Source organism: Streptomyces sp. NBC_01003, assembly GCF_045162695.1.
Classification (GTDB): Bacteria; Actinomycetota; Actinomycetes; order Streptomycetales; family Streptomycetaceae; genus Streptomyces.
Map to the genome: position 1 here is coordinate 9,554,580 of NZ_CP108707.1, position 56,615 is coordinate 9,611,194.

Annotated in this window: 52 protein-coding genes and 1 pseudogene (1 of these 53 only partly in view); 27 read left to right on the top strand and 26 right to left on the bottom strand. The window is 69.3% G+C overall.

The window, feature by feature from the left end; genetic code table 11:
* Positions 1-70 precede the first annotated feature (70 nt).
* Together OG698_RS43940 and OG698_RS43945 are read right to left on the bottom strand one after the other, a co-directional pair.
* The gene (locus OG698_RS43940) at positions 71-2,839 is read right to left on the bottom strand and encodes an aminotransferase class I/II-fold pyridoxal phosphate-dependent enzyme (RefSeq protein WP_406109738.1); all 2,769 of its coding nucleotides are present in this window, start codon (positions 2,837-2,839) and stop codon (positions 71-73) included.
* A 149-nt stretch (positions 2,840-2,988) separates the two neighbouring features.
* A pseudogene (locus tag OG698_RS43945) lies at positions 2,989-3,342 on the bottom strand (hypothetical protein); the annotation flags it as partial.
* Positions 3,343-3,589: 247 nt separating this feature from the next.
* Here OG698_RS43945 and OG698_RS43950 point away from each other — a divergent pair.
* Entirely contained in the window at positions 3,590-4,390 is an 801-nt protein-coding gene (locus OG698_RS43950; RefSeq protein ID WP_406109739.1) for an IclR family transcriptional regulator, read from the top strand.
* Between the two features lie 92 nt (positions 4,391-4,482).
* On the opposite strand, the gene hutH is transcribed toward OG698_RS43950, so the two are convergent.
* Together hutH and OG698_RS43960 are read right to left on the bottom strand one after the other, a co-directional pair.
* Positions 4,483-6,021, bottom strand: a complete 1,539-nt coding sequence (hutH, locus tag OG698_RS43955) for a histidine ammonia-lyase (RefSeq protein WP_266680539.1) — start codon at positions 6,019-6,021, stop codon at positions 4,483-4,485.
* Positions 6,022-6,210: 189 nt separating this feature from the next.
* The gene (locus OG698_RS43960) at positions 6,211-7,674 is read right to left on the bottom strand and encodes an amino acid permease (RefSeq protein ID WP_406109740.1); all 1,464 of its coding nucleotides are present in this window, start codon (positions 7,672-7,674) and stop codon (positions 6,211-6,213) included.
* Positions 7,675-7,817: 143 nt separating this feature from the next.
* Here OG698_RS43960 and OG698_RS43965 point away from each other — a divergent pair, with 143 nt between their 5' ends.
* Positions 7,818-8,639, top strand: coding sequence for an IclR family transcriptional regulator (locus OG698_RS43965; protein WP_406109741.1), 822 nt, complete (start codon positions 7,818-7,820; stop codon positions 8,637-8,639).
* 25 nt (positions 8,640-8,664) lie between these two features.
* Here OG698_RS43965 and hutC read toward each other — a convergent pair whose 3' ends face one another.
* The gene (hutC, locus tag OG698_RS43970; RefSeq protein WP_406111621.1) at positions 8,665-9,414 is read right to left on the bottom strand and encodes a histidine utilization repressor; all 750 of its coding nucleotides are present in this window, start codon (positions 9,412-9,414) and stop codon (positions 8,665-8,667) included.
* 234 nt (positions 9,415-9,648) lie between these two features.
* On the opposite strand from hutC, the gene hutU reads away from it, so the two are divergent.
* The 3 genes from hutU to OG698_RS43985 all read left to right on the top strand — a co-directional run bounded on the left by hutU (position 9,649) and on the right by OG698_RS43985 (position 13,376).
* Positions 9,649-11,328 carry a urocanate hydratase gene (gene hutU / locus OG698_RS43975; protein ID WP_406109742.1) on the top strand — a complete coding sequence of 560 codons (1,680 nt, stop codon included), beginning with the start codon at positions 9,649-9,651 and terminating at the stop codon, positions 11,326-11,328.
* Entirely contained in the window at positions 11,325-12,311 is a 987-nt protein-coding gene (gene hutG / locus OG698_RS43980; protein WP_406109743.1) for a formimidoylglutamase, read from the top strand. Before hutU ends, hutG begins: the two co-directional genes overlap by 4 nt.
* Before the next feature lie 180 nt (positions 12,312-12,491).
* Positions 12,492-13,376, top strand: coding sequence for an alpha/beta fold hydrolase (locus tag OG698_RS43985; RefSeq protein WP_406109744.1), 885 nt, complete (start codon positions 12,492-12,494; stop codon positions 13,374-13,376).
* Positions 13,377-13,435: 59 nt separating this feature from the next.
* Here OG698_RS43985 and OG698_RS43990 read toward each other — a convergent pair whose 3' ends face one another.
* Complete coding sequence (locus OG698_RS43990) at positions 13,436-14,236, bottom strand: alpha/beta fold hydrolase (protein ID WP_406109745.1); 801 nt, start codon at positions 14,234-14,236, stop codon at positions 13,436-13,438.
* Between the two features lie 61 nt (positions 14,237-14,297).
* On the opposite strand from OG698_RS43990, the gene OG698_RS43995 reads away from it, so the two are divergent.
* Positions 14,298-14,717 (top strand): MarR family winged helix-turn-helix transcriptional regulator, encoded by a 420-nt coding sequence (locus OG698_RS43995; protein ID WP_406109746.1) that lies wholly within the window; start codon positions 14,298-14,300, stop codon positions 14,715-14,717.
* A gap of 277 nt (positions 14,718-14,994) precedes the next feature.
* Here OG698_RS43995 and OG698_RS44000 read toward each other — a convergent pair whose 3' ends face one another.
* Complete coding sequence (locus tag OG698_RS44000; RefSeq protein WP_406109747.1) at positions 14,995-17,184, bottom strand: SpoIIE family protein phosphatase; 2,190 nt, start codon at positions 17,182-17,184, stop codon at positions 14,995-14,997.
* A gap of 424 nt (positions 17,185-17,608) precedes the next feature.
* Between OG698_RS44000 and OG698_RS44005 the strand changes: the two genes are divergently transcribed.
* From OG698_RS44005 to OG698_RS44020, 4 genes are all read left to right on the top strand, one after another.
* Positions 17,609-17,803 carry a hypothetical protein gene (locus tag OG698_RS44005; RefSeq protein WP_406109748.1) on the top strand — a complete coding sequence of 65 codons (195 nt, stop codon included), beginning with the start codon at positions 17,609-17,611 and terminating at the stop codon, positions 17,801-17,803.
* Positions 17,804-17,876: 73 nt separating this feature from the next.
* Complete coding sequence (locus OG698_RS44010; RefSeq protein ID WP_406109749.1) at positions 17,877-18,773, top strand: hypothetical protein; 897 nt, start codon at positions 17,877-17,879, stop codon at positions 18,771-18,773.
* Positions 18,774-18,882: 109 nt separating this feature from the next.
* Positions 18,883-19,248: a DUF1801 domain-containing protein gene (locus tag OG698_RS44015; RefSeq protein WP_406109750.1), complete on the top strand. Its 366-nt coding sequence runs from the start codon at positions 18,883-18,885 to the stop codon at positions 19,246-19,248.
* An 86-nt stretch (positions 19,249-19,334) separates the two neighbouring features.
* Positions 19,335-19,586: an ester cyclase gene (locus tag OG698_RS44020; protein ID WP_406109751.1), complete on the top strand. Its 252-nt coding sequence runs from the start codon at positions 19,335-19,337 to the stop codon at positions 19,584-19,586.
* Positions 19,587-19,757: 171 nt separating this feature from the next.
* Here OG698_RS44020 and OG698_RS44025 read toward each other — a convergent pair whose 3' ends face one another.
* Positions 19,758-20,507, bottom strand: coding sequence for a TioE family transcriptional regulator (locus OG698_RS44025; protein ID WP_406109752.1), 750 nt, complete (start codon positions 20,505-20,507; stop codon positions 19,758-19,760).
* Positions 20,508-20,575: 68 nt separating this feature from the next.
* On the opposite strand from OG698_RS44025, the gene OG698_RS44030 reads away from it, so the two are divergent.
* Positions 20,576-21,778 carry an erythromycin esterase family protein gene (locus OG698_RS44030; RefSeq protein WP_406109753.1) on the top strand — a complete coding sequence of 401 codons (1,203 nt, stop codon included), beginning with the start codon at positions 20,576-20,578 and terminating at the stop codon, positions 21,776-21,778.
* 178 nt (positions 21,779-21,956) lie between these two features.
* On the opposite strand, the gene OG698_RS44035 is transcribed toward OG698_RS44030, so the two are convergent.
* On the bottom strand, positions 21,957-22,535 hold the full coding sequence (locus OG698_RS44035) for a TetR/AcrR family transcriptional regulator (RefSeq protein ID WP_406109754.1): 579 nt from the start codon (positions 22,533-22,535) through the stop codon (positions 21,957-21,959).
* Positions 22,536-22,591: 56 nt separating this feature from the next.
* Here OG698_RS44035 and OG698_RS44040 point away from each other — a divergent pair, with 56 nt between their 5' ends.
* Positions 22,592-23,083: a GNAT family N-acetyltransferase gene (locus OG698_RS44040; RefSeq protein WP_406109755.1), complete on the top strand. Its 492-nt coding sequence runs from the start codon at positions 22,592-22,594 to the stop codon at positions 23,081-23,083.
* Positions 23,084-23,090: 7 nt separating this feature from the next.
* Here the strand turns inward: OG698_RS44040 and OG698_RS44045 are convergent, their stop codons facing one another.
* The 5 genes from OG698_RS44045 to OG698_RS44065 all read right to left on the bottom strand — a co-directional run bounded on the left by OG698_RS44045 (position 23,091) and on the right by OG698_RS44065 (position 28,887).
* A complete protein-coding gene (locus OG698_RS44045) occupies positions 23,091-23,477 on the bottom strand; it encodes a MerR family DNA-binding protein (protein ID WP_406109756.1) in 387 nt (128 codons plus the stop codon).
* Positions 23,478-23,736: 259 nt separating this feature from the next.
* Positions 23,737-24,561, bottom strand: a complete 825-nt coding sequence (locus OG698_RS44050) for a class I SAM-dependent methyltransferase (RefSeq protein ID WP_406109757.1) — start codon at positions 24,559-24,561, stop codon at positions 23,737-23,739.
* A 285-nt stretch (positions 24,562-24,846) separates the two neighbouring features.
* Positions 24,847-25,932, bottom strand: coding sequence for an acyltransferase (locus OG698_RS44055; protein ID WP_406111623.1), 1,086 nt, complete (start codon positions 25,930-25,932; stop codon positions 24,847-24,849).
* 125 nt (positions 25,933-26,057) lie between these two features.
* On the bottom strand, positions 26,058-28,457 hold the full coding sequence (locus tag OG698_RS44060) for a bifunctional polysaccharide deacetylase/glycosyltransferase family 2 protein (protein ID WP_406109758.1): 2,400 nt from the start codon (positions 28,455-28,457) through the stop codon (positions 26,058-26,060).
* A 19-nt stretch (positions 28,458-28,476) separates the two neighbouring features.
* Positions 28,477-28,887, bottom strand: a complete 411-nt coding sequence (locus OG698_RS44065; RefSeq protein ID WP_406109759.1) for a hypothetical protein — start codon at positions 28,885-28,887, stop codon at positions 28,477-28,479.
* Between the two features lie 161 nt (positions 28,888-29,048).
* Between OG698_RS44065 and OG698_RS44070 the strand changes: the two genes are divergently transcribed.
* The 3 genes from OG698_RS44070 to OG698_RS44080 all read left to right on the top strand — a co-directional run bounded on the left by OG698_RS44070 (position 29,049) and on the right by OG698_RS44080 (position 32,867).
* On the top strand, positions 29,049-30,074 hold the full coding sequence (locus OG698_RS44070; protein WP_406109760.1) for a chitinase: 1,026 nt from the start codon (positions 29,049-29,051) through the stop codon (positions 30,072-30,074).
* Between the two features lie 186 nt (positions 30,075-30,260).
* Positions 30,261-31,484, top strand: coding sequence for a low temperature requirement protein A (locus OG698_RS44075; RefSeq protein WP_406109761.1), 1,224 nt, complete (start codon positions 30,261-30,263; stop codon positions 31,482-31,484).
* A 132-nt stretch (positions 31,485-31,616) separates the two neighbouring features.
* Positions 31,617-32,867: an MFS transporter gene (locus OG698_RS44080; RefSeq protein WP_406109762.1), complete on the top strand. Its 1,251-nt coding sequence runs from the start codon at positions 31,617-31,619 to the stop codon at positions 32,865-32,867.
* Positions 32,868-33,270: 403 nt separating this feature from the next.
* Here OG698_RS44080 and OG698_RS44085 read toward each other — a convergent pair whose 3' ends face one another.
* Positions 33,271-34,383 carry an ABC transporter substrate-binding protein gene (locus OG698_RS44085; RefSeq protein ID WP_406109763.1) on the bottom strand — a complete coding sequence of 371 codons (1,113 nt, stop codon included), beginning with the start codon at positions 34,381-34,383 and terminating at the stop codon, positions 33,271-33,273.
* Between the two features lie 185 nt (positions 34,384-34,568).
* A complete protein-coding gene (locus OG698_RS44090) occupies positions 34,569-36,467 on the bottom strand; it encodes a multicopper oxidase family protein (protein WP_406109764.1) in 1,899 nt (632 codons plus the stop codon).
* 490 nt (positions 36,468-36,957) lie between these two features.
* Between OG698_RS44090 and OG698_RS44095 the strand changes: the two genes are divergently transcribed.
* The 5 genes from OG698_RS44095 to OG698_RS44115 all read left to right on the top strand — a co-directional run bounded on the left by OG698_RS44095 (position 36,958) and on the right by OG698_RS44115 (position 41,051).
* The gene (locus OG698_RS44095) at positions 36,958-37,911 is read left to right on the top strand and encodes a dioxygenase (RefSeq protein ID WP_406109765.1); all 954 of its coding nucleotides are present in this window, start codon (positions 36,958-36,960) and stop codon (positions 37,909-37,911) included.
* Positions 37,912-37,967: 56 nt separating this feature from the next.
* Positions 37,968-39,062 (top strand): maleylacetate reductase, encoded by a 1,095-nt coding sequence (locus tag OG698_RS44100; protein ID WP_406109766.1) that lies wholly within the window; start codon positions 37,968-37,970, stop codon positions 39,060-39,062.
* A 128-nt stretch (positions 39,063-39,190) separates the two neighbouring features.
* Complete coding sequence (locus OG698_RS44105; protein WP_406109767.1) at positions 39,191-39,625, top strand: response regulator transcription factor; 435 nt, start codon at positions 39,191-39,193, stop codon at positions 39,623-39,625.
* Positions 39,592-39,843, top strand: coding sequence for a response regulator transcription factor (locus OG698_RS44110; protein WP_406109768.1), 252 nt, complete (start codon positions 39,592-39,594; stop codon positions 39,841-39,843). The genes OG698_RS44105 and OG698_RS44110 overlap by 34 nt, the downstream gene beginning before the upstream one ends.
* Before the next feature lie 41 nt (positions 39,844-39,884).
* Positions 39,885-41,051: a sensor histidine kinase gene (locus OG698_RS44115; protein ID WP_406109769.1), complete on the top strand. Its 1,167-nt coding sequence runs from the start codon at positions 39,885-39,887 to the stop codon at positions 41,049-41,051.
* 61 nt (positions 41,052-41,112) lie between these two features.
* Here OG698_RS44115 and OG698_RS44120 read toward each other — a convergent pair whose 3' ends face one another.
* Positions 41,113-41,511 carry an ATP-binding protein gene (locus OG698_RS44120; protein ID WP_406109770.1) on the bottom strand — a complete coding sequence of 133 codons (399 nt, stop codon included), beginning with the start codon at positions 41,509-41,511 and terminating at the stop codon, positions 41,113-41,115.
* Positions 41,512-42,022: 511 nt separating this feature from the next.
* On the opposite strand from OG698_RS44120, the gene OG698_RS44125 reads away from it, so the two are divergent.
* The 3 genes from OG698_RS44125 to OG698_RS44135 all read left to right on the top strand — a co-directional run bounded on the left by OG698_RS44125 (position 42,023) and on the right by OG698_RS44135 (position 43,297).
* Entirely contained in the window at positions 42,023-42,556 is a 534-nt protein-coding gene (locus tag OG698_RS44125; protein WP_406109771.1) for a hypothetical protein, read from the top strand.
* A 97-nt stretch (positions 42,557-42,653) separates the two neighbouring features.
* Positions 42,654-43,007 (top strand): VOC family protein, encoded by a 354-nt coding sequence (locus OG698_RS44130; RefSeq protein WP_406109772.1) that lies wholly within the window; start codon positions 42,654-42,656, stop codon positions 43,005-43,007.
* A 65-nt stretch (positions 43,008-43,072) separates the two neighbouring features.
* Positions 43,073-43,297 carry a hypothetical protein gene (locus tag OG698_RS44135; RefSeq protein ID WP_406109773.1) on the top strand — a complete coding sequence of 75 codons (225 nt, stop codon included), beginning with the start codon at positions 43,073-43,075 and terminating at the stop codon, positions 43,295-43,297.
* Positions 43,298-43,337: 40 nt separating this feature from the next.
* Here OG698_RS44135 and OG698_RS44140 read toward each other — a convergent pair whose 3' ends face one another.
* The 9 genes from OG698_RS44140 to OG698_RS44180 all read right to left on the bottom strand — a co-directional run bounded on the left by OG698_RS44140 (position 43,338) and on the right by OG698_RS44180 (position 53,994).
* Positions 43,338-44,729, bottom strand: a complete 1,392-nt coding sequence (locus OG698_RS44140; protein ID WP_406109774.1) for a phosphomannomutase/phosphoglucomutase — start codon at positions 44,727-44,729, stop codon at positions 43,338-43,340.
* Positions 44,713-46,335: a glycoside hydrolase family 13 protein gene (locus OG698_RS44145; protein WP_406109775.1), complete on the bottom strand. Its 1,623-nt coding sequence runs from the start codon at positions 46,333-46,335 to the stop codon at positions 44,713-44,715. The genes OG698_RS44140 and OG698_RS44145 overlap by 17 nt, the downstream gene beginning before the upstream one ends.
* The gene (locus OG698_RS44150; RefSeq protein WP_406109776.1) at positions 46,332-47,561 is read right to left on the bottom strand and encodes a Gfo/Idh/MocA family protein; all 1,230 of its coding nucleotides are present in this window, start codon (positions 47,559-47,561) and stop codon (positions 46,332-46,334) included. The genes OG698_RS44145 and OG698_RS44150 overlap by 4 nt, the downstream gene beginning before the upstream one ends.
* The gene (locus tag OG698_RS44155) at positions 47,558-48,637 is read right to left on the bottom strand and encodes a glycosidase (protein WP_406109777.1); all 1,080 of its coding nucleotides are present in this window, start codon (positions 48,635-48,637) and stop codon (positions 47,558-47,560) included. The genes OG698_RS44150 and OG698_RS44155 overlap by 4 nt, the downstream gene beginning before the upstream one ends.
* Positions 48,638-48,642: 5 nt before the next feature.
* Positions 48,643-49,491 carry a carbohydrate ABC transporter permease gene (locus OG698_RS44160; RefSeq protein ID WP_355692653.1) on the bottom strand — a complete coding sequence of 283 codons (849 nt, stop codon included), beginning with the start codon at positions 49,489-49,491 and terminating at the stop codon, positions 48,643-48,645.
* A gap of 1 nt (position 49,492) precedes the next feature.
* Entirely contained in the window at positions 49,493-50,437 is a 945-nt protein-coding gene (locus tag OG698_RS44165; RefSeq protein ID WP_399978866.1) for a carbohydrate ABC transporter permease, read from the bottom strand.
* Positions 50,434-51,726, bottom strand: coding sequence for an extracellular solute-binding protein (locus tag OG698_RS44170; protein ID WP_406109778.1), 1,293 nt, complete (start codon positions 51,724-51,726; stop codon positions 50,434-50,436). The genes OG698_RS44165 and OG698_RS44170 overlap by 4 nt, the downstream gene beginning before the upstream one ends.
* Positions 51,727-51,834: 108 nt before the next feature.
* Positions 51,835-52,854, bottom strand: a complete 1,020-nt coding sequence (locus OG698_RS44175) for a LacI family DNA-binding transcriptional regulator (RefSeq protein ID WP_406109779.1) — start codon at positions 52,852-52,854, stop codon at positions 51,835-51,837.
* 255 nt (positions 52,855-53,109) lie between these two features.
* Positions 53,110-53,994 (bottom strand): helix-turn-helix domain-containing protein, encoded by an 885-nt coding sequence (locus OG698_RS44180; protein WP_406109780.1) that lies wholly within the window; start codon positions 53,992-53,994, stop codon positions 53,110-53,112.
* Positions 53,995-54,078: 84 nt separating this feature from the next.
* Between OG698_RS44180 and vdcB the strand changes: the two genes are divergently transcribed.
* The 4 genes from vdcB to OG698_RS44200 all read left to right on the top strand — a co-directional run.
* Positions 54,079-54,681, top strand: a complete 603-nt coding sequence (gene vdcB, locus OG698_RS44185; protein WP_406109781.1) for a non-oxidative vanillic acid decarboxylases subunit B — start codon at positions 54,079-54,081, stop codon at positions 54,679-54,681.
* A gap of 28 nt (positions 54,682-54,709) precedes the next feature.
* Positions 54,710-56,137, top strand: coding sequence for a non-oxidative vanillic acid decarboxylases subunit C (gene vdcC, locus OG698_RS44190; RefSeq protein WP_406109782.1), 1,428 nt, complete (start codon positions 54,710-54,712; stop codon positions 56,135-56,137).
* Between the two features lie 32 nt (positions 56,138-56,169).
* Entirely contained in the window at positions 56,170-56,409 is a 240-nt protein-coding gene (locus OG698_RS44195; RefSeq protein ID WP_406109783.1) for a non-oxidative hydroxyarylic acid decarboxylases subunit D, read from the top strand.
* Between the two features lie 70 nt (positions 56,410-56,479).
* A protein-coding gene (locus tag OG698_RS44200; protein WP_406109784.1) for a hypothetical protein crosses the window boundary here: on the top strand, positions 56,480-56,615 show its 5' portion. It continues 128 nt past the right edge of the window; the window shows 136 of its 264 coding nt (coding positions 1-136); its start codon is at positions 56,480-56,482; the stop codon falls past the right edge of the window.

Genomic DNA, 56,615 nt, shown 5'->3' on the forward strand with positions numbered 1-56,615 from the left:
TCGGTCCCGCGCGCCCATCGCCCTCGCCGAAGCGCGGCAAGGAGGACGCTTCGACACCGGACCGGACCGATCAGGTGGCCGCCCAGGCCCCGTTGCCGGACTCGAGGAGCGTCTGCTGCTCCTTCAACGCCTGCTCGGTGAACACCCGGTAACCGGTCTCCGGCCGGTATCCGTGGATCTCCCGGGTGTCGAGGGCCCGCATGTAGTCGAGTACGGCTTCGTTGACGACCTGCCCGGGGACCAGCACGGGGAACCCGGGCGGGTACGGCGTCACAAACGTGGCCGACACGACGTCCCGGCCGCCGGTCATGCCCTCGCGCACCTCGTCCGCCGACAGGTACTCGCACTGTGTCTCGTCGTACGCCAGGTAGAAGGCCCGGCGGATGTCCCCTTCGGGAGTACGGCCTCCCGGTCGGAAGGCGGCATGGAAGGCGCTGAAGTCGGGCAGGGCGACGACCGTGTCCCGGACGGCATCGGCGTCCGGCTGCCGCAGGGCGGGTGGGCCCAACTCGTCCTTGCGGTCCTCGAGTTCCTCGACGATCTTCAGGAGTACCTCGATGAGGTAGGCGACGGCGCTGCGGGTGGTGCCGATGTTCGTCATGAACAGCAGCGTGTTGCGGGTGCTCTTGTTGACCTGCACTCCGTAGCGGTCCATCAGGTGCTCGTGTTTGAACGTGTCCCCGTCGATGCCCGTGAGACCGATGTGCAGGGTCGCCCGGGTCGGGTCGAGGACGAACTCATCGTCCTCCCACGCCGCCGACATCCGTGCCAGACCGGTCCGCAGCGGCTGTTCCACGCCGGAGGCCCGGAACTCGCCCGGGATCAGGTCGGGTGTCGTCAGGAAGCGCAAGTAGCGGCTGAGCACCGGGTGTTGATCGATCGCATCGCGCAGCACTCCTGCCTGCTCGAGCTGCTTCTGCACCAGCTCGAAGCCCTCCAGTGCGGCCTGTCTTCGGCCCAGGTCGAGGGAGGCGAGGATCTGGTAGTTGGGGGAGGTGGAGGTGTGCGTCATGTACGCCTCGCGGAACGTCTCCGCCGTGCGGTGGCTGAAGTCCTGGTCGAAGACGTGAATCATGGAACCCTGGCGCAGCGAGGTGAGGGTCTTGTGGGTCGACTGTGTGGCGTACACCCGGACCCGGGCCTTGGCGGGGTCGGGGACGAGCCGTTGGTCGAGGAGTGTCTCGTCGTCGGGGGCGTCCCCCAACTCCTGCTGCTGCAGGGCGTACTGATTGGCGAGGTCCTGGCCGCGCAGACTCTCCGTGAGGGTGCGGGCAGCGGCCATGGCGGTGCGCCGGCGGTAGACCGGGTGGAAGCGGGCGAAGGCGAACCATGCCTCGTCCCAGAGGAACGCCAGATCGGGCTTGAGCGCCAGGCACTCCTCCATCACCCGCGTCGGGTTGTAGACGATGCCGTCGAAGGTGCAGTTGGTCAGCATCAGCATCTTGACACGGTCGAGGAGCCCGGCCCGCCGCAGCTCCAGCAGCTTGCGCTTGATCTCCTTCACGGGCACGGCGCCGTACATCCCGTAGCGGTCCAGGGGATAGGCGTCGAGGTAGACCACCTGGGCGCCGGCGAGCATCAGTCCGTAGTGGTGGGACTTGTGGCAGTTGCGGTCGACCAGGACGATGTCGCCCGGCCGCACCAGGGCCTGTACGACCACCTTGTTGGCGGTGGACGTGCCGTTGGTGACGAAGTACGACTGCCGCGCGCCGAACGTCCTGGCGGCGAGGTCCTGGGCTTCCCGCAGCGGGCCCGTCGGCTCCAGCAGGGAGTCGAGGCCGCCCGAGGTGGCGGAGGTCTCGGCGAGGAAGATGTTCAGCCCGTAGAACTCGACCATCTCAGGGATCCAGTGCGAGGTGAGCAGCGAGGTTCCGCGGGAGATGGGCAGGGCGTGGAAGACACCGGTCGGGCGTCTGCTGTGTGCTCTGAGCGCGGTGAAGAACGGTGCGCGGAAGCGTTCGCGGACGCCGTGCAGGATCGACAGGTGGAGTTCGAGCAGCCCTTCGCGCGCGTGGAAGACCCGGGCGAATCCGCTGCTCAGCACACCGGCGATCCGTTCCACCGAGCCGTCGGTCATGAGATAGAGGTCCATCTCGGGCCGCAGTTCGAGGAGCCGCGCGCCGAGCGCCTGAGCCCGCTGCTCGTAGGGCCCGTCCTGCGCGTACGGGTCGACCGGCGGCTGTTCGACGAGGCCGGCGACGACGCTCAGGTCGTACGGGGACCGGTCGGCGAACCTCCGGTGGATGACCACGGCTTGCAGACCGGGGTTGACCAGGACCGCCATCGCCGCGTCCTCGAAGCTGGGCGCGACGACGATCTCGTACACGAACTCGTCCTCGGCGCGGCGCCGGCCGCGCAGCGAGAGGCGCAGCGCCTCCTCCTCCGCCGCGGTCAGTTCGCCGACGACGAGGACCTCGAAGTACGGCTTGGGCGTTGTCCCGGCCGGCAGCGGCTCGTCCCCGGCCGGAGCGGTCGGTTCGGCCTGGCGGGGCGTCGCGCTGCGGTACGACTCCGTGCCGAGGGCGCGATGCAGTTCGTCCGTGCGCCGGGCCAGCCCGTACCGGTCCTCCGCCGTGCGCAGGCGACGCAGTTCGGCGAAGGCGGCCCTGCCGGGGAAGGCCCAGCAGTTCTCGATCGGCAGCAACTGCCGGAAGAGTGCGTCCAGGCGCTCCTGTGTCGACTGCCGGTGGGCTGCGCCGGCGGTGTCGGACGCCCACTGGCGTGCGAGTTCGGTCAGTGAGCTCCAGGCGTCGGCACGCAGCTGACGGACGCTGCTGTACACGCCGGCGGCCGGTGAACCGGACGCCCCGGCAGGCGGATTGGCGGGTGTGTCACCCATCGTGTGGCTTCCTTGTTTGTGGCGTCGTGTCTCGGGACGGCGGAGATCGAACGGGGGCGCGGGATTCCTCACGTGGGCGGGACGACGCACTGGCCGGCGCAGACGAGGGGAACACCGGCGCGGTGGGCGAGGTGCACGTGCGAGGGCGGCACATGGTGCCCGGCGGTGGCGTGGAGCGCGCCGTCAGGTGTGGTCCGGGTGGCCTCGACGGTCGTACGGATGCCGCCGGCGCTGTAGGGGTGGCCCGACATCCGCGCGTTGACCTCCGCGGTCCGGTCGCCGGCGAAGACGAGGCGGGAGTGCGAGTCGACGAATCCGGGGATGGCTGCCAGGCCCTGGGCGTCGAAGCTGCGGTCGGCCGCGGGTGCCTCGGTCCGGAGGCCCACCCAGGCGACGTCGGTGCCGTCGATGACCAGCGCGCCGATGTTCGTGATGAGCGTGGCGGCGCCGGGCAGGTCCGCGCCGGCGTGATCGGCTTCGGCGAGGGGCTGGGGGACTGGCATGTGAATCTCTCCGTGGATGCTGCGGCCGGGCCTTGCGGCGCGGTTTGATCCGTGGGCACACGGCCGGGCAGCGGATGAGTGAGTGCCCTGGCGCGGACGGCGTTCCATCGCGCGTCCGCACCGGGGCTTCCATGAAGCACCAGGCCCCGGGGGCGGTGCCAGGGCCGCTGCCCGCAATGCGTCTCGTATCCCAGACTTCGTACCGGTGGTCCGCGGCGGCGCCGGCGCGCGGACGTAACCTCCCGGTATGTCTCCCGTTCCCGCCGCCACCCAGGTGCTGGCCATCCTCCGCTATCTCGCGGGCCAGGCAGGGCCCGTACCCGCCGCGGCGATCAGCCGTGACGTCGGGCTCCCCCGCTCGACGACGTACCACCTGCTCGACACCTTGGCGCGCGAGGGCTTCGTCGTGCACCTGCTTGAGGAGCGACGCTACGGATTGGGCGTCAGCGCCTTCGAACTCGCCTCCGGATACAGCAGGCAGGCGCCCTTCCAGCGCCTGGCGCGGGTGCCGCTGGCGAAGCTCGTCGACAGCACGGGCCACAATGCGCACCTCGCCGTACTGCACGGCCGCGAGGTCATCTACGTGATCGAGGAACGGGCCCCGGGACGTGCCCCCTTGGTGACCGAGGTGGGTGTGCGGCTGCCGGCCCACCTCACCGCCAGCGGCCGGGCGGTCCTGGCCCGGCTGCCGCAGGCACAGGTGCGGGCCCTGTTCCCCGACGCGTCGGCCTTCGTCCTGCGCAACGAGTCGGGTCCCGGCTCGCTGACCGCGCTGCGCCAACTCCTCGTGGAGGCACGCCGACGCGGGTACGCCACGGAGGACGGCGAGGTGACACCGGGCTTCGCGTCGGTGGCGGCCGCGGTCCTCGACCACGGCGCACACCCCGTCGCCGGGGTGGCGGTCACCTTTCGCGGCGACGAGGTCGGGGCCGAGCAACAGCGGCGGATCGCCGCGCAGGTGACCCGTACGGCGAACCAACTGAGCCGGCGCATCGGAGGGGTGGCCGACGCGACCGCTCGTACGCAGGTGGCGGGACACCTCACGTAGAAGCCGAACTCCCGCCGCCGGACGGGCCGGCGGCGGGAGTTCGGCCTATTTGGACCAGGCCCGGGCGGTCACAGGAACCAGGTCCGAGTGGTTCAGCCCAGCGGACCGGTCACCGACTCGGCGGCCGCGAGCGCACCGCCGGTCGCCACGAACTGGACGGCGGCCTCTATCTCGGGAGCGAGGTAGCGGTCGGTGCCGGGGCCCTCGACATCGCGGCGCAGTCCGGCCAGGACGGCCGCCGTGGCGGGCGCGGGGGCCAGGGGGCCACGAAGGTCGAGCGCGCGGGCCGCGGTGAGGATCTCGACCGCCACCACACGGGTCAGGCCGTCGATGGCGCGGCGCAGCTTGCGGGCCGCGGCCCACCCCATGGAGACGTGGTCCTCCTGCATGGCGCTGGAGGGGATGGAGTCGACCGAGGCGGGCGCGGCGAGGCGCTTGAGCTCGGAGACAATGCCCGCCTGGGTGTACTGGGCGATCATGTGGCCGGAGTCCACGCCCGGGTCGTCGGCGAGGAAGGCGTTCAGGCCGTGGTTGCGCGCGACGTCGAGGAAGCGGTCGGTGCGGCGTTCGCTGACCGAGGCGACGTCGGCGACGGAGATGGCCAGGAAGTCCAGGACGCAGGCCACGGGCGCGCCGTGGAAGTTGCCGTTGGACTCGACGCGCCCGTCGGGCGTGACGACGGGGTTGTCGATGGCGCTCGCCAGCTCACGCGAGGCGACCGTCTCGGCGTGCGCCAGCGTGTCGCGGGCGGCGCCGTGGACCTGCGGGGTGCAGCGCAGCGAGTACGCGTCCTGGACCCGGGTGCACTCAGGTCCGCGGTGGCTCGCGACGATCTCCGAACCCTTGAGGAGGGCGGTGAGGTTGGCGGCGCTCGAACCCTGGCCCGGGTGCGGGCGCAGGGCCTGGAGGTCGGCGGCGAACACGGCATCGGTGCCGAGCTGTCCCTCGACGCTCATGGCGGCGGCGATGTCGGCGGTGCGCAGCAGCATCTGCAAGTCGTGCGCGGCCATGACGAGTTGGCCGAGCATGCCGTCGGTGCCGTTGATGAGGGCCAGGCCCTCCTTCTCGTGCAGCGTGACGGGGGAGAGACCGGCGGCGGCGAGCGCGTCCGCGGCGGACATCAGGTCGCCCTTCGCGTCACGCACCTGGCCTTCGCCCATGACGGCGAGGGCGCAGTGGGCGAGCGGGGCGAGGTCGCCGGAGCAGCCGAGCGAGCCGTACTCGTGGACGACCGGCGTGATGCCGGCGTTGAGCAGGTCGGCGTAGGCCTGGGCGGTGTCGGGGCGCACACCGGTGCGGCCGGTGGCGAGCGTCGACAGGCGCAGCAGCATGAGGGCGCGGACGACCTCGCGCTCGACCTCGGCGCCGGAGCCGGCGGCGTGCGAGCGCACGAGGCTGCGCTGGAGCTGGGCGCGCAGTTCGAGCGGGATGTGACGGGTGGCCAGGGCGCCGAAGCCGGTCGAGACGCCGTAGTGGGGCACGACGTCGTTGGCGAGGTTCTCGACCACCTTGCGGCTCTGGGCTATCTCGCCCAGGGCTTCGTGGGTGAGGGTCACGCGGGCCCCGTGCCGGGCGACGGACACGACATCGGCGACGGAGAGGGGGCCGACCCCTACGAAGGTTTCGTTCATGACTCCATGAAGCCCGAAAACGGAACCTCTTCGTCAGTGGCTGCGGAGGGTTACTGTCCGGGATCCCAGACAGTTGCCCCACGCACCGTAATTTCGCGCCGACCCCAGCTGCGCGGGCGGTCTCTACACACGCGAAAAGGGCCGGCGGAACCGTCGCTCTCGCGGTTCCGCCGGCCCCTGCTGTCGCCGTTATCGCTGGTGCACGGGCTCCGCACCGGCCCTGGAATCGTTCTCGTCCGAGGGTTCCCGGCCCTGCCCGTGTACGACCTGCGGCGCGGTGTCGGCCGCTGCCGCCCGCCGGGCACGGGGACGCAGCCACAGGTAGTACACGCACGTCATCAGGGCCAGCCACACACCGCCGACCAGCAGCGCGATCCGGGTGCTGTCCGAGAACGCGAGGAGCACCACCACGCCGACCATGAAGGCGATGGTGATGATCTGGCCGTAGGGCCAGAACGGCGCCGGGTACTTCAGCGCGGCGACCTCCTGCGGGGACATCTTGCGACGGGCGCTGACCTGGGACAGGAGGATCATCAGCCAGACCCACACCGTGGCGAAGGTCGCGATGGAGGCGATGACGAGGAACACCCGCTCGGGCATGAGGTAGTTCAGGACCACGCCGCAGAGGAGTGCGCCGATCATGATGACGACGGTCATCCACGGCACACCGTTGCGGGACAGGCGGCGCATGACGGACGGAGCCTGGTTGCGCTCGGCCATGCCGTACATGATGCGTCCGGCGGCGAAGATGTTGCTGTTGATCGCGGACAGGGCCGCGATGATGACGACGACGTTCAGCACGGCGGCCGCGGAGGCGACGCCGAGTCCGGCGAAGATCTCGACGAACGGGCTGCCCTTGTCACCGATGTGCTGCCACGGGTTGAGCGACATGAGCACCGCGAGCGTCAGCACGTAGAAGAGCACGATGCGGATGGGGATCGAGTTCACGGCGCTCGGAATGGTCTTCTCCGGGTTCTGCGCCTCGCCGGCGGTGACGCCGATGATCTCGGTGCCGCCGAAGGCGAACATCACCACGGCGAAGCACAGGACCAGGCCCTGGATGCCGTTGGGCATGAACCCGCCGTTGCTCCACAGGTTCGAGATGCCCGCGCCGCCGTTGCTGCCGAAGCCGAAGACGATGATCGCAAGGCCGGCGAGGATCATCGCGACGATGGCGACGACCTTGGCGAAGGAGAGCCAGAACTCCAGCTCACCGAAGACCTTGACGCTGAACAGGTTCATCGCGCCGATGATGCCGACGGCCGCGAGGAGCCAGATCCACCGCGGCACGTCGGGGAACCAGAAGCTCATGTAGACGCCGAGCGCCGTGATGTCCGCCAGACAGACGAAGACCATTTCGAGGGCGTACGTCCAGCCGGTGAGGAATCCCGGCAGCGGTCCGAGGTATTTTGTCGCGTATTCGCCGAAGGATCCGGCGCACGGGCGGCTCACCGCCATCTCGCCCAGTGAGCGCAGAACGAGGAAGACCGCGGCGCCACCGATCAGATAGGCCAGCAGGACGGCGGGCCCCGCTGCCTTGATGGACTCCGAGGAGCCGTAGAAGAGACCGGTCCCGATCGCGGAACCCAGGGCGATGAAGCGTATGTGCCGGGATTTGAGCCCGCGCTGCAGGGACGTGGTGTCGGTGGACAAAGCAGGTCCTCCTTGGGAACGCCGAGTTCCGGGTGAGGTGGCGGGGCTGAATCACTTGCCGGTCGACGGCGTTCGTCGGCACTCCCGCATGACGAAGGCCCTTGTATATTCCTGTATATACAGATGAGTCAAGAGGTGGACCAATGGGTGAACGGACAACGGCGTCCAGTGCCTCACCGGCCGTCGGCCGCGCGCTGGACATCCTGCTGCACCTCGCCGGACGCTCGGGCCCCGTCCAGGCCGCGGCCCTGGCCCGCGAACTCGACATCCCCCGATCGTCGGCGTACCACGTCCTCTCGGTCCTGGTGGACCGCGGTTTCGTCACCTATCTCCCCAAGGAGCAGGCGTACGGTCTCGGGGTCGCGTCCTTCGAGATCGGCTCGGCCTATCTGCGCCACGAACCCCTGGAGCGCCTCGCGCGCCCCATCCTGCGCAGCGCCTCGGCCCGTCTCGGACAGACCGTGCACCTGGGCATCGTCCACGGCGCGGAGACCGTCTACCTGCTCAAGGAACGGCCACCCTCGACCCGGTCCGGCGACGCGGACATCTCCCTCGTCACCGACGTCGGCGTCCGGCTGCCCGCCCACCTGACCGCCAACGGGCGCGCCATCCTCGCCCACGCGTCCCCGGCCCAACTTCGGGCCCTCTTCCCCCGGCAGGCGGATCTCATCACCCGTACCGGCAAGGGACCCCGCTCTCTGTCCGAACTCCTCGACCTGCTGGCCCGCGACCGCGCACGCGGCTGGTCGGAGGAGGTCGAGCTGGTTTCCGAGGGCTTCCGGTCACTGGGCGTCGCGGCCTTCGACCACAACGAACGGCCCGTCGCCGCGCTCAGCAGCACCTGGCAACGGCACTACAGCCGGCACGACGCCGACCACGTCCGCGAGGTCCTGGAGCAGGGGGCAGCACGGCTGACGGCCGCGATGTCCGGCCGACGCCCCCACGCGGGCACGCGCACACTCTGAAGGCGGACTGACGGCGGAGCCCGACTCAGTGCGCGTCGAACGACCCCACCAGGCGGTACCGGGACCCGGGATGAATCAGTCGCGCGACGCTCACGACAGCGTCCCCGGACCAGGTGCGGCGCTGGATCAGCAGACACGGCTCGGACGGCCCGATGCCGAGGATCTCGCATTCCTCGACGGACGGCAGGACCGCCTCGACGATGTGCTCGCCCTTGCCCAGCGGGGCGACCTCGGACAGGAACGTGAACGGCGTACGCGCGGTGAAGTCCTGGTCGAGATAGCCGGGGGCGAAGTCCGGGTGGACGTATCGGTCCTCCAGCTGGACCGCCGCACCGTCCTCCAGGTGCACGACACGTGAGCGGAACGCGCTGCGCCGCCCGTCGAGGCCGAGCTGTGCGCCGATCTCGGGGTCGGGGAGCTCCTCGCGCAGGGAGAGCACCCTCGCCGAGTACTCATGGCCGCGGCCCCGGACCTCATCGGCGATGTTGTGCACCCCGGCCAGCGCGGAGCTGCTCTTGCGCCGCGCCACGAACGTGCCCACGCCCATGACGCGCCGGAGCAGGCCGTCGGCGCTCAGCTCGCGCAGGGCCCGGTTGATCGTCATCCGGGACAGGCCCAGCGACTCGACGAACTGGCTCTCCGAGGGAAGCGCCTCGCCCTCACCCCAGCGGCCACCCACGATCTCCCCGGCCACGAGGTCTTTGATCCGCTGATAGGCCGGGGCGGAACCGGGCGTCTGCCGCGCATAGAGCCGGGCGATCTCCGCAGCGTCCACGACCAAGCCGTCCACCGTCCTCGTACCCCATGGATCCGTCGCGCCACATCGCGAACACCACGGCAATCCTAGGCGAGGCGGCCCGCACGGAACCCGCGCCCCGGAGCCGGCCCCCCATCACCGTCAGCCGGCCACGTTCTCGGATCCGAGAATCTCGGCGGCCGCGGTTGGAACGCGTCCTGCACCTCACCTGTCATGGGACACGCAACTGCACCGCCATCGCCAGGAGAGAACATGACCGGCGTTTCCCCCGAGTCCCGCCACATCCGCGCCCCCCGTGGCAGTGAACTCAACTGCCTCGGCTGGCAGCAGGAGGGCGCCCTGCGCATGCTCATGAACAACCTCGACCCCGAGGTCGCCGAGCACCCCGAAGACCTGGTCGTCTACGGCGGAACCGGCAAGGCCGCACGCGACTGGGCGTCGTTCGACGCGATCGTGCGCACCCTGAAGACGCTCAAGGACGACGAGACGATGCTCGTGCAGTCCGGCAAGCCGGTCGGCGTCATGCGCACCAGCGAGTGGGCGCCCCGGGTCCTGCTCGCCAACTCCAACCTCGTCGGTGACTGGGCCAACTGGGAGGAGTTCCGTTCCCTCGAGGCCCGCGGCCTGACCATGTACGGGCAGATGACCGCCGGCTCGTGGATCTACATCGGCAGCCAGGGCATTCTGCAGGGCACCTACGAGACCTTCGGCGCCGTCGCCCGCAAGAAGTTCAACGGCACCCTGGCGGGCACCATCACCCTGACCGCCGGACTCGGCGGCATGGGCGGCGCCCAGCCCCTCGCCGTGACCATGAACGACGGCGTCGCGATCTGCGTCGACGTCGACCCCACCCGCATCGAGCGCCGCATCGCCCACCGCTACCTCGACGTCGCCGCCGACGACCTCGACCACGCGCTGAGCCTCGCCATCGAGGCCAAGGAGGCCCGCCGCCCGCTGTCCATCGGCCTCACCGGCAACGCCGCCGAGGTGTTCCCCCAGCTCCTCGAAATGGGCGCGCCGATCGACATCGTGACCGACCAGACCTCCGCGCACGACCCGCTGGCCTACCTTCCCGTCGGCGTGAGCGTCGAGGAGTGGCACGAGCAGGCCCGCAAGGACCCCGCCGACTTCACCCGCCGCTCCCGCGAGTCGATGGCCCGCCACGTCGAGGCCATGGTCGGATTCCTCGACGCCGGAGCCGAGGTCTTCGACTACGGCAACTCGATCAGGGACGAGGCCCGCAAGGCCGGCTACCAGCGCGCTTTCGACTTCCCCGGCTTCGTCCCGGCCCACATCCGGCCGCTGTTCGAAGAGGGGCTCGGCCCCTTCCGGTGGGCGGCCCTGTCCGGAGACCCCAAGGACATCGAGGCCACCGACCGCGCGATCATGGAGCTCTTCCCGGAGAACGAGCACCTGCACCGCTGGCTCAAGATGGCCGCCGAGCGCGTCGAGTTCGAGGGCCTGCCCGCCCGTATCTGCTGGCTCGGCTACGGCGAACGCCACCGTGCCGGCCTCAAGTTCAACGAGATGGTCGCGAGCGGCGAGCTGTCCGCGCCGCTCGCCATCGGCCGCGACCACCTCGACTCCGGCTCCGTCGCCTCGCCGTACCGCGAGACCGAGTCGATGCTCGACGGCTCCGACGCCATCGCCGACTGGCCGCTGCTCAACGCCCTCGTGAACACCTCCTCCGGCGCTTCCTGGGTCTCCATCCACCACGGCGGCGGCGTCGGCATGGGCCGGTCCATCCACGCGGGTCAGGTCTGCATAGCCGACGGCACCGAGCTCGCCGCGCAGAAGCTGTCGCGCGTGCTCACCAACGACCCCGGCATGGGCGTCATCCGTCACGTCGACGCCGGCTACGAGCACGCCGCCTCCGTCGCACACGACCGAGGCGTGCGCATCCCCATGACCGAGGGTGGGAACTCCCAGTGAGCGTCGGCGCCACCATCGAACTCACGGTGGACGCGGCCTCCGAACGCTGGCACGGCCGCGACGACGGCCACGGGGACGAGCACCTGCGCTGGCACCACGCGATCAGCACCGACACCGACGGCCCGGGACCGTGGGACGCCGCGTTCGTCGGCTTCCGCAGCGACGAGGGCGTGCGCCGCAACAAGGGCCGTCAGGGAGCGGCGGACGGTCCGCGCGAACTGCGCGCCGCCCTCTCCTCCATGGCCCTGCCCGCCCCGCTCACCGCGCTCGACGCCGGGGACGTCGAAGTCACCGACGGGGAACTGGAGTTGGGCCAGCACCGCCTCGGGCAGGTCGTCGGCCCGCTCGTCGACCGGGGTGTCCCCGTCGTGGTCCTCGGCGGAGGCCACGAGGTGGCGTACGGCACGTATCTCGGCCTCGTATCCACCCGGGCGGTCCAGGCCGGCGGGCGGCTCGGAGTGCTCAACCTGGACGCGCACTTCGACCTCCGTGACGACGTGCGCGCGAGCTCGGGAACGCCGTTCCTGCAGATGGCGCAGGGCGAGGAGCGGCGCGGGCACCGGCTCGACTACCGGGTGCTCGGTGTGAGCCAGCCGAGCAACACCGCGCACCTGTTCCGCACCGCCGACCGGCTCGGCGTGCGCTACCTGCCCGACACCGAGTGCGGTGTGCTGAACCTGCCCGCGATCGACGCCTTCGCCGACGAGTTCATCGAGAGCCACGACGTCCTGCACCTGAGCATCGACCTCGATGTACTGCCGGCCGCGGTGGCCCCCGGCGTCAGCGCCCCGGCCGCCCACGGTGTGCAGATGGAGATCATCGAGCATGTCTGCGCCAAGGTGGCCGCGAGCGGAAAGCCACTCGTGGTCGACGTCGCGGAACTCAATCCGGACCTCGACACCGACCACCGCACCGCTCGAGCGGGCGCCCGCCTGATCCACCGCATCCTGACGACACACCATGCGAGGACTGTGCAGGTCTGACGAGACCCATCACCGACCGTACGGGCCGGACCCGTGGCCGGGGGAGCGTTGCGCGCCCCCGGCCACGGGCCAGGGGCGCGCGATGGGTCTGTGCGTCGTGTGGAGGGCGTCGCCCCCGGCAACCTGCGGTGGCCGATATTCCACATGCGCCGCGACAGCCGATGCTGAGAAGATCCGGACATGCCACTCGTCGAGGTCTCGCCCGGAATGTCCCTCGCGTACGAGACGTTCGGTGATCCTTCCGACCCACCCGTCCTGCTGGTGATGGGCTTCGGCGCCCAGATGATCGCCTGGCACGAGGACTTCTGCCGTGCGCTGGCCGACCGCGGGCGCCATGTGATCCGCTACGACAGCCGTGACTGCGGGCTGTCCACCAAGTTCGACGAGCACCCCGTCGACATGGGCCGGTTCATCGCCGCCGTGAGCTCGGGGGACATCGCCTCCGCCCTCGCCATGGTGCCGTACGCATTGACGGACATGGCTGGCGACGGCCTCAACCTGCTCACCGCGCTGGGCATCAAACGCGCTCACGTGATCGGGACCTCGATGGGCGGAATGATCGCCCAGAAGATGGCCATCGCCGAGCCCGCCCGGGTGCTGACCCTGACGTCGATGATGTCCTCGACCGGCGAACCCGAATACGGCCAGTCCGCTCCCGAGGCCCAAGCGGTACTCCTCGGCCCGAAGCCGGCGGACCGCGAGGGATACGTCGCGGCGGCGGACCGGGAACTGGTGTGGGCGTCCAGGCGATACGGAGACGCCGCACTCCTGCGTGAGCTGGCTGCCAGGAGCTACGACCGCGCGTACTACCCGGCAGGAGTCGGGCGTCAACTCGGAGCGATGATCCTCGACGGCTCGCGTGCGGAGGCACTGCGGACCCTTCGGGTACCGACTCTGGTGATCCACGGCTTGGACGACACACTGATCACCCCGAGCGGAGGGGAACGCACCGCGGAACTCGTCCCCGGAGCGAAGCTCTTGCTGATCCCCGACATGGGCCACGACCGCCCGCGCGAACTCTGGCCCGAGATTATCGACGCGGTGCATGCGCACACTGAAATGTAGTGCGGGGGACTGACTGTCGATGACATCAACTCCCGCTATCTGCAAGGTTGTTGGTGAGGCTACTGATCTCCGACGGAACGGGTGCTCGTCCGGTCGAGGTGGGCCTCGATCAGTGCGATGGTGGCCTCCGGCTGTTCGATCTGAGGGAGGTGTCCCGCCTTGGGGACGATCTCCAGCCGGCCGTTGGCGAAGGCGTCGGTGTAGGCGGCGCCGTACGCGGGGCTGACGACGCGGTCGCTCTCTCCCCAGATCGCGAGCGTCGGGACCTTGACCTGCCCGAGTCGGCGCAGCAGCCCGGGGTCGTGCATGTAGGGATCGCCCGCGAGGGTACGCATGGTGGCCATGTTGGTTTGCCTGCGGGCCAGTTCGGCGGCCGGGAGGGTGGCGGGGTCGACGTAGTGGCGGTCCGGGTCGTGCCACGAGTGGTCCGCGACGCCGCGGGCGTCGAGAGCGAAGAAGTCGGTGATCGGTTCCGCTTCCACGTGTACGCCGACGGCGTCGATCAGGACGAGGCCGGTGAGGGTTCCTGCGGTGTCAAGTGTGGCCATCTCGGCGGCGATCCAGCCCCCGAGCGAGGAGCCGATGACGAGGACGTCCCGGAGTCGGCGGTCGCTGAGATATCGCAGATAGGAGTGTGCCAGGCCCTCGATACCGGTGAGCCACTCGGGGCGCTGCGTGCCGTCCCAGCCGGGGTGCACGGGCGTGAGGGTGTGTGTGGTGCGGGAGAGGTGCTGGGCGAGCGCGGCGACTGTGGCCGGGCCTCCGCCGCCGTGAAGGATGAGGACCGGCCTCCCCGTTCCGGCATCGGACACGGTGAGGGGCAGGTCGGCGTACGCGGCTGTTGCGTCGTTGGCGGACATGCGCCCACTGTAACTAAGGATCTTTATATAAGCTAGCTTAATTGTGGCGTAGACTTCATCCATGCATCGTGAGCTGCAAGAACTCGGCAGAGCGGTCAAGCAGGCCCAGTACCGGCAGCACCGGGCGCTCGACAGCGCGCTCTCGGCGGTCGGCACCACATTGGCCCAGTGGGACGCCTTGCGCGCGATCAGCCGCTCACCCGGGGCGTCGGCCCGCGAGTTGGCCGCGTCGACGTTCCAGACGGAGCAAGCCTTCGGAGCGCTGGTCGGCCGCCTCGCGGCCCAGGGTGTGGTCGAGCGCCGGCCGGGCCGCGGCCGGCGCATCGACCACCACCTCACGCCTGCCGGCGAGCAACTCCTGGCAGCCGGCCACAAAGTCGCCGACGAGGTCCTCGCCACCTGCTTCTCCGCCTTGCCCGACCCGGATCGCGCGACCCTGCTCGATCTGCTCCAGCGTCTCAACGCAGAGCCGGCCGAGTAGGCCTGAGTAATGCCTGATGGTTCAGGCGTTCAACCGCGCTGTGAGAGATGCCGGGGCCGATGTTCATGCGTGAGCTCGCCGAGCGCATGAGCTGCGAACCTCCAACGCCATCTTCGTCATCGACAAGCTCGAAAAGCAGTGCCTGGTCGAGGCCCGTGGCTTCTACGACCGGTTCCCCTCCCTTCGCGACGTCGCGGTGCAACGGTCGTGGGGCGGGTGGATCGCGCTGACGTCGTCGTGGCTGGCGGCGGCCGACACTCAGGGCGCCGCCCGGCGGTCACAGCCGGCTTCCGGCCCTCCGGGCGGTAGGAAGCACCTGTTCCGCCCAGATGACCTTTCCCTCGCGGCTGTGCCGTGTGCCCCAGCGCTCCGCGAGCTGGGCGACCAGGAGCAGGCCGCGGCCGCCCTCGTCGGAGTTCCGGGCGCGGCGGAGGTGCGGGGCGGTGCTGCTGGAGTCGAAGACCTCGCAGGTGAGTGTGTCCTGGAGGATGAGCCTCATCTGAACAGGGCTCTTGCCGTGGCGGATCGCGTTCGTCACCAGTTCGCTGATGATGAGCTCCGTTGAGAAGGACAGCTCTTCCAGGCCCCACGCGGTCAAGGTGCAGGATGCGAAGGTGCGGGCTCCGGAGACCGTCGCGGGGTCGGACGGGAGGTCCAGCGTGGCGACGTGGCCGGGGTCGAGTGCCCGGGGCCGCGCCACCAGGAGGGCGACGTCATCGGCGGGACGGCTGGGCAACAGCGCGGCCAGCAGCCGGTCGCAGACCTCGTCCGGCGAGTCCGGTGCCTGGGCGAGGACGTCGCGCAACAAGGCCAGTGCGGTGTCCACATCACGAGTGCGGCTCTCGATGAGGCCATCGGTGAACATGGCCAGCAGGCTGCCCTCCGGCAGTTCCAACTGCGCGGTTTCGAAGGGGAGTCCGCCCAGGCCCAGCGGTGGGCCGATCGGCAGGTCCGGGAAGTACACCGACTTGGAGGCCTGAGCGTCACCGTTGGCGGGCGGGGGAGTCACCACAGCCGGCAGAACGTGTCCGGCACTCGCCAGGGAGCACAGACGGGACACCGGGTCGTAGATCGCGTACAGGCAGGTGGCGTTGGTCTCGCCCGTGTCCGGTGCCTCTTCGCGCTGAAGGCGGATGACCACGTCATCCAGGTGGGTGAGCAGTTCGTCGGGCATCAGGTCGATGTCGGCGAAGGCGCGCACAGCCGTGCGCAGGCGGCCCATCGTGGCGGCAGCGTGGAGGCCGCGGCCGACGACGTCGCCCACGACGAGGGCGACGCGTGCTCCGGACAGCGGGATCACGTCGTACCAGTCGCCGCCCACGCCCGCGTGGGATCCGCTGGGCAGGTAGCGGGATGCCGCCTCGACTGCGGACTGCGCCGCCGGACGCTGCGGCAGCAGGCTGCGCTGGAGGGTGAGCGCGGTGACATGTTCGTGGGTGTAACGGCGGGCGTTGTCGATGTACACCGCTGCTCTGGCCGCGATCTCCTGGGCCAGGAGGAGATCGTCGTCGTCGAAGCGAGCCGCGGTTCGATGGCGAACGAACTGTGCGAGGCCCAGGGTGTTCCCTCGGGCCTGTAGGGGCAGCAGCAGGATCGAGTGGAGGCCGAGGGCGCACAGGGTGTCTTCGTGGTCCGAAGACGGTGCCATCCACGCGGGAACACCGGAGGCCGTGACGAGGTGCAGGAGTGACTGCCCCGTGGTCAGTGCGTGAGCGGGCTCCGACCGAGCAGGGTAGGAATGCGTCTGCCCCGTGGCGACGGCGGAGTCCGGACAGCCGTCCAGGACGGATCGCTGGGCGATACGGAGCAGCACCGGTGTCATTACGGGTGTGTAGGTGCCTTCGTCGGTGAGCACGGAGTCGAGGAGGTCGATGGCGACGAGGTCGGCGAATTCGTCGGTGCAGACCTCTGTGAGTTCCTGAGCGGTGCGGGCGATGTCGAGCGTGGTCCCGATCAGCCTGCTCGCCTCATTGGTCAGGATGAGCCGGCGCTGCAGTCGGCGGTCGCGCTCCTCCTGGTAGGCCGCGACGACTTGTTCCGAGACGCGGTCGACGTACTCGAAGGCCATCGCCACCAGTCTGGTCCCCGCAGCGTTGATCAGCTCCCAGTCGACGCTGAGACGGGTGGCCTCTGCCTGGATCTGCTGAAGCAGGGTCATGTGGCCGAGCCGGTAGGCACGCAGAAGCTTGCTGACCGGTACCCCGCTCCGAGCGAACCTGCGAGCCACCTCCAGGGCGGCAGGAGGTGTTTCGATCTCGGTCGCACCGAGGCCGTGTTCGAGTACGTCGAGAAAGGCGGCGACATGTCCGGCGGTTTCCGCCGGCGCGAAAGCGGCGAGGTCCTCGTACCCCCACAGCTCGGGAAGGTCGCGGCGCATACGCCGCAGCATCACGCCGGCCGACTCGTTCGCCCGTGGCCTGAGCTCTTGAGCCAGGCGACGAAGGAATGCGTCGACATCGTTCTCCATGCCGGAAACGTACCGAAGGTTCTGAACGTGCGCCCCTCCGGGCGGATCTGTCTGCGGCGCGACGGGCTGTGGAGTTGGCCGTGGACGGCGGCGGGATCTTGACCAGGCCGTACCGCGCGCTGGTGTGCCGTCATGGTGGACACGCCTGCCGAGGTGATCCCCGCGAGGGAGCATGCGAGGACGAAGGCCACACGTCCGCGAACACTCCGGCGGCACCACCGCGGCACTCGCCCTGACGTACCTCGACGACCAGGTCGTCCTTTCCGGGGGAGGATACGGCCCTCTCCGCCGCAATCCCCCTCGGCCCCGGAACGGCCTGACCTCGGCGTGCAACAATCTCGATGTATCCAAGATGTACCTTTTATTCCCTCGACGTTTACTGATGCGAACCGCCCCAGGACCGGCTGATCGTTGGAGGACGAGCGTGGCCACGCTGACCGTCTCGGGCTCGCTCACCGCCCGCATGGTCCTCATGGCCGCCAGCTTCACCAGTGCCATCGTCGTGACCTCTCCGAGTGTGCTGTACGACGCGGCCCCGGCCTACGTCGCCGTCCGGGCGAAGCGTCGGCGAACAGCGCAACCACGGCCGGGCCCCACCGCGGCCACAGAAGCGTGGTGACCCCGTGCCAGGCTCGCGATCAGAACTCCCTGACACCCCTCCGGAGCTGTCGCCCGCACGGTGGCTCCTCCGGGTGGCACTCGACGATCCGCAGTGCCTCCCGGAGACCCTGGCCGCCTTCGCGGTGCGGCGGCTCGGCCCCGCCGCCGCCCGCTCGGTCGCCCGTATCAGGAGGGACCACCCGGATATGGATCCGGCAGGGCTCCGTGCACTGGTGACGGCCAGGGGGCGGCGTGCCACGGTGTTCGAGGGAGCCTTCGTCGGTGGCCCGTTCCTGCTTTTCGTACCTGTCGCGTTCTGCGCTGCGCTGCTCAGCCAGGCCCGTACGGTCCTGGAGCTGGCCGCGCTGAGAGGCGGCGATCCCACGGCCGACGACCGCGCCACCGAGCTCCTCGTCCTCCAGGGCGTGCACGAGAACCCCGGCCGGGCCCGGGAGGCTCTCGCGGTCTGCCACGGGGAACAGCCGGCCACCAGCAAACGGGCCGCGCTTCGGCATCCCGTCGTGCTGTGGAACCTGACTCTGCGCATGGCCCGGGTGCTGGGACTGCTCACCGCGCCCGAGCGCACCGGCTGGTCACACAGGCTGGTGCAGGCGGGCCGATGGGTTCTGTTGGGGCTGGTGTTCGTGGTGGGCATCGTCGCCCCTCTGGTCTGGCTGCCCTACATGGCGATGTCGTACCACCAGGCCACCACCCGGTTGACGGACCGGGCCACAGCCTTCTACTTCACCGATTCCGCGCTGGTCTCCCGGCGGCGGTCGCGCCTCGACCCTGCCTCGATCGCCGGCGCCGCCCGCACCCTCCTCTCCCTTCTGGTGCCGGTCGCCCTGGTCGCGGCCACCCTCGTCACGGGCGTGCGGATCGCCGACAGCAGTTGGCCTGTCGTGGGCATCCTCCTGTTCACTGCCTCCGTAGCGGTCGGCGCAGTGTGGCACTGGCGTCGGCGCCGCCACAGGAAATCCGGCGGATGACAGACGGCGGGAAGCGGAGGGCCTTCGCCGACTCGGTTCCCGCCCCTTGTGCGGCCCGACGAGTTGTGGGCGGGCCGGCGGCCGGGTCCCGGTGGGTACGCTCGACCGCATGGTGCAGAGCAGCGCGGAAGACGTCGACGGGTATCTCGACGAGGTGGCGGAGGGGCGCAGGGAAGCCCTGACCAGGCTGCGGCAGCTGTGTTGTACCGAGCTCAAGGGGTTCGAGGAGGTCATGGCACACGGAATGCCCGCATACGAGCGGAACGGCGCTGCCGAGATCGCCTTCGCGAGCCAGAAGCAGTACGTCTCGTTCTATCTTCTGCGGTCCGATGTCCGGGAAGCGTTCACGGCGCGGCTGGCTGCGCAGGACATGGGCAAGGGCTGCCTGCGTTTCCGGAAACCGGAGAGCATCGACTTCGACTTGGTGCGAGACCTGTTGCGGGCTACCGCGGCCGCGCCGGGCAAGAGCTGCTGACGGCCGGTGCAGGCGCAGCAAGCACGCCGCGGCCAGGCGTCAGCCGGCTCCATCCCCGCGGGTTCTACCGGCAGCCCTGGCTGGAGATGGACAGCGACCTGATCGCTGCGTTCGACGACCTCGCCATCAGGGTCTTCGACCAGCTTGCCGAGGGAGACAAGGTGGCCACTCGCCGGCTGTCGGGCGGACACCACACCGGGCAGTTCCTCGATTACCCGCCGACCGGACGCTCCGCCTCCTTCACCGCGACGACGGTCGACCGGATTGAGGTCGGAAAGATCATCGACCACTGGTCGGGCGCCGGCTTCACGGCCTTCCTCCAGAAGCCGGCCGCGTAGATTCGCCGTCCCGCGACGAGCGAGTCCTCGGTCGGGCAACTCCTGAAGGTGGACCTGCGGAGGGGGCCCCGAGTCCGGACCCCGAGTCCCCTACCAGGCCGACATCGGCGCACGGGTCAGCCGAGACGGAACCGCCTGTGCCCCTCGTCCCTTCGGCTGTCGACCGAAGTCTCAGCCTCGCTCGCGGAGATACGCGTCCAGCTCTGCGGCCCCGGTCAGCATGGCCCGCCCGCGGGTGGACAGCCGGCCCCGCCAGTCGCACAGTGCGGCCTCCAGCGGCTCAAGGCCGCCGGCCGCCCGTACCTGGGCGATCAGCGGGGCGATCTGCTCCAACAGGTAGCCACCCCGCCTGAGTTGATGGGCGAGCCGGGCGTCCCGTACGTCGGCGTCGTCGTAGACCCGGTACCCGGTCCGCGGGTCGCGGCGCGGGTGCATCAGCCCGGCGCCCTCCCACTTGCGCAGGGTCGCGGGCCGGATTCCGAGCTTGGCTGCCAGCGGCCCGATGAACGTGCCGCCGGGCCCGGTCACGGGAGCCGGCTCGGACCCCGCACCGGGCTCGGACGCGGTGGTGGGCTCCAGGTCGACAAGGGCGTTCTCGACGGCCTGAAGGGTACGGCGGTCGTCGAGGAGCTGGACGTGGCTCTCGTCGATGAGACGGAACGCCTCCTCGGCCGCGCCCTCGTTCACCGCCCGCATGATCGACGTCGCCCTCTGGTGACCGTGGCCGGGCAGCAGTGCGAGGAACGCGCGCAGGGCTCCCGCGTGCAGCGAGGTATAGGTGCGGTAGCCGTGAGGTGTGCGACGGGCGGCCGGAAGGATGCCGGCCTCCTCGTAGTTCCTGACCGCCTGGGTCGACAGGCCGTGCTCGCGCGCCAGATCAACCGGCCTGAGCCGCCTCCTGCTTTGAAGGTCTGATCCCATGGGCCTGCCGAATCCTGCCGGTATCGCGGAAAAGTTTCAATCGAAGGTTCAACGATAGCGTTTAAGGCATGGCTACTGACATCAAGGACACCGCCCACGCTGTCGAAGCGGCCGCCGTCATGAGGCTGCTCGCGGCCCCGCCGCGGCTGCTCGCTCTGGGGGAGCCCACTCACGGCGAGGACGCTCTGCTCGACGTGCGCAACGAGCTCTTCCGGCAACTCGTCGAGCAGGAGGGCTACCGGACGATCGCGATCGAGAGCGACTGCATGACGGGCCTGGTCGTGGACGACTACGTCACCACGGGCACGGGCACCCTCGACGCTGTCATGGCGCACGGATTCAGTCACGGCTGGGGAGAGTCCGCGGCCAACCGCGAACTCGTACGTTGGATGCGTGCCCACAACGAGGGGCAGCCCGAGTCCGAGCGGCTCCACTTCGCCGGGTTCGACGGCCCGCTGGAAATCACCGGCGCCGCGAGCCCCCGGCAGGCCCTCACCGCACTTCACGGCTACCTCTCGGCCTGGGTGGACGCGAGCCTGCTTCCCTGCACCGCGGAGACACTCGACCGCCTGCTCGGCGCCGACGACCCGTGGACCAATCCCGCGGCGATGATGGACCCGGCCGAGTCTGTGGGGCAGTCGGCCGAGGCGAGGGAGCTGCGGCTGCTCGCCGACGATCTGGTGGCGCTGTTCGACGAGCAGACACCGCACCTGATCGCAGCGACATCGCGGGACGACCGGGACCGGGCGCGCCTGTACGGGCGTACCGCAACGGGCCTGCTGCGCTACCACTTCTGGATGGCCCACACCTCACCGAGCCGCCTGACGCGGTTGGTCGGCCTGCGGGATTCGATGATGGCCGCAAACCTCCTCGCCCTCGCCGAACGGGACCCGGCACTGATCCACGCCCACAACGGCCATCTCCAGCGGGACAAGAGCACGATGCGGATGGGCGGCCAGTTGCTGGAGTGGTGGAGCGCGGGCGCGCTCGTGAACTCCCAACTGGGTGAGGGGTACGCCTTCCTGGCCACGGCCCTCGGCACGATCCAGCACAAGGGAGTGGACACCCCGCCGCCGGACACCGTCGAAGGACTCCTGTACACCCTCCAGGAGGACCGCTACGTCGTCGATGCCCACGGCCTGACTGCCGCCCTCGGCGATACGCAGCCGACCGCCCGCGTGTCCCCCTACTACGGCTACGCCCCACTCGATCCGGCCCACCTGGACGGGTACGACGGGATCGTGTTCGTCAAGGACGTCCCGCGGAGCTAGCGTGCGCGACGACCCGATCGATGCGGCGGCGCCAAGAGCCGGTTCGGCCGGTCCGCGTTCGACACGAACAGTTGGTCCGAACTCGACCTGTCTGCACGGTCGGTGACGGTACCCAGGTCACGTAGTGCCCTAAGGGCGAGGCCACCGCGGCCCCCCGCGTGATCGAGACGGGCACGCGTCACCCCAGAGCGGCCAGCTGATGATGGACCGCCGCGGTGGTGCGCGCGGTCTCGCCCGTCGCGAGCAGGTCCAGCATCGCGCCCCGCAGGACCGCGAGTACGAGGGTGCGCTGGGTGAGAGCGGCCTCGGTGTCACGTAGCGCGGCGGGCTGGCCGGCGGCGAGCAGCGCCAGCCAGTCGCCGACCGTGTCGCGGGCGAACCCGGCCCAGGGCCCGTCGGGTTCGACGAGGGAACGGGCATAGCTCTCGACCCACAGCGTCAGCAGCCCGCGGTGAGCCTCGTCGGAAAGCCATCGCCACAACTCCCGGGCGACAGGCTGCAGCCCCTCGCCCCGGTCCTGTGCCTCGGCGACCTGCTGCATGTGTGCCAGTTCGTCGGCTCTGGCCCGCGCGAGCAGGGCGCGGATCAGACCGTCCTTGCTGCCGAACAGGTAGAGCAGTACGCGCGGGCTGGAGTGGATCTCCTCGGCCAGCGGGCGCAGGGACAGGTCGCCCAGGCCGCTGCGCAGGGCATAGGCGTAGGCCGCTTCCAGCAGCTCCTGCCGTCGCGGGGAGGGGGTTGGTTCGGATCGGCTCACCGCGTTAGTCTACTGAAACAGTCGTTTCAGTGAGCGGAACGGGAGTCTAGGTCGACATGGCAGAGCGCGAGGCGGTTGTCCGGGCGCTGGGCCGGCCCGGCGACCTGGGCTGGGTGGTGATGGCGCACGGTGAGTTCTACGCCCGCGAGTTCGGCTGGGACACCGGCTTCGAAACGTTGGTCAGCCGGATCGTCGCCGACTACGCCGAGGGGAAGAGCCCAGGTCCGCAGGCGGCCTGGATCGCCGAGGTCGACGGAGCGCGGGCCGGCTGCGTCTTCTGCGTTCGCCATGACGACCGGACGGCGAAGCTGCGCCTGTTGCTCGTCGACCCGAACGCGCGCGGCCTGGGCCTGGGAGCCGGCCTGGTCGAGGAGTGCCTGAGCTTCGCGCGGGAAGCCGGGTACGAGGCGATCACCCTGTGGACCAACGATGTGCTCGGTTCGGCCCGGCGCATCTACCAGAAGCACGGCTTCGAACTCGTCGCCGAAGAGCCCCATCACAGCTTCGGCCAGGACCTGGTCGGCCAGACCTGGCAGCGCAGTCTGTAGGAGGGCGTCAGGGGCTGGTCTTGACGATCTTCATGGTGAGGTGGGATTCGAGCCGTCGAACGCAAGGCAGGCCGCTGAGCGTGCCGGTGAGGAAGGCTTCGTAGGCGGCGTGGTCGGCGACGGCGACGCGGATGAAACGGTCGGTTCTCCTCGGCTCCGTGCGGGTTGCGAGGAGCTCGGCCATGCGGCGGTCGATGTCGGTGAGGTGATCGTTGATCAGCTCGGTGACGTGCCCGCACGGGGCCCGGCCGCCGCCTCGTAGCTCCAGGACGGAGCGGATCTCGGCCAGGCTGAGGCCGGCGCCCTGGGCGTCGCGGATGAGGCCGAGGCGCAGGGCCGCATCGGACGCGCAATCACGGTAGCCGCTCGACGTGCGGGGAGGCTCCGGCAGCAACCCGGCCCGCGTTGGCGGTTGCGCGACTGTGGGCGTGGATGTCGCTCTCGGGAACCACGGTGTTGCCGCCTTCCGTCAGCCTGGTGCGGAGGGTCTCAGGGGTGAGTGCCTCGTACCAGCTGTTGAGGTTCATACGGCAATCGACGTGCTCGGTTTCGACGCGCGCCGCCCGACGCCCTCATCGCACCCTGGCTTGTCGACGCGTCTTCTCGGCAGCTGAGAGCGGTGGGCTACTCACTGCCTGGCGTCGGTCCGGCCATCAAGGGCCCTCCACGGTCTTCCATCCCCAGGCGGTGAGCATGCCGGCCGACAGCGCGGCGCATTCGTCGGAGTCCAGGTACCGGACCGCCGCGTCGACGGCCGCGTCATCGATCAGTCCGGTGGTGAGCATCGCCGCCGTGCTGCGTTCCCATGTGTCCGCCCAGAAGCGGCTGATGGGGCTGGCCGGCAGCAGCGGCGGCACATGGATCTCGGCAGCCACGGACACGAGCCCCGCCTCGCGCAGCAGCTGCGGGTACGACGGAACCCAGGAGACATCGGTGCCGATGGTGGTCCGCAGCCCTTGCCACATCGCGCGCATCATCACGGTGTACGGCGTGTCGGGCGTCCGGTCACTCGTCAGGTCGACCGCGTCACTGAGTACCAGCACACCGCCGGGCGCGACGAGTTCGGCCAAAGCCGTGATCAGGCGCTCGCGCTCGGGCAGGTGCATCAGCACGAAGCGCGCGTGGACGAGCCGGAAGCGGCCGGGGACGAAGTCCGAGGCCGTGACGTCGGCTTCCAGCACGTCGAGCCCGGGCACGAGCCGTGCGCTGAGGAAACGTGTGTCGCGGTCCACGGCGAGCACACGTGCCACCCCGGCCTCGTCCAGCAGCCGGCGCGAAACCGTGCCCGTACCGGCGCCCACGTCGAGGCAGTGCCACCCCGGGCCGACGCCGAGTGCCCGCAGTCGCGCCATGGTGATGTCGTCGTAGGCGAGGGCGCCGAAGTCGATGCGCTCGGCCTCACCGGCCTGTTCAGGACGGAAGACGGCCTCGCCATAGCGATCGCCGCCTGGCACGTCCCCGTGCGGAGTGGCGGTCACATCGCGGCCCTGGCCGAGACGCCGTGGGCGTCGTCATCGATGAGTACCGGTGCCCGGTCGGCGCGGGGCCGGAACGCCGGGTCGTAGAGCAGTTTCAAGGCCGGACCTCTTCATCTGTGGGTCGGTGTGGCGGCGGCCCCTCCCGAGGCCACCGCCCCACCGATCTTCTATCGGCGGCCGCCGGCGCCGCCGAGGCGCGCCGGGCCGCTACCCGGACGACTCAGATCCGTGCCGGCGTCGCCGGAAGCATGGCTCGAGGTGTGCTTCCAGCGACCGACGACCACCTCAGGGCAGCAGCCGAGGCCGTCGCTTCGCCGCGACGTCCTCCACCCAGCCCACCAGCGGGATCGCCGCGGCGATCAGCACCCAGCCGACACCGAACATGAACCACTGGCTCTCCAGCGGCAGGTACTTCGCGAATGCGGGCACGTTCCAGAACTGGTCGATCAGCGGCACCGCGAGGATCAGTGCGATCTCGTGCCAGAGGTAGATCGTCATCGCCCGCGCGTTGAAGACCGACACAATCCGGTCGAGCCGTTTGAAGCGCGCCAGCCACGCGAAGTCGACCGTGAAGTACGCCTTCGAGTACATCAGCAGCATCACAAACCCGGCCGACCAGAAAGCCTGCGCAAGGGGGATGTCGTCCAGGTCGTAACTCCCGTACTCCGCCTGGTGGGTGAGGGCGAACCAGGCACCGTAGGCAAGTGCCGCGACAGACAGCACAACGACCGGTCCCGGACGCAGACGGGCCAGGATGCCCTCACGGTGAGCGAAACCGGCGAGCCAGCAGAACAGGAACGTGGCGAAGTCGAGCAGACCGCTGCCGAACCGGTTGTCCGGCGGCTGCCACACAAACTGGAGCACCAGGATCGGCGTGAGCGAAGCGAGCAGCACCGCCACCGGCGCCGGTCGGAACACCTTCAGGAGCAGCGGCGACAGGAGCACGAACCACAGGTAGGCGCGCAGATACCAGAGGATCTCCCAGGCCTGCATGCCCCAGCTGTTACCCGGCGGGTCGCCGAGGGGCACCACCCAGTACACGACCTGCCATCCCGGTATCCAGCCGTGCAGCAGCATCGCGAGGACGACGAAGATTCCCCAGAGCCAGAAGGGCGGCAGGAGCCGTCGTATCCGGCTTCTGATCACCGAAAGGGCCGGCCGTTCCATGGACTTGGCCATCAGTGACCCGGCGAGCGCGAACATGACGCCCATGGAGGGGAAGACGAGGCCCGCCCACACCCAGCCGAACGTGTGGTAGGCCACGACGCGAATCAGCGCGAGGGCGCGAAGCGTGTCGAAGTACCGGTCGCGGCCGCCCGCCCGGACTCCTGACCGCTCGGGCACGGCGGGTTCTCGGTCGCCCGGCTCGATCGCACGGAGAGGTGTGGTGTCCTGATCAAGGCCCTGCGTTCCCGGTGTTTCAGGTGTTTCAGGCTTTTCGGGCGTTGCGCGCGTGCGCCGAGCGGCTCTGTGGCGATTCCCCTGTGCCTCCGAGGTCACCGCCCCACCCCCGTCGGCGTTCCGACCTCGCCGGTGCGCTTGAGTTTCTGCCAGCGCAGCCGGCCGCCCGTGAGGGCGGTGACGGAGGAGTGGATGAGGACCAGGTACATCATCTGGCGGTACGCGATCTGCTGGAGCGGGAGCATCCACAGGTAGCGGTACTTCTCTCCGTCGAGGCGGAACGCGTAGGCGGCGCACACGAGTTGGATGCCGAGCACGGCCAGCCAAGCGAGCAGGGACGCCTTGAAGTCCACGAAGATCATCGAGTAGACGGTGAAGAGGTCGATCAGCGGCGCGAAGACCGGCGTGACGATCTGGAAGAGCACCACGAGGGGCATGCCCACCCGTCCGAAGCGACCCGAAGGCCCCTTGTCCACGAGGGACTTGCGGTGCTTCCACAGCGCCTGCATGGTGCCGTACGACCAACGGTAGCGCTGGCTCCACAGCTGCTTGAGCGAGGCCGGCGCCTCCGTCCAGGCCCGCGCATGCTCCTGGTACACCACACGCCATCCGGCGCGGTGCATCGCGATGGTGATGTCGGTGTCCTCCGCGAGGGTGTCCTCGCTCATGCCGCCGACCTCGAGGACGGCCTGGCGCCGGAACGCTCCGATCGCTCCGGGGATGGTGGGCATGCAGCGCAGCAGGTCGTACATGCGGCGGTCCAGGTTGAAGCCCATCACGTACTCGATGTGCTGCCAGGCACCGATGACCGTGTTGCGGTTGCCGACCTTGGCGTTGCCCGCGACCGCGCCGATGTCCGGGGCGGCGAAGGGCTGCACGAGTTGCCGGACGGTGTCCGGCTCGAAGACCGTGTCGCCGTCCATCATCACGACGATGTCGTAACTGGCGTTGCGTACCCCGTTGTTGAGCGCCGCGGGTTTGCCTGCGTTCTCCTGACGGATCACTCGCACGTTGGGCAGGCCAAGGGACTCGGCGATCTCCTTCGTGCCGTCGGTGGAGCCGTCGTCCACGACGATGATCTCGATGGGATGCGTGCTCTGCGCGAGGGAGTTGAGGGTGTTGGCGATGCACTCCTTCTCGTTGTACGCGGGCACGATCACGCTGACCGGCCTGGTGACGGGCGTCCCCCAGCTGAACCGGCGTTTGTTGCGCTGCCTGTAGTGGCGCCGCGCGAGGACCAGCATCATCGCGAATCGCGCCATCACGGCGACTCCGACGACCGCGAGGAAGACGGCCAGCGTCGGCACGGTCCACTCTGCGATCGCGACCGCCACGATGAGCGCCTTGCCCTCGTAGAGGGTGGTGCCGGTGGCTTTGGAGTGGGCGGCCTGGTCGACATTGCGGGCACCGCCCGGAGCGTTCGTGCCGGAGGAGGGAGGGGTTCCCTGTTGGGCCGCGCCACCGGGTGCCTGGCCGGACCTCCGCGCCTCACCGGGCTGAGCGCTTCCGTCCTGCGTGTCGCCGTCCTGCGCACCGGCGCCCTGCGCACCGGCGCCCTGCGCGGAGCCGCTCTCGGCGGAGCCGTTCTGTGCGGAGCCGCCGCCCCGCGCCACCGTCCTGGCCATGGCGCCGCTGACCGTGGTGAAGGTGTAGCCCTTCGCCTTCATCTTCTTGATGTACTTGGGCAGCGCCTTGAGCGTCTGGTCACGGTTGCCGCCGGCGTCGTGGAAGAGCACCGACGCGCCTTTGTTCTTCTTCGGCGTCGCCCACTGGACGATCTTCGAGACGCCCGGCTTCTTCCAGTCGTCACTGTCGGTGTCGACGAAGACGCTGGTGTAGCCCATGGCGCCGAGCTTCTTGTAGACCGGCCAGCTGTAGTTGTCGATCGCGGCGGCCTCGGACGAGTAGGGCGCGCGCACCAGCTTCGTGGTGATGCCGGCCGCTCCCGCGAGCGCCAGCTGGGTCTGCGTGAGCTCACGCTTGACACGGGCGTCGCTCTGATAGGAGAGGTCGACGTGGGTGAAGGTGTGCAGGCCGACCTCGTTCCCCTGCTCGACCATGTCCTTCACGATGCCGGGGTGTCGGGCGATCATGGAACCCACGAGGAAGAACGTGCCGTTCACCTCGTTGTCCGCGAGGATCTTGAGGACCTTCTCGGTGTACGTGGCGTCGGGACCGTCGTCGAAGGTGAGCACGATGGTCTTCTTCGGAACGGACTGCGTCCGCATGGAACCGTTCGTCGAGGTCAGAATCGGTCCGCCGTCGAGGATGCGCTGCGGCACCTTGTCGTAGGACGCGTCGGTGCGGACGCGGTGGTCGCCCAGGACCTCGGCCCGCAGATATCCGTCGAGCATCATCACGCTGACGAGTCCGAGGACGAGAACGAGCGCGAGGACGACGCGTGGCCGCTGCAGAGCGGCGGCTCTACGCCCGGCGCGCTCGAAGCGGGAGGGAGCGGCACGGCGACGGCGCCGCGCAGAGGTGTTGCTGGTCATGTTTTCCCTTACCTGCGCGTCAGTGGGCGTCGGCGGCTGATGCCGAGGGGGCGGGCAGCGAAGGGCTGGGCGAGAGGGAGGAGCGGGTGGTCGGAGGCGTTCCCTGCTGCTGACCGGCGCCTCCCGGGGCGCCGTAGCCGGCGTCGGCCGGAACACGACCGGTGCCGACGCCGCCACCTCCACCACCTGCGCCGCCGAAGGGCAGCAGGTCCGTCGTGCTCACGGACACGCCCCACCCCATGAACGACAGGCCGAGGACGACCGCGTAGCCCACACAGGCGACGACCACGGCAAGGCCGAACCTGCGCAGCAGCTTGGCCCGCCGTCCGGAACTGTCGACGAATACGGGGCCTTCATCGGCCCCTCTTCCACGTTTGCGGTGGCTTCCGCGCCCACTGGCACGGTTTTCGACGGAGGAATCGAAATGCATTCTCGGGACGCTAAGGGATCTTCATGTGGCCCATCACAGGCATTCCTGTGCGCACCCTGAGAAGGCCCTGAATTCGCTGTGATGTGCCTGATGAAACCTGGATCACAGGCTTACGTGTTTCAGTTCCGGGACAGGACCGACAAGAAATGGGTGCATGCGCGATGAGGAATGTTCTGGGGAGGCCGGCCGCCGCTGTCGTGTCGCTGGTGGCGGCAGCGACCTGCGCGGGGTGCTCATCGGGGAGCCCTGGCCCGGCCGACGCGTCACCGCACGGCGCGCCCTCACGGGCCGCGAGCGCACCCTCGTCATCCAGCCCGTTCGCCCCCTACGTCAGCGCCACGGACGCCTCGGACCTGGACGCGGCCGGGTCCCCCTCCGCGTACAACCTGGCCTTCACCATCGCGGACGGCAGCTCCTGCACGCCCACGTGGAACGGCACGGAGGCCGTCGGCGACGCGACGGTGAAGAAGCGGATCTCGGCACTCGAGTCGTCCGGCGCGACCGTGCGGGTCTCCTTCGGCGGGGCGTCCGGCAAGGAACTGGCCGAGACGTGCGGCAGCGCGTCCGCTCTGGCCGACGCCTACGCCGCCACGCTCGACGCCGCGGGCGCCACCCAGGCCGACTTCGACATCGAGGGCGATGCGCTGAAGGACTCCGACTCGGTGACCCTGCGCTCGAAGGCGATCGCCCTGCTCCAGAAGAAGCGCACCGACCTCGACGTGTCTTTCACACTTCCCGTGATGCCCTCGGGCCTGGACGCGGACGGCGTGGCCCTCCTGGAGTCGGCCAACGACCAAGGCGTCAAGGTGTCCAGCGTCAACATCATGACGATGAACTACGGCACGTCCTACACCGGCGACATGGGCGACTACGCCATTACGTCGGCCAAGGCGGCCCACGCCCAACTCGCCGACGTTTTCGGGCTGTCGGAAAGGAACGCGTGGCGCGGACTCGCCGTGACGCCGATGCTCGGCACGAACGACATCGACAAGGAGACGTTCACCCTTTCCGATGCCGCCCAACTGCGTACCTTCGCGGAGACGAAGGAGCTTGCCTGGGTCTCCATGTGGTCCACGTTCCGCGACCAGCAGTGCTCCTCTGCCGGCACGTCGTCGGACGACGCGCTCACCAACTGCAGTGGTGTGCAGCAGAGTTCGGGAGCCTTCGGCAAGGCCCTGTCCGACTGAGGCGACGCGTTCGGGACAGGGGCGGCGCCGATGCCTTCTTCGAGAGCGAGACCGTGACCGACGCACCTCGGGCGCCTGTCCGGCATCACTCAGTTCGACGAGCACTGATGCGGCATCATGCTCCGCATGTGCGACTCTCCCCACCCTCAAGGTGCCGGCGGCAATCTGGCGCACAGTCGGGTGCCGATGACTGGCCGCGATCCCCAAGAACCCGGACGGGTCTCTTCACCGCTGGAGCTGTTGTTCGACCTGACGTTTGTGGTCGCGGTAGGAACCGCCTCCTCCCAATTCGCCGAGATGGTTGCCGAGGGGCATACCGGAGAGGCGGTCACCGCATTTGTGCTGGCGATGTTCGCGATCAGTGTCGCGTGGATCAGCTTCAGCTGGTTCGCGTCGGCGTTCGGCACGGACGACTGGCTCTACCGCGCGCTGACGATGTTGCAGATGATCGGCGTCGTCGTGTTCTCGCTCGGCCTGCCCGCGATGTTCCACTCGGTCGACGAGGGCGAACACCTCGACCTGAGGGTGATGGTGCTCGGGTATGTCGTGATGCGGATCGCGATGGTGCTGCAGTGGTGGCGCGCCGCCCGGGAGTCCCCCACATTCCGGGACGTCGGAATGGCGAACATCCGCTGGACGGTGATCGTCCAAGTCGGCTGGGTTGTTATCGCGTTCACGCATCTGCCGCTCAATGCGGTGTTCGCCGCGTTCATCGTCCTCGGTGCGTTCGAACTGGCATTGCCTGTCCTCACCCAGGGCGATGCGGGCGGAACTCCGTGGCATCCTCACCATGCCGCTGAGCGGTACGGCCTGTTCGCCATCATCGTTCTCGGGGAGGGCGTGGTCGGTACCGTCGCGTCCTCGGGGGAGCTTCTCGGCGGTGTGGACGGAACCCATTGGAGCGGCAACGCGATCGCCGTGGTCGTCGCCGGCGTCGGACTGACCTTCGGCATGTGGTGGGTGTACTTCTCCACCCCCTTCGGCGACATCCTCGTACACCGCCGCAGCCGCGGATACCTCTTCGGCTACGGGCACATCCCGCTCTTCGTCGGGGTGGCCGGGGCCGGAGCCGGCCTCCACGTGGCGGGCCTGCACCTGGAGCACCACTCGGAGATCAGTGACGTCGCGGTGGTGCTGTCCCTGGCCGTCCCGGTCGGCCTCTACCTGCTCATGGTGTATCTCCTCCACACGCTGTTGCTGTCCACGGCCGACCCGTTCCACGTGCTGCTGATCTCGCTCACGCTGGCCGTACTGCTCGCGGCGGTGCTCCTGTCTGTGGCCGGCGTCGCCATCGCGGCATGCCTCCTCATCGTGATGCTGGCCCCCTTCGTCACCGTGGTCGGCTACGAGACGATCGGCCACCGCCACCAGCGCCGGATGCTGGAAGGCCTCGACTCGCAGAACCAGTGACAACTGCCCGCGGATAGGGGGCGATGGGCACAGGTGCAGGCCCTGGTGGCCCGCCCGCCGGCCTTCGCCCCTTCCGACTTCCCGCGAGTCCGGCTTGGTCTGCCGGTGATTCCTCGCTGGTACTGTCCAGCCATGCCGCGCCTGGTGGAAGTTCCTGGGTACGTACGCTTCTGGACCGCCTCGGCGGTATCCGCCTTCGGCTCTCAGATCACGGGGCTGGCCTTGCAGGTCCTCACCGCCGTGGCGCTGAGCGCATCCGCCACTGAGGTAGGCATCGTCAACGCCGCCCGCTGGGTTCCGTATCTGCTCTTCGGACTCGTTGCCGGGGTAGTGGTGGACCGCCGCCGACGCAAGCCGATGATGGTCACCACGGACCTCGGAAGAGCGGTCCTGCTCGGCGCGATACCCGTGCTGTATGCGCTGGACCGGCTGACCATCCCCACGCTGTGCTTCTTCGTCTTCGCGTTCGGGGTGCTGTCACTGCTGTTCGACGCGGCGAACCAGTCGTACGTGCCACAGCTGGTACCAAAAGAACTGCTCAACGCGGGGTACGCCCGTGTGGAGCAGGCGGGCGCGGTGGCCGGCTCCACCGGCCCTCTGATCGGCGGGGTGCTGATCAAAATCATGGGGGCGCCGCTGGCCGTGCTGGTGGACGCCGTCACTTATCTGATGTCGGCCCTGTTGCTCGCCTCGGTGAAGGCACCCGACCCCGTCCCCGATGGCGGTGCACGGCGCAGCCTCGGCAGCGAGCTGCGCGAAGGGGTGGCATGGGTCTACCGGCATCGCACGCTGGCATCCATCGCCCTGACCTCACACGCGATGCTGCTGTTCAACAGCATGGTCAGCACCGTCTTCGTGGTCTTCGCCCTGAACGAGCTCAAGATCGGCGAATTCGGCCTGGCTGCCACCTACGCCTTCGCGAGTGTCGGAGCGGTACTCGGCGGCGCGTTCTCCGCACGCGTGGCCGGCAGGCTGGACGTCGGCCCCACTCTGATCGCCTTCCGCCTGCTCGCCGCGATCGGCTGGCTGCCCCTGGTCCTGGCCGGACGGGGACCGTGGGCACTTGCCTCCGTGTCGCTCGCCTTCTTCATCGTGTCCCTGGCCATCGGCATCGAGAGCCCGGTGGAGATGAGCTATCGGCAAGCGGTGACACCCGACCGGCTGCGCGGCCGCATGAACGCGACGATCCGCTCGATGAACTGGGGAATGGTAGCCGTGGGGGCACCGCTCGGCGGAGTACTCGCCGACCAGGTCAGCTATCGCTTCGCCCTGTGGACCGGACTGTCCGGAGCAGCCGCCCAGGCGCTCGCGCTGACGGTCTCTCGTACCCGCGGGGCCCGCACCGCCGACGAACTCGATTTCCCAGCAGGGGCCCGCACGTGACCAAGAGGGGGCCCGGAGCCGTCTCACGTCTGCGCATTCGTCGACGAAGGCGCTGTCATTTGCCCGTACGGCGGCCCGGACACGGCGGAGATGACCATCTGCCACGACCGTGGCCCGCCGAGCCTGTGAGTTCGGGTGGGCGGCGTGGCCGCGTACAGGACGAAGCAGGGTGGATCGGCCACAGGTGAGGCGCGCCCGCCCTTCACCCGTGGCCGGCCAGCACTGGCTCGTCGTTACTCTCCGTCGGCGAGCCAGGTCCGGGCGGCGCCCAGCAGGGCCCGTAGGCCCAGCTCGATCGTCGGGTCCTGGAGCGGCGCGTACTGCGGCGAGTCGGGGGGACCTCCTTGCGAACCCGCCGTTGGAGATGCCGGCCTGCCGTGCCTGAACCGTCCCCCGTGCTCGGTCAGCCGGTGTGGAGGATCCGAAAGCGATCGGGTTCCGCCGGGTCCCGGTCAACCACTTGGACCGACGTCCAGGCCCATTGCCACACGCTGATGCCAGGCGTGCGGGAGAACTTGATCTGCCCCCGGGTGCCTTCGACTGCAACGCGCGGCCAGGACTCGGCAATGCGCGACCGGTCCGCGCCGTGCGAACGCAGCACATCGGCGAGGACAGTGATCGTGTCGTAGCCCTCGAAGGCGACGAAGGAGGGCGCTTCGCCCAGCCGCTCACGGAGCGCGGTCTCGACTCGTGCACCGAGTGGGCCGAGGTGCTCCGGCAGGTAGCGCAGGAACGGGATCGCGGCGCCGTCGTCGCCCAGCAGCTTCGCCCATTCCGCGCACTCCGGTTGCCCCGCCGGAGCACCGATCAGCATCTCGGCGAGGCGCTGGTCGTGGCGTACGGACTTGACGATCGACACTGCCGGCTCCGGATGGCCGACCAGAAGAAGCAGGGCTGTCGCGTGATTCTCGACGAGTTCGTCGCACAGCGCTGCGGGGTCGAGCTCGCGCATGTCGAGTTCGATGACGGCGCCGCCCCGTGGAACGAGGTAATCCCGCAGAATGCGGGCCCCGGACGCCCAGTAGACACTCGGCTGGGCTGCTACGGCGATTCGGCTGTGGCCCGCGCCGAGGAGGAAGTCCGCGTATATCCGCCACCCGTGGGACTGCGCCGGCGCGAGGCGCGCGACCCATTCCGTCGGCTGATCGGTGAGCGCGTCGAGAACCGCTGACGAGCAGAGATAGGGCATGCCGAGGGCGTCGGCCCTGGCAGCAGCGGCGCGCGCGACGACGCTGTGATATTCGCCTGCCAATGCCGCCACGCCCATGCGAGCCAGTTCATCCACTGCCGTCGCGGCCTTCTGCGGATCAGCGGCCGTGTCTCGGACCACCAGCTCGAGAGGCCTTCCGACGATTCCGCCGCCGTCATTGACTTCGCGAACGGCCAACTCGAGTCCGGCGAGGAGGTGTTGGCCTGCCTCGACCCAGCCGGGCCGAGTCAGCGGAACGAGAGCGCCGATCCGGACGGATGATCCGTCAGCCTGCTCCACTCCAGGCGGTGATGCCGGCGTATTCATGAGTTGGCGCCCCCCTGAGCGACGATCCGGTGGCACTTCGTCCGGATCGGATCGCAGAGTGCACGTCAGTGGCGCCGAGAGTAGTCGAACAGGGCCACCTTCGGCGCCCCATCCGGTGCGCGACCCCCAACGACGGCTTGCCGCCCCGGAGGTGGGGGCGGCGAGCCGTCGGTCGGTCGATCCCGTCAGTGGTGGTCGCCGAAGCCACCGACGTGGTCACCACCGCGGTGGTCGTCGTCGCCGACGATCGTCCACGGTCGCATCAGGTCGTCGTCTTCGTGTTCGAGGATGTGGCAGTGCTGGACGTACGTCGCCGGCAGCTCGGTGCCACTTCCCGGTAGCCCCGCGATCCTTTCCGTCGGCGGGTCGAATTCATTGATGACGATTCTGGTCACCGTCTCCGGATAGGACTTGACCGTGTCCTTGCGGGACAGTGCTTCATCCGGGTCCGGCGGAATCGGGGGACCGGTGAGATAGTTCGCCAACACAGGCCTGTCCTCCGGCTTGCGGCCACCGTCAATCCACTTTTCGTACTGTTCCTGGTAGCCGGCCGCGTCGATCGGCTGCCTGTTCAACACCTGGAAGTTGACGAGGTGGACATGCATCGGGTGGGCGTCGTGGTTGGGATTGATGTACTCCCAGATCTCTGTCGAGCCCGCCTTGATGAAGTCCTCGGACGGCTCCATGAACGGCACCGCGTTGAACGTCATGGTGGTGAAGAGCTTGTGCTGGTACAGAACCCATTCCCGCCGGCGGGTGCGCGCCGTCACCTTGATGGGGGCGGCCTTCGGCAGCTCGAGCTTCTTGGGCGGCGTTGACCTGTCTCCGCCTCCGGACAACTGTTTGGTGACATGGAATTCCATGACTTCCGAGATTTCCGGTCCGCCGCCGCCGGGGAAGTGCACGGGAGCGTTGTAGTTCGTCAGCTTGACCTTCGTGCCCATGGGCATATGGGTGAAGTCGACGATCAGGTCGTACCGTTCGGCCGGCGAGATCAGGAAGTTCAGCATCTGCAACGGGGTGCGGAGGCCGCCGTCGGTGCCGATCAGCCAGAACGGAAGGACGGGCTGAGGCAGTACCTTCTCGGGAACGTCGAACCTCAGGCGCCAGAAGCGCTCGTTCGAAGCGTTGAGAACGCGCAGCCGGTAGCGTCGCTGCTCGACCGCCAGGAAGGGATACGCCTTCCCGTTGACGACCGGGGTGTCCTCGCCTTCCCGCAACGTCATGGTGTAGGCGAGTGAGCCGTCCGGGTGGAAGGTCCGGTCCTGCAGGATGAGGGGGACCTCAAATTCGCCTCGCGGCAGTCCGAGCCGATCGTCGGCGGGGTCACCGACGCGGTAGAGACCGGCAAGGCCCGCGTAGACGTTGACGCTGGTCATCCCCATGCCGTGGTCGTGATACCAGAGCATGCAGGAACGGTCGTGGTTGGTGTAGGCGCAGATCGCCTCGTTGGGTTTGACCCGGCTCGGGTCCAGGCTGCTGTAGGACTCGGCGTGGATGCCGTCCGGGCTGAACGACTGCAGCGGCATGCCGTCGGACTGTGGCGCCGTGAAACCGCCGTGCTGGTGTACGACGTTCCACACGTTGACGTTCGCGGGAAACGGCTGCATGGGCTTGTAGGGAGGCGGAGGGGTCGGGGTGAGCTGGGGGTCCCCATTGCGAATTTTGTCGATCACGAACTGGAACAGGTGGGTGGTCGGCAGGTGGTTGCGGTACTTGACGACCGTCGGGTGGTCCCTGGTCACGCTGAGGGTCGGCCCCAGGTAGCCCATGCCGATCGGCTTGCGAGGGTCGTGCGGGTTCGCGGCCCAGTAGCCCCACACCTTGGCCGGCCCGAGATCCCGGTGGAAGCGCCACGTGCCCGGCCGCATCGTGATCTCGTAGTAGTCGGCGCCCGGATAGACAGAGGGATCCGAGATGGCTGTTGTCGGGATGGGCAGCGGGTCAACGAACTTCTTCAGCTTGGGGGTGTGCGGAATCGACGTGTCCGCAGCCGCTGACCCGTGACCGTGACCGTCCGATGCAGACGCCTGCCCTCCCGCACCCCGTGGAAGCATGGCCGCACCGCCCACGGCACCGGCCATGAGGAATCTCCGTCGCCCAACCATCGTCTCCAGCCTTTCGTCGCCTCGCGTGACGATGCATGGATACAGGGCTGGTTCGGAACGTGGCCGGAGCGCGTGGGTCCGGACCGAGAAAGCCACTCATTGAGCCGATCTCGGCAGGAATTCAGACGGTATCGGGATTGGAATCGAATTATTACCGCCACCCTGAGCTCTTGTGCTCACGATTCTGCTGGTGCGTCACATTCGGCTGTGGGATGGGCTGTTCGTCCCCATCGTCACCGATTTGCTACGCCTCAATTCCCCCCAGTTGTGCCCATTCAATACTGCGGCCCTTTCGGGACACCGGCAGAACCTGATACCTCGGGCATGCCGGGGGTCCATGTGCCCGTGCCAGGAGCCGGCCGCGCGGCGTCGTGCGGAAGGAGGCCGGTGAAAGTTCTCTGCCGACGCCGAGAAGTCTGCCACCGTGTGAACGAAGCAACGCCGAACGAGCAGGAGGAGCCGCTCCATGTCCGCGTCGCAGAACACAGCACATCCCGCAGGACTTCCGCCGGCCCGACCCGATGGCCGGTCCGAGAAGCGCGGCGCGCTGCCGGAGCAACAGCGCCAGGTGGAAGCGGAGTTGGTCGAAACAGTCCTGGCCTCGTTCCGTGACACCCCGGACCCGCGCCTCAAGGAGCTGATGCAGTCATTGGTCAGGCACCTGCACGGGTTCATCCGTGAGGTACGACTGACCGAGGCGGAGTGGCAGCAGGCCGTTGACTTCCTCACTGCTGCCGGGCGCATCACCACTGACCGGCGTCAGGAGTTCGTGCTCCTGTCCGACGTGCTCGGGGCCTCCATGCAGACCATCAACGTCAACCATGACGCCGCCGGGAGCGCGACCGAGGCGACGGTGGTCGGACCGTTCTTCGTGGACGGCTCCCCGGAGATTCCCATCGGCGGCGACCTGGCGGGGGGAGCCCCAGGAGAACCCTGCTGGGTCGAGGGCACCGTCACCGACACGGACGGAAACCCGGTCGCCGGAGCCCGGCTCGACGTATGGGAAGCCGACGAGGACGGCCTCTACGACGTGCAGTACGGGCCGGACCGCACGGCGGGCCGGGGGCATCTCTTCACCGATGACCAGGGACGTTACGCGTTCTGGGGACTCACCCCCACCCCGTACCCGATCCCGCACGACGGGCCGGTCGGTGAACTCCTGGAGAAGACCGGACGCTCCCCGCTGCGCGCCTCCCATCTGCACTTCAAGGCGACCGCCCCCGGCCACCGCGCCGTGATCACCCACATCTTCGTCGAAGGCGACCAACTCCTGAGGCAGGACGCTGTGTTCGGCGTCAAGGACTCGCTCGTCAAGAGGTTCGACCGGCAGGCACCAGGCACACCGCCCCCCGACGGCCGTACCCTCACCGACCTGAGCTGGACCCGCGTCTGCTTCGACATCGTGCTGCGGTGCGCGTGACGCGCCCGTCGGAGCAGGAATCGGAGCAGGAATCGGAGCAAGAAGGAGAACGACCCATGCGATTCGAGCACGAGACGCTGCCGCAGCGCGTCCACTTCGCCTCCGGCGACGCACGCGCGGCCGTGCGCACCGAGGTCGAACGGCTCGGAGGCGCCCGCGTGATGGTCATCGCGACGGCCCGCGAAGCCGAACGGGCCAAGTCCGTCACCGCCGACGCCCCGGTGGTCGTGCACCACGACGACGTGGCGATGCACGTCCCACTCGCCACGGCCGAACGGGCTCGGGCGGCAGCGGCCCGGCACGATGCGGACGTGCTGGTCTGCGTCGGCGGCGGCTCGACGACCGGCCTGGCCAAGGCCGTCGCGCTCACGTCGGGGCTGCCGATCGTGGCCGTGCCGACCACGTACGCGGGGTCGGAGGCGACCAGCGTCTGGGGGTTCACCCGGAGCGGCCGCAAGACCACGGGCGTCGACGCCCGCGTGCTGCCGCGCGCGATCGTCTACGACGCGACACTCACCCTCACGCTTCCCGTGCCCATGAGCGTCGCCTCCGGCCTCAACGCCCTGGCTCACTGCGTCGATTCGATGTGGGCACCGCGCACCGACCCGGTCGACCAGGCACTGGCCGGGGAGGGCATCCGCGCGCTCGCTGCCGGACTGCCCGCAGTCGTCGCCGACCCCTCCGGCATGGAGGGTCGCGAACAGATGCTGTACGGGGCCTACCTGTCGGCGGTCGCGTTCTCGTCGGCGGGGTCGGGCCTGCACCACAAGATCTGCCATGTACTCGGCGGCCGCTACGACCTGCCGCATGCCCAGACGCACGCCGTCGTCCTGCCCTACGTGCTCGCCTTCAACGCCCCCGCCGCGCCGCACGCCGAGCGCAGGATCGCCGAGGCGTTCGGCACGGGCTCGGGGCTCGACGGACTGCAGCGGCTTCGCCGGGCCGTGGACGCACCGACCGCGCTACGGGACTACGGCCTCGCCGAGCCGGACATCGACGACGCGGTGCCGGCGATCCTGGAGGCGGCCCCGGCGAACAATCCGCGTCCGGTCACGGCAGACGGCGTACGAGGGTTGCTGCGGGCGGCGTGGGAGGGCGCGGATCCGGCGGCGGGTGTCTGGACTTGGTCAAGACATACCGGGCGCCCGTGAGTGACCGCGAGTCTCCGACCTCCGAATTGGGATGGGACACTTCGATCAAGGAATACCGTAATGCGTTAGTCTGTCCGCATTGTTGACTTGATCGGTGACTGGCAGAGCGCGCTGAGAGGTGGTCACCCATGGTGATCCATGTCCTGGTCGCCGACGACAGCGAGATTGTCCGCCGGGGACTGAGCGACATTCTTTCCTCCGCGGACGACATCCACGTGGTGGACCAGGCGTGGGACGGACGCAGCGCCGTCGACGCGGCGCGGCGCCTTTGCCCTGATGTGGCGCTTCTCGACATTCGGATGCCGGGCATGGACGGCATCGCCGCCACCCGCGAGCTGCAGGCGCTCCCCGATCCGCCCCGGGTTCTCATCCTCGCCATGTTCGCGGAAGACGAGTACGTGGATGAGGCGGTGAGTGCGGGGGCCAGCGGTTTTCTGCTCAAAGACACGCCTCCCGAGGAGTTGCTGCGGTCGGTGCGTCTCGTGGCCGCCGGTAAGTCCACCCTCGATCCTCGGTCACGGGGCGGGTCATGGAGCAGCTCGCCCAGCACGCGATCCGGCTGACGACTCAGGAACAGCAGGCCCTCGACTCGTTGACCGCCGGGGAGCGGGAGATCCTCGGCCTCATCGGAAGAGGCATGTCCAATGCGAACATCGGCAAGGAACTCCACGCCGGCGAAGGAACCGTGAAGAACCAGGTGAGCCGCCTCCTGGCGAAGATCGGGGCGGACAACCGGGTCCAGGCGGCCCGCCTGGCGTACCGGGCGGGAATCGAACGCTGAACACCAGGTCCGGTCGGGCGGTGTGAAGGGAGAAAGGCCCCGTGCGCTGGACCGCGTGGAACGATGCGACGCCGTCATCCCTGCGGCGGCTGGACGCGGCGGTGGCGGTAGCTGCCGCACTCGTAGGGTTCGGAAACAGCTGGGTCAAGCCCTCGAACGGTCTGCTCACGGGGGCTGCCACCGTGACGGTCGCGGTGCTCTCCGGAGCCGTCGGACTCCTGCTGTGGTGGAGACGCCAGCGGACCGTCATGGTCGGGTGGCTCGTCGTACTCTGCCACCTCCTCCTCTTCACCCCCACGGCCCTGGCCGTCGCGCTGTACACGGTGGGATCCACGTACCCGAACCGATGGAGGCTGCTCGCCTGGTTCGCCGTCCTGGGTTGCCTGTCGGACGCGGGCGCCCTGTGGCTCGGCGGAGCGTGGGACTTCCGGGGAGTCGCGTACTCGCTGGCGCTGGTCGTCGGACCGTTGGTCGTCGGTTACGCCGTCGCCCTCCGCCGTGACCTGGCCACGGCCGCCCAGACCGAACTCGCCACGAGGGAGCGCGAGCACGTGCTGTTGGTCGAGCAGGCGCGGGACAACGAACGGAGCCGGATCGCCCGGGACATGCACGACGTGGTGGCGCACAGGGTCGGGCACATCGTGCTGCTGGCCGCCGCACTGCGCGTGGGCCCCGGGGTGGCGAACCCCAAGGTCGCGGACGACGCGGAACGGATCCGGCACGAGGGGCGTCGCGCCCTTGAGGAGCTGCGCGCGATTCTCGGGGTGCTCACCCCCGACCGCGCCGGTCGGCCCGTACCGCGCGCTCCACAGGTGGACGTCGGCGGCCTCGACGAGCTGGTGCGCAGCGCCCGACGGGCCGGACTGCAAGCTGCCCTCAGCGTGGAGGGTGAGCCGGGGGCGCTGCCCACGCTGGTGCAGCAGGCCCTCTACCGGACTCTTCAGGAGTCCCTCACCAATGCCGCCAAGTACGCCTCGGGAGCGAACGTCGGGATCGAATTGAGGTGCGGTCCGGACACGGTGGACCTCACGGTGATCAACGGTCCGGCTTCCGGGCCGTCCGACGATGAACTCCCCAGCGGGGGCGATGGCCTGCTCGGACTGGACGAACGTGCGTCCTTGCTCGGAGGCGAACTGACCGCCGGCCCGGAGGGCGAGGGATTCCGGGTGGAGCTCCACTTGCCCGTCGCCCCGCCCGACGCCATGTGACGGCTCCGATGCGAGCCTCGCCCCGCCTCGCCATGAGGTTGTCGAGGCCAGTCCTGAGGTGTCACGCCGCGGGGACCTGGAACCATACCCACTTGCCGCGGTCTCCCGCCGTCGCGACGCCCCACGCCTGTGAGGCGGCGTCCAGCAGGTCGAGCCCGCGCCCGGACTCCATGTCCTGGTCTTCGTCGGCCAGGCTGGCTCGGTCGCCCGCCCTCGTCCCGGGCTCCCTGTCGAAGACAGCACCAGTGATGACAGCGGCGGAGGGGTCGAAGCCGACAGCTACCTCGATCGCCGCTCCCTTGCCGTGGCGGACGGCGTTCGAGACCACCTCGGTCATCAGGAGGGCTGCCGTGTCCGCCCCGGAGGAACCGGCGGGTGCTATCTCATGCAGTGCGGTTCGGGCCTCGGCGGCTGCGCGAGGATGTCGGGACAGAATGGCGATACCGCTGGATGCGTGCATGGGGTCTCCGTTTATCTATTTCCCGGCGAATGTAATCCCCCTGCTTACTCAATCCAGGATGGCCCCGACATACGGTCGAATCCGTATGCCTTTGCTCCGCATTCCCATGTCCCGGACGTCACCGGATCGAGTGACGATCGTCACGGCCGACCGCTGGGGCCGGGGCCGGCCTCGTTCCGAAGGGAACAGCGAAATACGACGCGACACCATCATTTCGGGGGGTAGGACGGTGTCGCGCCGCATATCCATGATGCGACCCTGATTCTCTCGAATCCGGTGAGGTTCTTCCCTTTTTGCTACGACTAAAGTAACGGCCGACTTTTGGAAAAATAGAGTGAGCGCAAGGTGTGCCGTGAGTTCGATGCGCATTCCGGGGACGGCCGGCCCGGGGACCGGGACCCTGCACCTGCTGGGATACGGGGACGCGAAGCACTCCCGGTGAACCGCGTCGACCGAGGGGCCGTGCGCTGTTCCGCAGGGGGTTGTCAGTCCCCGTTCGTAAGATCACCGCATGCCTGACGCCTTCACCGTGCTCTGGACCCATGACACCTGCCGTGCTCTGCGCAGGGCCGACCGCGTGGGTGAGCGGCCGCCGGTCGCATTCAGTGGCATCCATACCTCCCTCCCTTCCTGGTCGGCTGCCCGTGCCGGGGACGAGGTGTTCGCGCTGCATGTCAATCGCGGCGAGGTGTTCGTGGTGAGCCGATTGAGGGTGCTCGACATGGAGCGGAGCGCATGTTGCGGCACTGCTCCTGCGACGTGGCAGGACCCGGCGTTTCCCGGGCACGGCGACTGGTCTGCGCTCGGGGCGGGCGGCTGTGGTGCCTCGGCGGTGCACGTGGACGCGACGCCGGTCCGTTTCGATACGCCGATCCCGGGCGAACTTCTGACAACGCTGACCTGGCGCAACCGCCGAGGGCAGACCCGGAATCTGAAACACGTGGTGGACGGCCGACTCGAGCGCTCGATCGGCCTCCAAGGGTTCTACCGTCTCACCCCGGAGTCCGCCGCGGAGTTGGCGCAGGTCGTGCACAACGCCAAGTAAGGGCCCTGGGAACCAGAGGTAAGTCCCATCCAGAGGTGAAGCGGGCGATGGTGTGGTGCCGGCGACCGCCCGATCGCCGTCCTGGCAAGATGGCGGCATGGAACGTGTGCTTGGTATCGGTGGGTATTTTATGCGGGCCGACGACCCGGGCGCCCTGAGCGCGTGGTATCGAGACTGCCTGGGCCTGGACGCGGATGAGCACGGCCTGTGGCGTCAGGGAGCCGGGCTGACGGTGTTCGCGACGTTCGAGTCCGAGACCGACTACTTCGGGTCCCGCGCCCAGCAGACCATGCTCAACTTCCGGGTCCGCGACCTGGACGCGATGCTCGCGCAGTTGCGCGCCAAGGGCGCGGACGTGGCCGAGGAAACGCAGGACATGGAGGGTGTCGGTCGATTCGGCTGGGTCACCGATCCTGAGGGCAATCGCGTTGAGCTGTGGCAGCCGGCCTGACGACGTCTTCGCGCCGACGGCGACGGAATGTTCTCACGGTCGCCGGCGGCGGGGTGGGGCACTACGTGACCGAGCCGGCGGCGTCCACCGGTGCCGAGGTGACGGCGGTCAGCGCCACCGCGGAACGCGGAGCGAGACTGTTGCGGCTCGGCGCCGCCGAGTTGGTCACCTTGGTGGAGGACGCCGAGGGCCGCTACGACGTGGCTCTGGAGTCGGTCGGCGGCACCAGCCTGCGTGCGGCCCTGCCAGGCGGAGGGCGGTGGGGACAGACGAGAAGGCCGCAGGCGTAGTCCCGTACCCGTGTCAGTGCCTCCCTGTTCGTTTACCTGTTCACCCTTGGGTGCGGATCGTCGCCAGTACCTCGTCTCGGAGGGCACGCATCGCCGACTCGGTCGGGGCTTCGACGTTGAGTCGCAGCAGCGGCTCCGTGTTCGAGGGGCGGACGTTGAACCACCAGTCGGTTCCGCTGACGGTCAGGCCGTCAAGGTCGTCGAGCGTGATGTCTGGGCGGTCGGTCCACGCCGCCCGCACCGCCGCGGTGCGTGAGCTCGGGTCACCGACGGCGGAGTTGATCTCACCGGAGGCGGCGTAGCGCTCGAAGCTGCCGGTCAGGTCGGACAGCGGGGCGCTGTGTGTGCCCAGGGCGGCGAGGACGTGGAGGGCCGCGAGCATGCCGGTGTCGGCGTTCCAGAAGTCGCGGAAGTAGTAGTGGGCGGAGTGCTCGCCGCCGAAGACGGCGCCCGCGCGGGCCATTTCCCGCTTGATGAAGGAGTGGCCGACGCGGGTGCGGACCGGTGTGCCGCCCGCCTCGCGGATCACCTCCGGCACCGTGCGGGAGGTGATGAGGTTGTGGATGACGGTGGCCCCGGGGTGCCGCGCCAGTTCCCGCGAGGCGACGAGTGCGGTGACGGCGGAGGGGGAGACCGGGTCGCCGCTCTCGTCGACGACGAAGCAGCGGTCCGCGTCGCCGTCGAAGGCGAGACCGATGTCGGCGCCCTCGGCGCGCACGCGTGCCTGCAGGTCGACGATGTTGGCGGGGTCCAGCGGATTGGCCTCGTGGTTCGGGAACGTACCGTCCAGCGCGAAGTACATCGGGATGATGTCCAGCGGCAGACCGGCGAGGACCGTCGGCACGGTGTGCCCGCCCATGCCGTTGCCCGCGTCGACCACGACCTTCAGCCGGCGGATCGCCGACAGGTCCACGAGGGAGTGCAGGTACGTGGCGTAGTCGGCGAGCGTGTCCCTGGTGGTGACGGTGCCCGTCCGGTCGGCCGTCGCCGGGGCGCCGTTGTCCGTCCACCCTTCGACCAAGGTGCGGATCTCGGCGAGGCCCGTGTCCTGGCCGACCGGTTCGGCGCCGGCGCGGCACAGCTTGATGCCGTTGTACTGGGCCGGGTTGTGCGAGGCCGTGAACATCGCGCCGGGGAGACCGAGAGAGCCGGAGGCGTAGTACAGCTGGTCCGTCGAGCAGAGGCCGATCTCGGTGACGTCGGAGCCCTGCGCGGTCGCGCCGCGGGCGAACGCGCGGGCCAGGCCGGGGGAGGAGGGACGCATGTCATGGCCCGTCACGATCGCGTCCGCGCCGGTGACCTGGACGAACGCGGCGCCGAAGAGCTCGGCCGTCGTCTCGTCCCACTGGTCGGGGACCACGCCGCGCACGTCGTACGCCTTGACGAGTCCGGACAGGTCGGTGCGGTGCGTCGCGTCAGTCGCGCGTGTCATCGGTGTCGCTTTCGGCGAGATGGGCGGGGGCGGTCGGGTCGAGAAGCCACAGCGCGGTGTCGGGCGGCAGCGTGTCGCCGTCGAACGGTCCGCTGCCGAGCGTCGGCCGGCCGGGCAGACCGATTGAGGTGAGACGCAGGGGCTCGGCGCCCAGGTTGACGAGGCAGACCAGCGCGCCGCGGCGGAAGGCGAGGTACGGGGCGTCGGGTGCGGACAGCCAGGTCGGCGGGGCTGCCGGGTCCGGTGCCGGATGGGTGCGGCGAAGGCGCAGCGCCGACCGGTACAGGGCGAGTGTCGAGTCGGGGTCCCGCTCCTGCGCGGCGACCGTCAGGCCCGACCAGTCGTCCGGCTGGGGCAGCCAGGTTCGCTCGGGCGCCACGGTGCTGAATCCGTACGGTGCGAGCTCACCGTTCCACGGCAGCGGCACACGCGCGCCGTCACGGCCGCGTTCCGCGTGGCCCGAGCGTTCCCACAGCGGGTCGAGGATGCGGTCGATGGGCACGTCGGCCTGCGGCAGTCCCAGCTCCTCGCCCTGAAAGAGGTACGCGGAGCCGGGCAGGGCCAGCATCAGCAGCGCGGCCGCACGGGCGCGAGCCAGGGAGCCGTACCGGGTGACCGGGCGGACCGCGTCGTGGCTGGAGAGCAGCCAGGTGACCGGGCTGCCCGGCAGGGCGAAGGAGTCGTCGACGACCCGGCGCAGCTCCGCCGCCTCCCAAGGTGCCTCCAGGAAGGCGAAGTTGAAGGCCTGGTGCATCTCGTCGGGCCGGATGTAGCGGCTGAGGCGGGCCGGGTCGAAGACGGCGGACTCGGCGACCATCACCCGGTCCTTGGGTGCCACCGCGCCGGCGGGTGCGGGGTGGGTGTCGAGCAGGGCCCGCCATTCGCGGTAGAGCGGGTGCAGCTCTTCCTGGTCGTAGTACGGCATCAGGTGGTTGCGCAGCGGGTCGGTGTGCTGGCCGGGGCCCGCGTCGGGCAGCCCTTCCGCCTTGAACAGGGCGTGGGCGACGTCCACGCGGAAGCCGTCCACGCCGCGGTCGAGCCAGTACCGCAGTACCTCGGTGAAGGCGCTCTGCACCTTGGGGTTGCGCCAATTGAGGTCGGGTTGCTCGGCGGCGTGGAGGTGGCAGTACCACTCGCCGTCCGCGACCCGGGTCCAGGCGGGGCCGCCGAACGCCGACTGCCAGTCGTTGGGCGGCAGTTCGCCGTCCGCGCCCCGGCCGGGCCGGAACAGGTACATCTCCCGCTCCGCCGAACGGGGCCCCGCGACAAGTGCCTCCTGGAACCAGGGGTGCTGGTCGGAGGTGTGGTTCGGCACCAGGTCGATGATGAATTTGAGCCCCAACTCATGTGCACGCACGATCAGTTGGGTGGCGTCGTCGTCCGTCCCCAGGTCCGCGGCCACGCCGGTGTGATCCGCGATGTCGTAGCCGCCGTCGGCCAGCGGCGACGGGTAGAACGGGGTGCACCACACGGCGTCCGCGCCCAGATCCTTGATGTGCTCAAGGCGTTCTGTCAGGCCCGGCAGATCGCCGATCCCGTCGCCGTCCGAGTCGGCGAAGGCGCGCGGGTAGACCTCGTAGCAGACCATGTCCTGCCACCAGTTCATGCGGAGGCTCCCTCGAAGACGGCCAGGTCGGGGGAGGGGACGCCCTGTTCGGTGCCGGTGGAGGCGGCGATGGCGGCAGCCTCGGCAACGGCTACCGCGGCGAGACCGCTGACGGCGTCCGCGACCGGCGGCGTGCCTTCACGGACGGCCCGAACAAGATCGGCCATCGCGGCACGCACGCTCTGCGCGTACACGTACGGCTTGCGGACCTCGCCGCCCAGGTCGAGGACGGCGGTCACGTGGTGCGGGACCGTGCGCCGCTCGTCCCGCCCCCGGGCCGGGGCAGCGGAGCCGGCGTCCCGTTCGACGCGGACGGTGATCCGCTCCTCGCCGTGCGGCCGGAAGCCGTCGACGGACAGCAACTCGCCCAGCTCGTCAGGTAGTTGCTCCCAACGGCGGGCGCCCGTCTCGTCGGTCCACGCCGAGATCTCGGCCCGCACGGGGATCCAGCCGCTGATCCGCGTCTCGGCGAACCCGTGGTCCAGACGCATGAGTTGACGCTCGGCACGGTGGGCGTGCGTGAAGGAGTGCAGGTGGGAGGCGAGGACGCCGCCGGGGTGGACGACGTCGGCGCTCACCATGTCGACCGGGCCTCCGGGCCGGGCCACGGCGGTCGCCCGCACGCTGACCGGGTCCGAGCCCAGCAATGTGCGGGCGGCGTCGAAGAAGTGGACGCCGTGCTCGACGAAGATGCCGCCGCTGTGTGCCGGGTCCCAGAACCAATGGTCGGGGCCCAGGTCCTCGTCGGAGGCGTCGTTCTCGAACAGGAACCGGCGCGGAGGCGCGAGCAGCCCCCGCTCGGTGAGGTGTCGTACGGCCCGCAGCAGCGGGTTGTAGCGCAGCACGTGGTCCACGACCAGGACGCGCCCGGAGAGCCGCGCCTCGTGGGCGACCCCCGAGGCGTCCTCGGTCGTGGTGGCGAGAGGCTTCTCGCAGAAGACATGGCGCCCCGCACGCAGCGCGGTGATGGCCATCGCGGCATGGGTGGCGGGCGGCGTGGCGATCAGCACGGCCGCCACGTCGTCCCGTTCGAGGAGCTCGTCGAGGGAAGCGAGCGCCGGGACGCCGTGCCGCGCGCCGAGCCGCTCGGCGCGGTCGCGCGAGGGGTCGGCGACGGCCACGAGGCGCAGGCCGGGCAGACCCGCGACGGCGTCCAGGACGAACTCGGCGAACCCGCCGCAGCCGACCAGGCCGACTCCGAGGGGTGCGGAGGCGCCGCCGGTCATGCCGTGCGCTCCAGGAGAGCGACGCCGATGTGCGCGTCGGCCATGCCGTAGAAGACGTAGAGTCGGCCGTCGATCTCTTCGATGGCCGTCGGGAAGACGACGTTCGGGACCGTGCCCGAGATCTCCTCCTCGGTCTCCGGGGCCATGAGCGGCTTGTCGGAGCGCGCGAGCACCTTCGACGGGTCGGCCGGGTCGAGGATCATCGCGCCGGCGGCGTACGACACCTTCCGGTTCTGCGCCCACGGGTCCTCGATGGATCCGGAGACACCGTGGTGGATGAGCAGCCAGCCCTCGGGCACGCGGATGGGGGCCGGGCCGCCGCCGATCTTCAGGGACTCCCACGGGAACTCGGACAGTGCCAGCAGACGGTGGTCACGCGGGCGGGTCAGGGCGCGGATGTCGGCCTCGACCTCGGCGACCGGAACGTACGAGATCCAGATGCCGGGACGCTCGTCGGTGACACCGGCGGGCAGGTGTACGCCCTCGCCCGGACGGAACCAGCCCAGGTCCCACATCGGGCGGTGCAGCATCGCGTACGCCATCTCGCCGTCCGGGCCCGGGACGGGCTCGGGGAAGTGGACGACGTCCTTGTTGGGGAAGAGGTTGAGGTCGGTGTCCAGGTCGGCCTGGTACTGGAACTGGATCGGGCCGAGGCGGGTCCAGTCGGTGAGGTTCTCGGAGACGGCGAGAGCCGGCTTCGGGCCGAGCGGGCCGTAGGCGACGTAACTCATGACGTGCTTGCCGAGCGAGGGGACCCAGGTGATGCGGGGGTCCTCCACGCCGGCGTTGTTCTTGCCGCGCTCCCAGCCCTCGTCGGGGGAGAGGACGACGCCGCGGCGCTCGACGGCGCTGGGCACGCCCGTCTCGTCGAAGGTGACCTCGGCGAGGCCGACGCGGGAGACGTTGCCCTCGGCGACCAGGCGCGGCAGCAGGTGCAGCGTGCCGTCCGGGGTGCGGCCGGAGGCGGGGTTCAGGACGCCCTCGACCTCGTTCGCCTCACCGGCCAGTGGGGACATGACCACGCCCTTGCGCACCATGCGGTAGGGGATGTCGGTGGCGACGGTGGTGTTGCTCATGGCGATCAGCCCTTTACTCCGGAGTCGATGTCGGTAGAGGTGAAGTGGCGCTGGAACAGGAGGAACAAGGCCACCGCGGGGACGGCCAGCACACATGCGCCGGCCAGCAGGGCACCGGCCGGGTTGGCGACCGTGCCCTGGAGGTTGGAGAGGAAGCTGGCCAGCGAGACGGCCAGCGGCTGCATGTCGGCGTTCTTGGTGACCAGGAACGGCCACAGGAACTCGTTCCACGGCCCGATGAACGTCAGCAGCAGCGCGGTCAGCACCGCCGGACGTGCCATCGGCAGGGCGATCTGCCACAGGATCCGCAGCTCGCTCGCCCCGTCGATCCGCGCCGCCTCGAAGAGGGACTGCGGCAGCTGGGAGAAGAACTGGCGGAAGAGGAACACCGCCGTCGAGTTGATCGCGAACGGCAGGATCATGCCGAGGTAGTTGTCGCCGAGCCCGTAGTCGCGGACGACGAGCACGTACAACGGCAGTGTGAGCAGCTGGAACGGGATCATCTGTACGAGGAGCAGTGCGGCGAAGACCGCGCCCTTGCCGCGGAAGCGCAGCTGGGCGAGGGCGTATCCGGCGAGTACGCCGAAGACGAGCGTGCAGACCAGGACGCCGATGGTCATGATCCCCGAGTTGAGCAGGGAACGGCCCAGTGAGATCGCGCCGTTGACGGCCGTGTAGTTGGCGCCGGTCAGCCCGGACGGGACCGCGGCGGACAGATCACCGACCGTCGTCCCGCGCAGCGAGCCGACGACCATGTAATAGAAGGGGAACAGGAAGGCGACCGCACCGAGCGACAGCAGGATGTAGCGGACCGCGCTCCCGCCGCGGTGGCGGGTCTCCAAGGTGTCACTCATGTCAGTTGCCCCTCTCGGTGAGCTTGCGGGCGGCGAGCGAGACGACCATGACGAACGCGACGAGGACGACGCCGAGCGCGGCCGCGAAGTCGGGGTGCCCCTGCTCGATGCCCTTCTGGTACATCAGCAGCACCGGCGAGGTGGAGGCGTGGTCGGGACCGCCGCCCCCGGTCAGCAGATACGGCTCGCTGAACAGATTGGCGCCGGTGATGACCGCGTAGATCACGACGAGCGTCGTCGCCGGGCGCACACCGGGCACGGTCACCGAGAAGAACTGCCGCACGCGGCCCGCGCCGTCCATGGCGGACGCCTCGTACAGCTCCTTGCCGACGTTCTGCAGCGAAGCCAGGTACAGCATCACGAAGAAGCCGAGCTGCTTCCAGGTCACGAAGACGGCGATCATCGGCATCGCGAGATGCGAGTTCACCAGCCACGACGGGTCGGGGGCGTGCGAGCCCAGCAGGTGGTTGACGAACCCGTCCGAGCCGAACAGGAACTGCCACACCGCGACCAGCGCGACGCTCGCGGTCACGTACGGGAGGTAGAACGCGGCGCGGAAGAACGCGCGGCCCCGTATCTTCGCGTTCAGTGCCGTGGCCAGGACCAGCGAGACGCCCACGGTGAGCGGCACGTTGATGACCAGGAAGATCACGATGTTGAGGAACGCCCGGCCGACCACGGGATCGGTGAAGACGTCCTTGTAGTTGGACAGGCCCACCCATGGCGAGTCGACGTCGGTGCCCGGAGCCGTGAAGTAGAAGCGGTGGAAGGAGATCCACACCGTATAGACCAGCGGAACGGCGAAGACCACCACGAGGAACAGCACGTACGGCGACACGAACAGGGCGCCGACACGGGACAGGCCACGGGCCTTGCGCGGGCCCTCTCGCCGGGTGGGAGCGTTGTCCCTCACGGCGGCGGGCGCTGACTGGAGATTCACGCTCATGACGGGTCTCCGTACTCGTTCAGCAGGTCGGTGATCTCGGACGAGGCGTTGCGCAGGCCCGCCGGCGTGGACTCCCGGCCGAAGACGACCGACTTCGTCCACTCGTCGCGGAAGGTCTGCCAGATGTCGATGGAGCCCGGCACGTTGGGCACCTCGACGACGCGCTCCGCCTGGTCGGCGAAGGCCTTGTACGTCGGATGCGCCTTGAAGTAGGCGGCGTACTTCTCGGTCAGGTGCTCGCGCATCGGCATCTGCCCGGTCGTCTCGAGGAACTTCCCGTCCTGGCCGGCGGAGCTCGCGAACTTGAGCACGTCCCAGGCCGTGGCCCGGTTCTTGCAGGAGCTGAACATCGCCGCGGACTTCTCGTCGCTGAACGAGTGCTTGTCCGAGCCGCCGTCCGCGGTCGGCACCGGCGCGACACCGATGTCCACGCTGTTCTTGTACGCGGCGAGCGCCCAGGGACCGACCGTGGCCATCGCGGCCTTGCCGTCGTTGAGCGAATCGCCCGGGTAGGCCTCCTGCGGCGCCAGCTTCTCGGCGTAGAGCCTGCGCCAGAACGCCGCGACCTGGCGGCCCGCGGTCGAGTCGAACTGCGGCTTGCCGTCCTCGATCAGCTGCTTGCCGCCGCTCTGCGCGGCGAAGGCCGGGTAGAAGTCGTACCAGGGCTGGAAGAAGTCGCTGCTGGGAGACGGCCAGATCGCCGCCTTCGCGGCGCCGCTGTGCACGAGCTTGCGCGACGTGTCGAGGAACTCCTTGTACGTCGCGAGCTTCGGGTGCTCCGGATCCAGACCGGCCCTTTCGAAGAGCTTCTTGTTGTAGAGGATCATGACGGGGTTGCTCTTCCAGGGCAGCTGGTAGAACTTGCCGTCCGTCGACCGGTACTGGTCCGTGAGGGCGCCACCGCGCTCGGTGATGTACTTCTCGCCGTCCGGGAAGTCACTGAGGGAGACGAGCCCGTTCTGCTTCTGGAACGTCGGCACCGCCGCGGGCGAGGTGTTGAAGGCGAGGCAGGCCGTCGTCCCCGCGATGATCGAAGCGCTGATCGCCTCCTCGGACGTCTTGCCGGCCGGGATCTGCTGCGCTGTCACGTGCTGGTCGGGATGGCGCTCGTTCCACGAGGCGACCATGGCCTTGCCCCACTGGACCTCTTGCGCGTTGTTGGAAAGCCAGACCGTGATCGGACCGCGCGCGTCAGCGGCGGCGGCCGGATCCGGAGCCGACCGGCCGCAGGCTGTCGCCGTGCCCGCAAGTGCGAGCACAAGCAGCGCGTACGCCGTTCTCCTCAGCATGATTGATCTCCGAACTGTTCACGCGCGGCCTCGTCGCCGAGCGGAATTTCCGGTCGGCGCCAGCGCGACCGGTGCTTGGTCCCTGCGTGCGGGAGTGCGGCCCCCGCGTCACCCGCGGGGCGCGGGCCCGATCGACGCGCGGGGCACGAACTGGGCGGGCGGCAGCTCCACGTGTGCCGTGGTGCCGAGGGCGATCACCGCGTCCAGGGCGCGGGCCGCCGCTTCACCCCAGCCGCGGGCGTCCGCGCGGGCGGAGGCGAGCGGCGGGTAGCTGTATCGCGTCAGGGGGGCGTCGTCGTAGCCGACCACCGACAGCTGATCGGGGACGCGGACGCCCAGCTCCTGGGCGACCGAGAGCCCGGCCATCGCGGCAAGATCGTTGCCGTAGACGATCGCGGTCGGGGGCTCGGGGAGCGTGAGCAGCTCCCGCGTGGCCCGCGCGCCGCCCTCGGGGCTGAACCCGCCGGGCAGCACCGGTCCTTCGGGCAGACCGAGCGTGCGCAGCGTCTGTTCCCAGGCCGTCCGGCGCCGGTGGGCGTGCCGCAGTTCCTGGGGGCCCTCGACGTGGGCGATGCGCCGGTGTCCGAGGTCCGCGAGCCGGCGGATCGCGTCGGCGTAGGCGGGTTCGTCGTCCAGGCTCACCGCCGTCAGACCGCCGCCCCACTCGGGCTGGCCCACGACGACGGCGGGCAGACCGAGTTCGCGCATGAGCGGGGGGCGCGGGTCGTCGCGGCGCAGGTCGGTCAGGAGGACACCGTCCACCTGCCGCTGTGCGGCAAGGCGTTCGTACACGCCCTGCTCCTGCTCGGGGGTGGTCAGGTGCACCATGAGCCCGTCGCCGCGCTGCCCGATGACGGCTTCGACGCCGGCGATGAACGCCGGGAAGAACGGGTCCGCCCCGATCTGCTCCGCCTCGCGGGCCAGGACCAGACCGAACGCTCCGGCCTTGCCCAGGGAGAGGCCGCGTGCCTGATGACTCGGCGTCCAGCCGAGGTCGGCGGCGGCCGCGAGAACCCGGGCCTTGGTTTCCTCCGCGATGCCGGGCCGGTCGTTGAGCGCGAAGGAGACGGTGGCGCGCGAGACGCCGGCACGCTGTGCGACATCCGCGATGGTGGGCTTGCGTGCCATGGTGCTGGACTCCCTGGGTGCGGCCTTGGACGAGCCGGAGCGCGACGAACCGTCCAGCTGACACGGAACGAACGATGGTCCGCAACCAGTTCTTAAACCGGTTTGAGTCGCTGAACGAGGCCGACTAAACCGGTTTGAACGCCGGAGGTCAAGGGGTCGGTGGCTGTGATCTGTGTCGTTCCTCCGGGCTCTCGCGCTGCCTCTGGAGCGGGATCCGTCCCGGCGAGAGTCGTCGCGTACGCGTCCGCCGCCTGGTTACGTTCCGCGGAACGCTCCCGGCGTCATGCCCGTCCGCAGTCGGAAGAACTTCGTGAAGTCGCTCGCGTCCGTGAACCCGAGGCGGACGGCGACCTCCTTCGCTGTCAGGCCGCTGTGCTGCAACAGGCGCTTGGCCTCCAGAAGGACCCGGTCGTCGACGTACTGCTTGGCCGTACGTCCCGTCGCGGCGAGCGTGGCCCTGGTCAGGGTGCGCGGGCTGTAGCCGAGCGCGGCCGCGTAGTCCTCGACGCGCCGGGTCACCGCGTGGTCACGCTCGACGGCCGCGTGAAAGCGACGGAACGTCTCCGACGCAGGGGTCGGCCGCGGCGCCGGGCCGCGCGCCTGTGCGAGCCGCACCACGAGCACGGACAGCAGCGCGCGGAGCACCTCGGTGTGTGCGAGGAGGGGGAGCGAGGCCATCGCCCCGTACTCGTACACGAGATGGTCGAGCGCCCGGCGAACACCTTCCGCGTCCGGGCCCGCGAGAACCGACGGGCGCTGTTCGTACGGCGGATCCATGTGTGCCGCCGAAACGGTCGCCGGCGGCAGGAAGCCGGGCTGGAACAGCACGATCACCCCGTCCGCCGCCACCAGGTCGGGCCCGAACCGCTGCACCTGGCCCGGCCGGATCCACAGCCACGACCCGGGCCTCAGCTCGTGCTCGACGAAGTCGACCCACATGCGCAGCGGCCGTACGCGGGCGCCGATCAGCTGGTGGAAGGCGGGGCGCAGGGGCGCGTACGGGTCATTGCCGTGGCGCCGCGAGCGTTCGAGCAGGTCGGCGAGTTCCATCACCTCGACTCCGGCCGGTGCGCCCACGGTCGGGGTGTACTCCAGGTCCCTGACGTCGGGGCGCTCTGCAGGGCGTCCGTTTTTCCCCATCGATGGTCCCGAGGGTACCGCTGCCACGTCCGGATCGCTCCGTAGCGTGAAAACACAGGTCAGCGACGTGTTTGAGGTGGTCCTATGCGGTTGGTCGTGGGAATGACCGGGGCGACGGGTGCCCCGTTCGGTGTCCGCCTGCTGGAGAATCTGCACGAGCTGCCGGACGTGGAGACACATCTCGTCCTGTCCCGCTGGGCGCGCACCACCATCGAGCTGGAGACGGGCCTGTCCGTGGCCGAGGTGTCCGCCCTCGCGGACGTCACGCACCATCCCGAGGACCAGGGCGCCACCATCTCCTCCGGTTCGTTCCGCACCGACGGCATGGTGATTGTGCCGTGCTCCATGAAGACCCTCGCCGGGATCAGGACCGGATACGCCGACGGGCTCGTCGCCCGGGCCGCCGACGTGGTTCTCAAGGAGCGACGCAGGCTCGTCCTCGTACCGCGCGAGACACCGCTGAGTGAGATCCACCTCCAGAACATGCTCGAACTCGCCCGCATGGGCGTGCAACTGGTCCCGCCCATGCCCGCCTTCTACAACAACCCGCAGACCGTCGACGACATCGTCGACCACGTGGTGGCCCGCATCCTCGACCAGTTCGACCTGCCCGCGCCCGCCGCCCGGCGCTGGGCCGGGATGCGCGCCGCCCGCGCCGCTTCCCGATCCATCGGCGACGCCGCCTGAAGTCCCCTTCCCCGTAAAGGAATTCACCATGGCCTATGACGACTTGCGCAGCTTCCTCGACACCCTGGAGAAGGAGGGGCAGCTGCTGCGCATCACCGACGAGGTGCTGCCCGAGCCGGATCTCGCGGCCGCCGCCAACGCGACGGGCCGCATCGGCGAGAACGCCCCCGCCCTCCACTTCGACAACGTCAAGGGCTTCACCGACGCCCGGATCGCGATGAACGTGCACGGCTCCTGGGCCAACCACGCGCTCGCGCTCGGGTTGCCGAAGAACACGCCGGTCAAGGAGCAGGTGGAGGAGTTCGCGCGGCGCTGGGACGCCTTCCCCGTCGCGCCCGAGCGCCGCGAGGACGCCCCCTGGCGCGAGAACACCCAGGAGGGCGAGGACGTCGACCTGTTCTCGGTGCTTCCCCTCTTCCGCCTCAACGACGGAGACGGCGGCTTCTATCTCGACAAGGCCGCCGTCGTCTCCCGCGACCCGGAGGACCCGGACGACTTCGGCAAGCAGAACGTCGGCACGTACCGCATCCAGGTCATCGGCACCAATCGGCTCGCATTCCAGCCCGTGCCCATGCACGACGTGGCACAGCATCTGCGCAAGGCCGAGGAGAAGGGTGAGGACCTGCCCATCGCCATCACCCTCGGCAACGACCCCGTGATGGCGATCGTGGCCGGGATGCCGATGGCGTACGACCAGAGCGAGTACGAAATGGCGGGCGCCCTGCGCGGCGCGCCCGCGCCGATCGCCACCGCGCCGCTCACCGGCTTCGACGTGCCCTGGGGGAGCGAGGTCGTCATCGAGGGAGTCATCGAGTCCCGCAAGCGCCAAATCGAGGGCCCTTTCGGCGAGTTCACCGGTCACTACTCGGGCGGCCGCCGCATGCCCGTCATCCGCGTGGACCGCGTCTCGTACCGCACGAACCCGGTCTTCGAGTCGCTCTACCTCGGCATGCCGTGGACCGAGTGCGACTACCTCGTCGGCCCCAATACGTGCGTGCCGCTGCTCAAGCAGCTGCGCGCCGAGTTCCCCGAGGTGCAGGCCGTCAACGCCATGTACACGCACGGCCTGATGGTGATCATCTCGACGAAGAAGCGGTACGGAGGCTTCGCCAAGGCCGTCGGCATGCGTGCGATGACCACTCCGCACGGGCTCGGCTACGTGGCCCAGGTGATCCTCGTCGACGAGGACGTCGACCCGTTCAACCTGCCGCAGGTCATGTGGGCCATGTCCGCCAAGGTCAACCCGAAGGACGACGTCGTCGTCATCCCCAACCTGTCGGTCCTGGAACTCGCGCCCGCCGCGCAGCCCGCCGGCATCAGCAGCAAGATGATCATCGATGCGACGACGCCGGTCGTCCCGGACGTCCGCGGCAACTTCTCCACTCCGGCCAAGGACCTGCCCGAGACCGCCGAGTGGGCCGCCCGCCTGCAGCGCCTCATCGCGGCCCGCGGCTGACCCCACCGATCCTCGCCGAAAGGACAACTCCCTTGAACCACCTCCCTGTTGAATGCCCTCGCTGCGCCTTTGCGGAGATCTCCCTGCTTGCCACGTCCCCCGTCCCAGGCGTGTGGGACGTGGTCCAATGCGGCCGCTGCCTCTATACCTGGCGCACCATCGAACCCGCCCGCCGCACCCAGCGCGACGCCTACCCCGACACCTTCAAGCTGACGGAGGCGGACATAGATGGCGCGATCGAGGTGCCTGCGGTACCGCCACTGCGCAAGTGACGTTTTTGGCACGCCCGGACGAAACGTCCGCCAGAACCTGAACGGGCCCGGCGTCGAACACCCCGCGACCGTGAGCCCGCGCCCGGTCACGGGACTGCTCCGCGAAGAGCCGGGATTCGACGGACTCGTCGTCAGTGACGCCGTCGACATGCGGGCCGTCCGCGCCCGCTACGGACTGACCGGCGCCGCCGTCCGCGGGCGTGACC

Coding starts and splice junctions, on each gene's coding strand:
- OG698_RS43940 (WP_406109738.1), bottom strand. CDS start 2,839: ATGGGTGACACACCCGCCAATCCGCCTGCCGGGGCGTCCGGTTCACCG.
- OG698_RS43950 (WP_406109739.1), top strand. CDS start 3,590: ATGTCTCCCGTTCCCGCCGCCACCCAGGTGCTGGCCATCCTCCGCTAT.
- hutH (WP_266680539.1), bottom strand. CDS start 6,021: ATGAACGAAACCTTCGTAGGGGTCGGCCCCCTCTCCGTCGCCGATGTC.
- OG698_RS43965 (WP_406109741.1), top strand. CDS start 7,818: ATGGGTGAACGGACAACGGCGTCCAGTGCCTCACCGGCCGTCGGCCGC.
- hutU (WP_406109742.1), top strand. CDS start 9,649: ATGACCGGCGTTTCCCCCGAGTCCCGCCACATCCGCGCCCCCCGTGGC.
- OG698_RS43985 (WP_406109744.1), top strand. CDS start 12,492: ATGCCACTCGTCGAGGTCTCGCCCGGAATGTCCCTCGCGTACGAGACG.
- OG698_RS43990 (WP_406109745.1), bottom strand. CDS start 14,236: ATGTCCGCCAACGACGCAACAGCCGCGTACGCCGACCTGCCCCTCACC.
- OG698_RS43995 (WP_406109746.1), top strand. CDS start 14,298: ATGCATCGTGAGCTGCAAGAACTCGGCAGAGCGGTCAAGCAGGCCCAG.
- OG698_RS44000 (WP_406109747.1), bottom strand. CDS start 17,184: ATGGAGAACGATGTCGACGCATTCCTTCGTCGCCTGGCTCAAGAGCTC.
- OG698_RS44015 (WP_406109750.1), top strand. CDS start 18,883: ATGGTGCAGAGCAGCGCGGAAGACGTCGACGGGTATCTCGACGAGGTG.
- OG698_RS44020 (WP_406109751.1), top strand. CDS start 19,335: ATGGACAGCGACCTGATCGCTGCGTTCGACGACCTCGCCATCAGGGTC.
- OG698_RS44025 (WP_406109752.1), bottom strand. CDS start 20,507: ATGGGATCAGACCTTCAAAGCAGGAGGCGGCTCAGGCCGGTTGATCTG.
- OG698_RS44030 (WP_406109753.1), top strand. CDS start 20,576: ATGGCTACTGACATCAAGGACACCGCCCACGCTGTCGAAGCGGCCGCC.
- OG698_RS44040 (WP_406109755.1), top strand. CDS start 22,592: ATGGCAGAGCGCGAGGCGGTTGTCCGGGCGCTGGGCCGGCCCGGCGAC.
- OG698_RS44060 (WP_406109758.1), bottom strand. CDS start 28,457: ATGACCAGCAACACCTCTGCGCGGCGCCGTCGCCGTGCCGCTCCCTCC.
- OG698_RS44065 (WP_406109759.1), bottom strand. CDS start 28,887: ATGCATTTCGATTCCTCCGTCGAAAACCGTGCCAGTGGGCGCGGAAGC.
- OG698_RS44070 (WP_406109760.1), top strand. CDS start 29,049: ATGAGGAATGTTCTGGGGAGGCCGGCCGCCGCTGTCGTGTCGCTGGTG.
- OG698_RS44075 (WP_406109761.1), top strand. CDS start 30,261: ATGACTGGCCGCGATCCCCAAGAACCCGGACGGGTCTCTTCACCGCTG.
- OG698_RS44080 (WP_406109762.1), top strand. CDS start 31,617: ATGCCGCGCCTGGTGGAAGTTCCTGGGTACGTACGCTTCTGGACCGCC.
- OG698_RS44085 (WP_406109763.1), bottom strand. CDS start 34,383: ATGAATACGCCGGCATCACCGCCTGGAGTGGAGCAGGCTGACGGATCA.
- OG698_RS44090 (WP_406109764.1), bottom strand. CDS start 36,467: ATGGCCGGTGCCGTGGGCGGTGCGGCCATGCTTCCACGGGGTGCGGGA.
- OG698_RS44095 (WP_406109765.1), top strand. CDS start 36,958: ATGTCCGCGTCGCAGAACACAGCACATCCCGCAGGACTTCCGCCGGCC.
- OG698_RS44100 (WP_406109766.1), top strand. CDS start 37,968: ATGCGATTCGAGCACGAGACGCTGCCGCAGCGCGTCCACTTCGCCTCC.
- OG698_RS44105 (WP_406109767.1), top strand. CDS start 39,191: ATGGTGATCCATGTCCTGGTCGCCGACGACAGCGAGATTGTCCGCCGG.
- OG698_RS44110 (WP_406109768.1), top strand. CDS start 39,592: ATGGAGCAGCTCGCCCAGCACGCGATCCGGCTGACGACTCAGGAACAG.
- OG698_RS44120 (WP_406109770.1), bottom strand. CDS start 41,511: ATGCACGCATCCAGCGGTATCGCCATTCTGTCCCGACATCCTCGCGCA.
- OG698_RS44125 (WP_406109771.1), top strand. CDS start 42,023: ATGCCTGACGCCTTCACCGTGCTCTGGACCCATGACACCTGCCGTGCT.
- OG698_RS44130 (WP_406109772.1), top strand. CDS start 42,654: ATGGAACGTGTGCTTGGTATCGGTGGGTATTTTATGCGGGCCGACGAC.
- OG698_RS44140 (WP_406109774.1), bottom strand. CDS start 44,729: ATGACACGCGCGACTGACGCGACGCACCGCACCGACCTGTCCGGACTC.
- OG698_RS44145 (WP_406109775.1), bottom strand. CDS start 46,335: ATGAACTGGTGGCAGGACATGGTCTGCTACGAGGTCTACCCGCGCGCC.
- OG698_RS44150 (WP_406109776.1), bottom strand. CDS start 47,561: ATGACCGGCGGCGCCTCCGCACCCCTCGGAGTCGGCCTGGTCGGCTGC.
- OG698_RS44155 (WP_406109777.1), bottom strand. CDS start 48,637: ATGAGCAACACCACCGTCGCCACCGACATCCCCTACCGCATGGTGCGC.
- OG698_RS44160 (WP_355692653.1), bottom strand. CDS start 49,491: ATGAGTGACACCTTGGAGACCCGCCACCGCGGCGGGAGCGCGGTCCGC.
- OG698_RS44165 (WP_399978866.1), bottom strand. CDS start 50,437: ATGAGCGTGAATCTCCAGTCAGCGCCCGCCGCCGTGAGGGACAACGCT.
- OG698_RS44170 (WP_406109778.1), bottom strand. CDS start 51,726: ATGCTGAGGAGAACGGCGTACGCGCTGCTTGTGCTCGCACTTGCGGGC.
- OG698_RS44175 (WP_406109779.1), bottom strand. CDS start 52,854: ATGGCACGCAAGCCCACCATCGCGGATGTCGCACAGCGTGCCGGCGTC.
- OG698_RS44180 (WP_406109780.1), bottom strand. CDS start 53,994: ATGGGGAAAAACGGACGCCCTGCAGAGCGCCCCGACGTCAGGGACCTG.
- vdcB (WP_406109781.1), top strand. CDS start 54,079: ATGCGGTTGGTCGTGGGAATGACCGGGGCGACGGGTGCCCCGTTCGGT.
- vdcC (WP_406109782.1), top strand. CDS start 54,710: ATGGCCTATGACGACTTGCGCAGCTTCCTCGACACCCTGGAGAAGGAG.